The organism is Methylophilus flavus, assembly GCF_042678905.1.
In the GTDB taxonomy this organism is placed as follows: domain Bacteria; phylum Pseudomonadota; class Gammaproteobacteria; order Burkholderiales; family Methylophilaceae; genus Methylophilus; species Methylophilus flavus.
In genome coordinates this window covers 1,600,959-1,658,629 of the sequence record NZ_JBHTLN010000001.1, presented here as the reverse complement: position 1 = coordinate 1,658,629, position 57,671 = coordinate 1,600,959, and the positions used below count along the sequence as shown (strand labels likewise).

The 57,671-nt window shown below is 47.0% G+C and carries 56 protein-coding genes (2 of these 56 cut by a window edge); 31 read left to right on the top strand and 25 right to left on the bottom strand.

Features of this window, described 5'->3' with window-relative positions:
- Together ovoA and ACFQ2T_RS08195 are read right to left on the bottom strand one after the other, a co-directional pair.
- Positions 1-1,010, bottom strand: partial view of a 5-histidylcysteine sulfoxide synthase gene (gene ovoA / locus ACFQ2T_RS08200; protein ID WP_379032931.1) — the beginning only. 1,093 nt of this gene lie to the left of the window's left edge; the window shows 1,010 of its 2,103 coding nt (coding positions 1-1,010); the start codon lies at positions 1,008-1,010; the stop codon falls past the left edge of the window.
- A gap of 272 nt (positions 1,011-1,282) precedes the next feature.
- Positions 1,283-1,519, bottom strand: coding sequence for a DUF2789 domain-containing protein (locus ACFQ2T_RS08195; RefSeq protein ID WP_379032928.1), 237 nt, complete (start codon positions 1,517-1,519; stop codon positions 1,283-1,285).
- A gap of 170 nt (positions 1,520-1,689) precedes the next feature.
- Between ACFQ2T_RS08195 and ACFQ2T_RS08190 the strand changes: the two genes are divergently transcribed.
- The 6 genes from ACFQ2T_RS08190 to ACFQ2T_RS08165 all read left to right on the top strand — a co-directional run bounded on the left by ACFQ2T_RS08190 (position 1,690) and on the right by ACFQ2T_RS08165 (position 4,250).
- Positions 1,690-2,157: a PA2169 family four-helix-bundle protein gene (locus tag ACFQ2T_RS08190; RefSeq protein WP_379032925.1), complete on the top strand. Its 468-nt coding sequence runs from the start codon at positions 1,690-1,692 to the stop codon at positions 2,155-2,157.
- Positions 2,158-2,190: 33 nt separating this feature from the next.
- Positions 2,191-2,424 carry a DUF2171 domain-containing protein gene (locus tag ACFQ2T_RS08185; RefSeq protein ID WP_379032922.1) on the top strand — a complete coding sequence of 78 codons (234 nt, stop codon included), beginning with the start codon at positions 2,191-2,193 and terminating at the stop codon, positions 2,422-2,424.
- A gap of 247 nt (positions 2,425-2,671) precedes the next feature.
- Positions 2,672-2,809 (top strand): hypothetical protein, encoded by a 138-nt coding sequence (locus ACFQ2T_RS08180; RefSeq protein ID WP_379032919.1) that lies wholly within the window; start codon positions 2,672-2,674, stop codon positions 2,807-2,809.
- A 263-nt stretch (positions 2,810-3,072) separates the two neighbouring features.
- On the top strand, positions 3,073-3,537 hold the full coding sequence (locus ACFQ2T_RS08175) for a PA2169 family four-helix-bundle protein (RefSeq protein WP_379032917.1): 465 nt from the start codon (positions 3,073-3,075) through the stop codon (positions 3,535-3,537).
- Positions 3,538-3,578: 41 nt separating this feature from the next.
- Positions 3,579-4,019 (top strand): OB-fold protein, encoded by a 441-nt coding sequence (locus ACFQ2T_RS08170; protein ID WP_379032914.1) that lies wholly within the window; start codon positions 3,579-3,581, stop codon positions 4,017-4,019.
- A gap of 48 nt (positions 4,020-4,067) precedes the next feature.
- Positions 4,068-4,250 carry a hypothetical protein gene (locus ACFQ2T_RS08165; RefSeq protein ID WP_379032912.1) on the top strand — a complete coding sequence of 61 codons (183 nt, stop codon included), beginning with the start codon at positions 4,068-4,070 and terminating at the stop codon, positions 4,248-4,250.
- 67 nt (positions 4,251-4,317) lie between these two features.
- Here the strand turns inward: ACFQ2T_RS08165 and ACFQ2T_RS08160 are convergent, their stop codons facing one another.
- Positions 4,318-5,607 carry a cation:proton antiporter gene (locus ACFQ2T_RS08160; protein ID WP_379032909.1) on the bottom strand — a complete coding sequence of 430 codons (1,290 nt, stop codon included), beginning with the start codon at positions 5,605-5,607 and terminating at the stop codon, positions 4,318-4,320.
- Between the two features lie 424 nt (positions 5,608-6,031).
- On the opposite strand from ACFQ2T_RS08160, the gene ACFQ2T_RS08155 reads away from it, so the two are divergent.
- Positions 6,032-6,202: a hypothetical protein gene (locus ACFQ2T_RS08155; RefSeq protein WP_379032906.1), complete on the top strand. Its 171-nt coding sequence runs from the start codon at positions 6,032-6,034 to the stop codon at positions 6,200-6,202.
- Positions 6,203-6,236: 34 nt separating this feature from the next.
- Here the strand turns inward: ACFQ2T_RS08155 and ACFQ2T_RS08150 are convergent, their stop codons facing one another.
- A complete protein-coding gene (locus ACFQ2T_RS08150; protein ID WP_379032903.1) occupies positions 6,237-7,100 on the bottom strand; it encodes a bestrophin family protein in 864 nt (287 codons plus the stop codon).
- 78 nt (positions 7,101-7,178) lie between these two features.
- On the opposite strand from ACFQ2T_RS08150, the gene ACFQ2T_RS08145 reads away from it, so the two are divergent.
- Positions 7,179-7,313: a hypothetical protein gene (locus ACFQ2T_RS08145; protein ID WP_379032900.1), complete on the top strand. Its 135-nt coding sequence runs from the start codon at positions 7,179-7,181 to the stop codon at positions 7,311-7,313.
- Here the strand turns inward: ACFQ2T_RS08145 and katE are convergent.
- Entirely contained in the window at positions 7,310-9,502 is a 2,193-nt protein-coding gene (gene katE, locus ACFQ2T_RS08140; RefSeq protein WP_379032897.1) for a catalase HPII, read from the bottom strand. The two genes, ACFQ2T_RS08145 and katE, sit on opposite strands and share 4 nt — an antisense overlap.
- A gap of 105 nt (positions 9,503-9,607) precedes the next feature.
- Here katE and ACFQ2T_RS08135 point away from each other — a divergent pair, with 105 nt between their 5' ends.
- On the top strand, positions 9,608-10,573 hold the full coding sequence (locus ACFQ2T_RS08135; RefSeq protein WP_379032894.1) for a DUF72 domain-containing protein: 966 nt from the start codon (positions 9,608-9,610) through the stop codon (positions 10,571-10,573).
- A 6-nt stretch (positions 10,574-10,579) separates the two neighbouring features.
- Here the strand turns inward: ACFQ2T_RS08135 and ACFQ2T_RS08130 are convergent, their stop codons facing one another.
- Entirely contained in the window at positions 10,580-10,759 is a 180-nt protein-coding gene (locus ACFQ2T_RS08130; protein WP_379032891.1) for a hypothetical protein, read from the bottom strand.
- Between the two features lie 169 nt (positions 10,760-10,928).
- Here ACFQ2T_RS08130 and ACFQ2T_RS08125 point away from each other — a divergent pair, with 169 nt between their 5' ends.
- Positions 10,929-11,387, top strand: coding sequence for a DUF2846 domain-containing protein (locus tag ACFQ2T_RS08125; protein ID WP_379032888.1), 459 nt, complete (start codon positions 10,929-10,931; stop codon positions 11,385-11,387).
- 80 nt (positions 11,388-11,467) lie between these two features.
- Here the strand turns inward: ACFQ2T_RS08125 and ACFQ2T_RS08120 are convergent, their stop codons facing one another.
- Positions 11,468-13,276, bottom strand: coding sequence for an alpha-amylase family glycosyl hydrolase (locus tag ACFQ2T_RS08120; RefSeq protein WP_379032886.1), 1,809 nt, complete (start codon positions 13,274-13,276; stop codon positions 11,468-11,470).
- A gap of 250 nt (positions 13,277-13,526) precedes the next feature.
- Here ACFQ2T_RS08120 and ACFQ2T_RS08115 point away from each other — a divergent pair, with 250 nt between their 5' ends.
- The 10 genes from ACFQ2T_RS08115 to ACFQ2T_RS08070 all read left to right on the top strand — a co-directional run bounded on the left by ACFQ2T_RS08115 (position 13,527) and on the right by ACFQ2T_RS08070 (position 24,589).
- On the top strand, positions 13,527-13,901 hold the full coding sequence (locus tag ACFQ2T_RS08115) for a hypothetical protein (RefSeq protein ID WP_379032883.1): 375 nt from the start codon (positions 13,527-13,529) through the stop codon (positions 13,899-13,901).
- Positions 13,902-14,396: 495 nt separating this feature from the next.
- Positions 14,397-16,343, top strand: coding sequence for a putative bifunctional diguanylate cyclase/phosphodiesterase (locus ACFQ2T_RS08110; RefSeq protein ID WP_379032881.1), 1,947 nt, complete (start codon positions 14,397-14,399; stop codon positions 16,341-16,343).
- Positions 16,344-16,572: 229 nt separating this feature from the next.
- Positions 16,573-16,731 carry a hypothetical protein gene (locus ACFQ2T_RS08105; protein ID WP_379032878.1) on the top strand — a complete coding sequence of 53 codons (159 nt, stop codon included), beginning with the start codon at positions 16,573-16,575 and terminating at the stop codon, positions 16,729-16,731.
- 56 nt (positions 16,732-16,787) lie between these two features.
- The gene (locus tag ACFQ2T_RS08100) at positions 16,788-17,228 is read left to right on the top strand and encodes a metal-dependent hydrolase (RefSeq protein ID WP_379032875.1); all 441 of its coding nucleotides are present in this window, start codon (positions 16,788-16,790) and stop codon (positions 17,226-17,228) included.
- A gap of 27 nt (positions 17,229-17,255) precedes the next feature.
- The gene (locus ACFQ2T_RS08095) at positions 17,256-17,762 is read left to right on the top strand and encodes a M48 metallopeptidase family protein (protein ID WP_379032872.1); all 507 of its coding nucleotides are present in this window, start codon (positions 17,256-17,258) and stop codon (positions 17,760-17,762) included.
- A gap of 376 nt (positions 17,763-18,138) precedes the next feature.
- A complete protein-coding gene (locus tag ACFQ2T_RS08090) occupies positions 18,139-18,489 on the top strand; it encodes a helix-turn-helix domain-containing protein (protein ID WP_379032869.1) in 351 nt (116 codons plus the stop codon).
- A 296-nt stretch (positions 18,490-18,785) separates the two neighbouring features.
- A complete protein-coding gene (locus ACFQ2T_RS08085; RefSeq protein WP_379032866.1) occupies positions 18,786-20,258 on the top strand; it encodes a tyrosine-type recombinase/integrase in 1,473 nt (490 codons plus the stop codon).
- Positions 20,255-22,165, top strand: coding sequence for a hypothetical protein (locus ACFQ2T_RS08080; protein WP_379032863.1), 1,911 nt, complete (start codon positions 20,255-20,257; stop codon positions 22,163-22,165). The genes ACFQ2T_RS08085 and ACFQ2T_RS08080 overlap by 4 nt, the downstream gene beginning before the upstream one ends.
- Complete coding sequence (locus ACFQ2T_RS08075; RefSeq protein WP_379032860.1) at positions 22,162-24,168, top strand: hypothetical protein; 2,007 nt, start codon at positions 22,162-22,164, stop codon at positions 24,166-24,168. Before ACFQ2T_RS08080 ends, ACFQ2T_RS08075 begins: the two co-directional genes overlap by 4 nt.
- A 10-nt stretch (positions 24,169-24,178) precedes the next feature.
- The gene (locus tag ACFQ2T_RS08070) at positions 24,179-24,589 is read left to right on the top strand and encodes a hypothetical protein (RefSeq protein ID WP_379032857.1); all 411 of its coding nucleotides are present in this window, start codon (positions 24,179-24,181) and stop codon (positions 24,587-24,589) included.
- A 117-nt stretch (positions 24,590-24,706) separates the two neighbouring features.
- Here ACFQ2T_RS08070 and ACFQ2T_RS08065 read toward each other — a convergent pair whose 3' ends face one another.
- The 7 genes from ACFQ2T_RS08065 to ACFQ2T_RS08035 all read right to left on the bottom strand — a co-directional run bounded on the left by ACFQ2T_RS08065 (position 24,707) and on the right by ACFQ2T_RS08035 (position 32,224).
- Complete coding sequence (locus tag ACFQ2T_RS08065) at positions 24,707-25,765, bottom strand: AbiJ-NTD4 domain-containing protein (RefSeq protein WP_379032854.1); 1,059 nt, start codon at positions 25,763-25,765, stop codon at positions 24,707-24,709.
- Between the two features lie 348 nt (positions 25,766-26,113).
- Positions 26,114-27,127 (bottom strand): hypothetical protein, encoded by a 1,014-nt coding sequence (locus tag ACFQ2T_RS08060; RefSeq protein WP_379032851.1) that lies wholly within the window; start codon positions 27,125-27,127, stop codon positions 26,114-26,116.
- Between the two features lie 93 nt (positions 27,128-27,220).
- Entirely contained in the window at positions 27,221-27,853 is a 633-nt protein-coding gene (locus ACFQ2T_RS08055) for a DUF4145 domain-containing protein (RefSeq protein ID WP_379032849.1), read from the bottom strand.
- A gap of 369 nt (positions 27,854-28,222) precedes the next feature.
- Positions 28,223-29,698 (bottom strand): hypothetical protein, encoded by a 1,476-nt coding sequence (locus tag ACFQ2T_RS08050; protein ID WP_379032848.1) that lies wholly within the window; start codon positions 29,696-29,698, stop codon positions 28,223-28,225.
- A gap of 11 nt (positions 29,699-29,709) precedes the next feature.
- Positions 29,710-31,218: a trypsin-like serine peptidase gene (locus ACFQ2T_RS08045; protein ID WP_379032846.1), complete on the bottom strand. Its 1,509-nt coding sequence runs from the start codon at positions 31,216-31,218 to the stop codon at positions 29,710-29,712.
- 321 nt (positions 31,219-31,539) lie between these two features.
- The gene (locus ACFQ2T_RS08040; RefSeq protein ID WP_379032844.1) at positions 31,540-31,728 is read right to left on the bottom strand and encodes a hypothetical protein; all 189 of its coding nucleotides are present in this window, start codon (positions 31,726-31,728) and stop codon (positions 31,540-31,542) included.
- 58 nt (positions 31,729-31,786) lie between these two features.
- Entirely contained in the window at positions 31,787-32,224 is a 438-nt protein-coding gene (locus tag ACFQ2T_RS08035) for a hypothetical protein (RefSeq protein ID WP_379032842.1), read from the bottom strand.
- An 87-nt stretch (positions 32,225-32,311) separates the two neighbouring features.
- Here ACFQ2T_RS08035 and ACFQ2T_RS08030 point away from each other — a divergent pair, with 87 nt between their 5' ends.
- Entirely contained in the window at positions 32,312-32,608 is a 297-nt protein-coding gene (locus tag ACFQ2T_RS08030; protein ID WP_379032841.1) for a helix-turn-helix domain-containing protein, read from the top strand.
- Between the two features lie 46 nt (positions 32,609-32,654).
- Here the strand turns inward: ACFQ2T_RS08030 and ACFQ2T_RS08025 are convergent, their stop codons facing one another.
- The 4 genes from ACFQ2T_RS08025 to ACFQ2T_RS08010 are packed head-to-tail and all read right to left on the bottom strand — an operon-like array spanning position 32,655 to position 34,887.
- Positions 32,655-33,584: an ImmA/IrrE family metallo-endopeptidase gene (locus ACFQ2T_RS08025; protein WP_379032839.1), complete on the bottom strand. Its 930-nt coding sequence runs from the start codon at positions 33,582-33,584 to the stop codon at positions 32,655-32,657.
- Between the two features lie 5 nt (positions 33,585-33,589).
- Positions 33,590-34,066 (bottom strand): helix-turn-helix domain-containing protein, encoded by a 477-nt coding sequence (locus tag ACFQ2T_RS08020; protein ID WP_379032837.1) that lies wholly within the window; start codon positions 34,064-34,066, stop codon positions 33,590-33,592.
- 9 nt (positions 34,067-34,075) lie between these two features.
- Positions 34,076-34,681: a GNAT family N-acetyltransferase gene (locus ACFQ2T_RS08015; protein ID WP_379032835.1), complete on the bottom strand. Its 606-nt coding sequence runs from the start codon at positions 34,679-34,681 to the stop codon at positions 34,076-34,078.
- On the bottom strand, positions 34,678-34,887 hold the full coding sequence (locus ACFQ2T_RS08010; protein ID WP_379032833.1) for a transcriptional regulator: 210 nt from the start codon (positions 34,885-34,887) through the stop codon (positions 34,678-34,680). The genes ACFQ2T_RS08015 and ACFQ2T_RS08010 overlap by 4 nt, the downstream gene beginning before the upstream one ends.
- Positions 34,888-35,008: 121 nt before the next feature.
- On the opposite strand from ACFQ2T_RS08010, the gene ACFQ2T_RS08005 reads away from it, so the two are divergent.
- From ACFQ2T_RS08005 to ACFQ2T_RS07995, 3 genes are read left to right on the top strand one after another with little or no spacing between them, the layout of a single operon-like run.
- Complete coding sequence (locus ACFQ2T_RS08005) at positions 35,009-35,272, top strand: multiubiquitin domain-containing protein (RefSeq protein ID WP_379032831.1); 264 nt, start codon at positions 35,009-35,011, stop codon at positions 35,270-35,272.
- Positions 35,272-35,661, top strand: coding sequence for an E2/UBC family protein (locus ACFQ2T_RS08000; RefSeq protein ID WP_379032829.1), 390 nt, complete (start codon positions 35,272-35,274; stop codon positions 35,659-35,661). The genes ACFQ2T_RS08005 and ACFQ2T_RS08000 overlap by 1 nt, the downstream gene beginning before the upstream one ends.
- The gene (locus ACFQ2T_RS07995) at positions 35,658-37,022 is read left to right on the top strand and encodes a ThiF family adenylyltransferase (protein WP_379032827.1); all 1,365 of its coding nucleotides are present in this window, start codon (positions 35,658-35,660) and stop codon (positions 37,020-37,022) included. Before ACFQ2T_RS08000 ends, ACFQ2T_RS07995 begins: the two co-directional genes overlap by 4 nt.
- On the opposite strand, the gene ACFQ2T_RS07990 is transcribed toward ACFQ2T_RS07995, so the two are convergent.
- The 3 genes from ACFQ2T_RS07990 to ACFQ2T_RS07980 all read right to left on the bottom strand — a co-directional run bounded on the left by ACFQ2T_RS07990 (position 37,006) and on the right by ACFQ2T_RS07980 (position 39,799).
- Positions 37,006-37,140 (bottom strand): DUF6527 family protein, encoded by a 135-nt coding sequence (locus tag ACFQ2T_RS07990; RefSeq protein WP_379033936.1) that lies wholly within the window; start codon positions 37,138-37,140, stop codon positions 37,006-37,008. The two genes, ACFQ2T_RS07995 and ACFQ2T_RS07990, sit on opposite strands and share 17 nt — an antisense overlap.
- Positions 37,141-37,701: 561 nt before the next feature.
- On the bottom strand, positions 37,702-38,406 hold the full coding sequence (locus ACFQ2T_RS07985; protein WP_379032825.1) for a hypothetical protein: 705 nt from the start codon (positions 38,404-38,406) through the stop codon (positions 37,702-37,704).
- 394 nt (positions 38,407-38,800) lie between these two features.
- Positions 38,801-39,799 carry a methyltransferase gene (locus ACFQ2T_RS07980; protein ID WP_379032822.1) on the bottom strand — a complete coding sequence of 333 codons (999 nt, stop codon included), beginning with the start codon at positions 39,797-39,799 and terminating at the stop codon, positions 38,801-38,803.
- A 153-nt stretch (positions 39,800-39,952) separates the two neighbouring features.
- Here ACFQ2T_RS07980 and ACFQ2T_RS07975 point away from each other — a divergent pair, with 153 nt between their 5' ends.
- The gene (locus ACFQ2T_RS07975; RefSeq protein WP_379032819.1) at positions 39,953-41,422 is read left to right on the top strand and encodes an iron-containing redox enzyme family protein; all 1,470 of its coding nucleotides are present in this window, start codon (positions 39,953-39,955) and stop codon (positions 41,420-41,422) included.
- Positions 41,423-41,519: 97 nt separating this feature from the next.
- Here ACFQ2T_RS07975 and ACFQ2T_RS07970 read toward each other — a convergent pair whose 3' ends face one another.
- The 3 genes from ACFQ2T_RS07970 to ACFQ2T_RS07960 form a co-directional block, all read right to left on the bottom strand.
- Entirely contained in the window at positions 41,520-41,744 is a 225-nt protein-coding gene (locus ACFQ2T_RS07970; RefSeq protein WP_379032816.1) for a hypothetical protein, read from the bottom strand.
- Between the two features lie 921 nt (positions 41,745-42,665).
- Complete coding sequence (pbpC, locus tag ACFQ2T_RS07965) at positions 42,666-44,867, bottom strand: penicillin-binding protein 1C (RefSeq protein WP_379032813.1); 2,202 nt, start codon at positions 44,865-44,867, stop codon at positions 42,666-42,668.
- On the bottom strand, positions 44,864-50,812 hold the full coding sequence (locus tag ACFQ2T_RS07960) for an alpha-2-macroglobulin family protein (protein WP_379032810.1): 5,949 nt from the start codon (positions 50,810-50,812) through the stop codon (positions 44,864-44,866). Before ACFQ2T_RS07960 ends, pbpC begins: the two co-directional genes overlap by 4 nt.
- A 1,215-nt stretch (positions 50,813-52,027) precedes the next feature.
- Here ACFQ2T_RS07960 and ACFQ2T_RS07955 point away from each other — a divergent pair.
- From ACFQ2T_RS07955 to ACFQ2T_RS07940, 4 genes are all read left to right on the top strand, one after another.
- Entirely contained in the window at positions 52,028-53,611 is a 1,584-nt protein-coding gene (locus ACFQ2T_RS07955; RefSeq protein WP_379032807.1) for a Na+/H+ antiporter, read from the top strand.
- Positions 53,612-53,831: 220 nt separating this feature from the next.
- Positions 53,832-54,053: a hypothetical protein gene (locus ACFQ2T_RS07950; protein ID WP_379032804.1), complete on the top strand. Its 222-nt coding sequence runs from the start codon at positions 53,832-53,834 to the stop codon at positions 54,051-54,053.
- Between the two features lie 47 nt (positions 54,054-54,100).
- Positions 54,101-54,523 (top strand): YeeE/YedE family protein, encoded by a 423-nt coding sequence (locus tag ACFQ2T_RS07945; protein ID WP_379032801.1) that lies wholly within the window; start codon positions 54,101-54,103, stop codon positions 54,521-54,523.
- 24 nt (positions 54,524-54,547) lie between these two features.
- Positions 54,548-54,967: a DUF6691 family protein gene (locus ACFQ2T_RS07940; protein WP_379032798.1), complete on the top strand. Its 420-nt coding sequence runs from the start codon at positions 54,548-54,550 to the stop codon at positions 54,965-54,967.
- A 40-nt stretch (positions 54,968-55,007) separates the two neighbouring features.
- Here the strand turns inward: ACFQ2T_RS07940 and chrA are convergent, their stop codons facing one another.
- The gene (gene chrA / locus ACFQ2T_RS07935; protein WP_379032796.1) at positions 55,008-56,360 is read right to left on the bottom strand and encodes a chromate efflux transporter; all 1,353 of its coding nucleotides are present in this window, start codon (positions 56,358-56,360) and stop codon (positions 55,008-55,010) included.
- Positions 56,361-56,782: 422 nt separating this feature from the next.
- Here chrA and ACFQ2T_RS07930 point away from each other — a divergent pair, with 422 nt between their 5' ends.
- Positions 56,783-57,238 carry a (2Fe-2S)-binding protein gene (locus tag ACFQ2T_RS07930; protein WP_379032793.1) on the top strand — a complete coding sequence of 152 codons (456 nt, stop codon included), beginning with the start codon at positions 56,783-56,785 and terminating at the stop codon, positions 57,236-57,238.
- Positions 57,239-57,249: 11 nt separating this feature from the next.
- Positions 57,250-57,671 carry the start of a xanthine dehydrogenase family protein molybdopterin-binding subunit gene (locus tag ACFQ2T_RS07925; protein ID WP_379033934.1) on the top strand. Its footprint extends 1,741 nt past the window's final position, so the window shows 422 of its 2,163 coding nt (coding positions 1-422); its start codon is at positions 57,250-57,252; its stop codon lies off the right edge, out of view.

Here is a 57,671-nt window from a genome sequence, read left to right as displayed (position 1 = left end):
AAACCCGCGTGTTCATAGAGACTATACCATTCATGCTCGGTAGGCATGCGTACCGGTTTGCCCAGTTGCGCCGATAGCCAGGTACAGTAGGCTTTTGCCTCGTGGTAATTGACCTCCACCGGCCAGCTCCACGGCATATCGACCTCTTCGGTCATTAACCGCAGTTTCCAGCCATCGCCCTGTTTTACCCAGAATGCCGGATGTTCAGCCTGCGCAAACCGCCGCCAGGCCAGGCCTTCTTCCAGCCAGTATTCATCCTTGTGGTAACCACCCGCTTCTACAAAACTTAAGAATTCTGCATTCGACGTCAGGTATTTCGCGGCCTGAAAGGCCGGGCTATGCGCGGTGAACTGGCCGTATTCGTTGTCCCAGCCGTAATGATCGGTGGATTTAGCGAGTTGTATATCCCTGGCCGGAATCTCTACCAGGCTATTTTGTGGTGCGGGCACATCCAGCGTACAGGGCGCCCAGTCAGGGTTTGTTTGCACATACTGCAATGCGTGTTGCCGGATCAATACCGAGCTGGTCTCCAGATGGATACGCTCATGTTCTATGCCCATCAGGATGGGCCACCACGGACTCTCCCATGTTATCGGCAGCTCAAACGGCAGTGTACTGATCAGCGCATCCACCACCTGGCGCACGCTGGCCCTATAGGCTTTGACCTCGGCGGGCGTCGGCCAGGTGTAGTTCATCTCGTTCACATCATCCCACCCCATTTCATCGACGCCTACTGCAAACATGGACTCGAATTGCGGATTCACACGTTGAGTGATCAACCCGGCCAGGATGAGTTTATTGACGAGAAAAGTATTGGTATGGCCGTAGTAAAAAATGAGCGGATGTCTTAAAGGATTGGGCTTGACGTAATATGCCTCGTCACTGGTTAACACCTCAAACAAGGCTTCATAGATATCTGCAGTTTCATGAAAATAGCTGCGTATATCCTCACGGGTGACGAATGTATGATTGTTGTGGATCGGAATGCTACGATTGGGTTGCTTGTTCATGTTTTTGTAATGATCAGGTTATTTGTAGCGCCAATAAATGTGTTTTTAGAAGATGCTTAAGCATGCGTTTTCAATATAAAGCGCCCAATAGCGGGCGCCAGGGTAGCCCAGGCGAGCAGGCATGACGGCTTCCCCTGGCTGAAGACTCTTCTTTGTTCGGTGTTACACCGGATTAGTTCATTCAGTGCCGCTGCAATAATGATTATCGAGCATTATGCCTTTAATACTCAGCTCAATTTCTTGAGCTGGTGGTCACTTGCAGGCATGGTTTTTTATTTCTTGTGCAACCTGGCATTTAACTGGTCTATCACTTCTGCCCAGTCAGCATCCTTCAAAATCTCTTCGCGTAAAAATGCGGCTTGTGCTGGTGTCCAGTAAGGCGCTTCAGCCAGTGTCAGATATCCGGCTAAGTGACTGTGCGTCTCAATGAACGTCTCAATCTCTTCATCACTGTTCGGCAAGCCGAGTTGGGCGAACAGATTGTTGAGTGTATGTAGCGAAGCTTCCATGATGTTTCCTGTCGTTGTTATTGATAAGTCATTCAATGCCGGAACAATTCTGACATCTTAACCGCAAAGAGAATTCCTACAGCCTTTTAAGCATACGCTGATGGAGGCTCCCTATGGCAGCGCCCATACTTTAATCTCATATTGTTTAAATCTGATTCAGGAGATTACACATGGTTGATAACAATGATGTCATTGCCATCTTGAATGAATTAATTGAAACATCCAAAGATGGTGAAGAAGGTTTTCGCAGTTCTGCCGGGCATGTAGATGATGCACGCTTGCGAGATTTTTTCCTGCGTCGTTCAAAAGAAGTGGGTGAGAGTGTACGTGAGTTGCAGGCATTAGTGACCTCGCTAGGCGGCGTATCGGTAAATGCCACTTCCATTGGCGGCACTTTGCACAGACGCTGGATTGATCTTAAAACCGCGTTGACTGCTAATGATAATTTAGCTGTTCTGAATGAGACAGAGCGGGGCGAAGATGTGGCTTTAGCCGCTTACCGCGAAGCGCTCGAAATCGATTTGCCGCAAGATATCCGCACCATAGTCATCCGCCAGCTAGAAGGCGTGAAACGCAACCATGATCTGGTGAAACAGTTGCGCGATGTATTTGATGCGGAAGCGGCAGTTCACTCGTAAGATCTGTAGTCCCATTTATTAAAGGAGAATGCTATGAATACCAGTCAAATTGTTCCAGAGATGCCAGTCGTCTGTTCGCAGGGTGGCCAGTTTGCCACTGTCGACCATATGGAAGGCAGCGATTCCATCAAGCTCAAAAAAGACGAGCAAGGTCAGCACCACTACATTCCAACCAGCTGGGTGACCGGTATCGAGGATGGCAAAGTGGTGGTTGATCGTCCGGGTGATGAAGCCATGGAAGATTGGACAGAGTCGCCAACGCATTAAACCATTGGTGACTAACATGACTCACCGTTGACAAAAAAGGACTCAAGGTACTGCCTTGAGTCCTTTTGCTGCTGTGGGACATCGTCACCGCCAGATATCTTTCATACAGATACCCCTGATCAGGATGATTCTTACACGTTTATCAGCCATTGCCTGATAACGGGGTATCAGGGATTTTCCTAATCTGGAGTTTGATAAAAACGGTATGTATATTTATTTTTAACATCCAGAGATAGAGGAGTTGGTCATGTCACAAAATACTATTTTGAATCCGGAAATTATTAACAATCCAGATGACTCGATTTCGACAATCACTCAGCCGGAAGTGATCAATAATCCTGATCTGCTTGAACCTGATGCTCAGGACATCGAAGATGCAAACTAAGCCTGAGATCAGTAATTATCAGTAATTTCTGTGCTGGTATCTAGCTGCAAATCAAATTCAATATATTAGCCCGGCATGGTCATCAATCGGGCTAACTTCAGGATGTGTTTACACATCCTTTTTTTGAAATTCACGCAATCAAATATCAAGTTTTTGCGCAGGCGAAATCTTACAGCCTTTTAAGAATCCCCCCGATGCAAGCCATGCTGTGCACTTGGCATACTGAGTGAACTAATGATTCCATATTAAATCCGGAGATTGAAATGATAGCTCGCGATGATGTCATTGCCATTTTGAATGACCTGATTGAAACATCGAAAGATGGCGAAGAAGGTTTTCGCAGCTCTGCAAAAAATGCAGATGATGCCCGTTTAAAGGACTTCTTCCTGCGTCGTTCAAAAGAGGTGAGCACCAGTGTGCGGGAGTTACAGGATCAGGTACGCGCCTTAGGTGGTGAGCCGGTCGACTCCACTTCAATTGGCGGCATCCTGCACAGACGCTGGATCGATATTAAAACAGCGCTGACCAGCAACGATAATCTGGCAGTATTGACCGAAACTGAGCGTGGCGAGGATGCTGCACTGGCGGCGTACCGTAAAGCGTTAGAACAGGAGTTGCCTGCCGATGTGAGGGCTGTGATTTTGCGTCAGGTGGAAGCTGTTAAACGTAACCACAATCTGGTGAAACATATGCGCAATATTTATGAGGCTGAAGCAGCCGTGCATTAATCAGTGGTGTTCCCCAAGCGATAAATAAAACGGAGAGAATGATGAAAAAATCACAAAAATGGGTTTACGGCATGTCGGTGGGTCTGATGACGCTGGGTTTAATGGGCTGCGATCGGCCGCCGGAACAGGAAAGAACCTCGGATAACAAAGTCGTAGAAGAGAAGGCACCACTGGAAACGACTGCCAGCGAAATCGCTAAAGAATATGCTGATAACTCGGTAGCCGCAGATAACAAATTCAAGGACACGACTTTCAATGTCAGTGGCACGATTGTCGATGTGAACAAGAATTCGATCAATGAGCCTTATGTCAGCCTGAAGGGCGGCGTGGATTCTACTAAGGAACCGCAGTTTGCCTTTATTGTGGCTGACAGGGAAAAGGCCTTTGAGCTAAAACCAGGCCAAAACGTCAAGCTTCAATGTAAAGGCTTGGGTGATATGGCTGATGCACCTATGGCTGGCGAATGCAAGATTCTGGACTAATGACCGGCCGGACATCGCTCAAAAATATATTTAGACAAGGAAATAACAATGGCAACAGATTCAAAAAACCTGGTTGAAGAAATTATTGATAACGCGATTGATCCCTCTACGCATCTTAGAGAGGATGATACTGACCCTGCTGTTCGGGATTCAAATGATCCGGATGGCATCAAGCGTAATGACAGTGACCCGCTCAATGAGAACCTGGTGCCTGACACTGACAAGCGGTAGTTCTCTTTCCAGCAGTCTCTCAGACTGAAACCAATTAGCTCCATTGCAAAAGTAAGCCTGGCCAGGCTTACTTTTTTTCCATTTCGTTCATCATGGGTTTAACGCTGATGCCATGCACCAGGATTGAAAGCGCGACGACGATGAGTGTGAGTTGCGTCAGGTCTCTGGCGATGGCATGCGGAACACCATGCTGGATGGCGTACATCAGGTAATAAATAGAGCCTATGCCGCGCACGCCAAACCAGCCGACCGTCCCCTGAATACGCCACGGGGTATTGGTGCGCAGCGCTCCGATAAAAACACTGACAGGGCGGGCGATGGCGAAAATAAAGATCGCCAGGCTGATGGTGCGCCAATTCCAGAAGTCAAACATCAGCATGCCACCAACCAGCAGCACCAGCATGAGTTCGGACAGCCGCTCCAGATGTTCTTTGAACACCAGGGCTTCTGCACTGACGATGGTGGGAAGCGTTTCGGTATCTGCTGCGATCTGCGGCTGTTCGACCCCGGCACCCAGCTGTTCCGGCTTCACACCAATGGCTTGTGCAAGCTTGAGTTCTGTATGCCGGAGTGCCACTGCTGCGGAAAACACTGCCAAAAACCCCCAGGCACTGACTAGCAAACTCAAGCCATAGACAATGGCGATCAAACCGAGGCCAACCAGATCATCAAGCACATCATGCTTGTATTGCTGGCCCCTTAGTTTCCAGACTGTCCGGCCAACAATGACTCCGCTGGTGATGCCTACCACGATGGCGGCAGTGGTTGCCCAAAGGACGTCTTTCAATAGCCATTGCCAACCCCATGCTCCCAGGTCATGCAGCCCGAGCAGGCCTAACCCGAGCATGACAAACGGAAAGGCAGAGCCATCGTTGATGCCTGCTTCACAGGTCAGGGTGAAGCGGAGCTGGTCTCTATCACCGGGATAGCGTGATTGTGCATCGGTAGCCAGTACGGGGTCGGTGGATGCCAGCATGGCACCCAGTAACACACCTGCGCCGATAGGCAAGTGAAGTACAACATAGGAAAAGGCTGCGATCAACGCTATCGTGATCATCATGGAAAGGGATGCCAGCCTTAATGGCAGTTGCCACTTTTTCAACCGAAAGGGAACTGGCATTTTCACGCCTGCTGAAAACAGCGAGATCAGCACTGCGATTTCAGCAAGGGATTCCAGCAATGCCGATTGCTTGATAGGGTCAAAATAGAACAGATGTAATACAGAGGGTCCAAGCAGGAAGCCAATCGCGAGATAGATGATGGCGGGGGTGAACGGCAGCTTTTGCAGGAAAGTCTTGCTGAGCCCCCTGGAGAGCATTAATAAGCCGATGAGCAAGTACCACCAGGCATTCGTCATATTGGCCCTGAGTTCTTTTTGTTTAATTGAGCATGCGTGTAAACGGTGTCTGGGAGGATAGAAAGTAATGTGGCAAGCGAAGGGCGGAGGCTAAATAAACCCTCACAGAGGTTGGTCTGACCGGGATGCTTAATGAACATGGCTAAATACGCTCATCACAATGAGTGTGTTATTCTGATTTTTATTCATCACGCTCTCCTTGACCAGGCCGGTGTTGTGCAACACCCTATTTTGTGGCGTTATTTTAAAGTGATGCGAATGTCATTTTAATCCGGTGATTGCTGAAAGTGTTGTCAGAATGCAATTTGCTTGCCTCGCAATTGACAGTTTCAGCCAACTCTTACAAATCAATCAGCCATTTTCTGATAATGCTGTGTTTTCCCAACATTTAAGATTAAGCCATATAGTCTTTCAGGAGATGGTCATGGCAAACCTAAACCGCATTGATGAAGCATCTGGTTATTTAAATGTTGAGCATACGACAGGCGACTCAAGCGCTGTCAGTGCCGTTTATTCAGAGGCAACCACGACGGAAATCGAGTCTATCCAGTTATCAGCTTATGAGCAGCAAGGTCGCCCCAATCTGGAGTTGTAACAAGTGGCATGCTTACTGGATGCAAGCATGGTGGTTAGAGTAATTCTTCCACATGCTTTTTAATATTAGAAGCGATTTTTGGTGTAGGTAAGTCATTCGCATCGCTGCCAAACGGGTCTTCAATTTCTTCCGCAATCAGTTCCAGGCTCGCCAGTACGTAGAAGATAAAAACCACCACCGGTACCACGTAATAACCCAGGTTAAACACAAAACCAAACGGTAACGTCATCACATAAAAGAAAATGAATTTTTTAATAAATGCGCTATACGAGTAGGGGATAGGCGTGTTTTTAATACGTTCGCATGCGCCACAGATATCGGTGAATGATTGCAACTCCGCATTGATGATATAGAACTGATGGCCACTGATTTTTCCGGTGGTATAGAGTTCGTTGGCTTTCTGGAATATATGTTGCGCAATCTGGTTCGGGTGATGTTCATGGTGGTCGATTTCCAGATCCAGCCCTTCAAACAGCATTTTGCTGACGTCTTCATTCATCAGATGCTGCGATAGCACCGATGCATAGGTCGGAATGATTTTTCGGAAAAAATCCTTGTCGTTTTCATCAGATAAATAAGCCGAAAGCTTGATCGCCAGGTTGCGGCTGTTATTCACCAGCGCCCCCCATAACTTCCTGCCTTCCCACCAGCGGTCATATGCAGTATTGGTTCTGTAAGCCAATAATAATGACAATACGAAACCCACGGTCGTATGAATTAACGACAGATTTTTAACATGGCTGCTGTCAGATAACTTCAGGTATTGCAGTTCAAGGTAGGCAATGCCCGCTGCATAAATACCAATAAACACCATCATCGGAAAAAGGCGCCGGAAAGTATCAGACTCGTGAAAGCGGAAGATGAAGATAATCCAGTCTTTTGGGTTGTATTGAATCATTGTTCTTTATTTGTTGAGAAGATGCGGCGAGTTTAGCATGCGCGGCTGTAAGCCCGGGTCGCAAGCCGTCATTCCAACATGCAAAAAATCGCATGGCGGGGACTTTATATGTGTGAAGTTCAAGTTTTTTTAACGTATCAGACAATGGCAAATGAAAACCCGCCAATGGATGCTGGCGGGTTATTTAAAGCAACAAACGGAATCAATAATTAAGCTGGAATACTCTCGGCCAATGCCTCTCTATCCCACGTGCGATGCGCTTTTAATGCGCTGAGTAGTTTACTTTCCAATCCAGCGAGTGAATCGCCGCTCACCAGGCCAGCATCTTCTTTCAGCGGCAGGTTGTTCAGCAGTATTGCGGCATCGCCAGTCAGTGCAATCGCTTTCAGGTGTTTGTAGGATTCATACAGGAAATGAATCGCCGCACCGTTTTTTAAAACTTTCTGGCTGATGTCATCCCCATCCGGCACGATCACCGCATCGAATGCTACGGACGGTTCTCCTTTGATTGAGCCATCCACCTCAATCGATTTATTGTTGCGTGATTTTACCGGGGCTGAATTTTCACCTAACAACATGATGGTAATCTCATGTTTTTCGGCAAAGGATTTAGTCGCCTGCAACTGTTCATCGGAGATCCCTGCAAAAGTAAGGACTGCGATTTTCTTACCCTTCACGTTGTCCGGCAACAGACTTTGCTGACTGAGGGCAGGCGAGGCTTTAAGTTTGATGTCAGGCACCGCCACCGTTTGTTTTGTCGGCGGCGTGATGCCCAGATTGTTCGCCACTTTCCCGGCGAGGTCTAGATCAATGTTGGACAGAATCTCGTTCACCACCCGCTCGCGGATAAATTTGCGCTGCACTTTGCCTAGCTCAAAACTATAGGCATTCACCACATGGGTTTTTTCATGCTCACTCAAGCTGTTGTAGAACAGGCGCGGTTGCGAAAAATGATCGCTGAATGACTCTGACCGCTCGCGGATCTTATGCGCATCTATGCGTTCGTAATAGCTTTCAAAACCACCATCTTTGGCTGCCGGTGGCGTTTCTTTAGGCCAGCCGCCATCGATGGAATTAGGCTCGTAAGAAGCCTGACCTTTATTGATGGTGGTGCGATGGATGCCATCGCGCTGATTATTGTGGAAAGGGCACACCGGTTTATTGATCGGGATCTCGTGGAAATTAGGCCCGCCCAACCGGCTGAGTTGCGTATCGGTATACGAAAATAATCTGCCTTGCAGCAAGGGGTCATTGCTGAAATCAATACCTGGCACGATATGGCCGGGGCAGAACGCCACCTGTTCGGTTTCAGCGAAGAAATTATCCGGATTGCGGTTGAGCACCAGCTTGCCTAATGGCGTGATGGGCACCAGTTCTTCCGGGATGATTTTGGTCGGGTCCAGAATATCGAAGTCAAAATTGTGTTCGTCTTTTTCATCCACGATCTGCACCCCGAATTCCCATTCGGGATAGTTGCCCTGCTCAATGGCATTGCCTAAATCACGCCTGTGAAAATCCGGGTCTTTACCAGCCAGTTTTTGCGCTTCATCCCAAACCAGTGAGAGCACGCCTTGTTTAGGTGTCCAGATGAATTTGACAAATTTGGAGACACCTTCATCATTGATCAGCCTGAAGGTATGTACGCCAAAACCCTGAACAGTGCGCAGGCTTTTGGGGATGGCGCGATCTGACATGGCCCAGATCACGGCATGCGAAGCTTCGGATTGCAATGAGACAAAGTCCCAGAACGTATCATGGGCAGAGCCGCCTGTGGGCACTTCATTATGTGGCTCAGGCTTTACCGAGTGCACAAAGTCCGGGAATTTAATCGCATCCTGGATAAAAAATACCGGAATGTTGTTGCCGACCAGGTCAAAGTTGCCTTCATCGGTATAAAACTTGATGGCGAAACCGCGTACATCACGCACAGTATCCGCAGAGCCTCTTGGTCCCTGCACAGTTGAGAACCTGACAAATACCGGTGTCTGCTTGCCTTTTTCACTCAAAAAGCCCGCCTTGGAGAGTTTGGCGTGATTGGCATATGATTCAAAATAGCCATGCGCGGCCACGCCTCTGGCATGCACGATGCGCTCCGGAATGCGCTCATGGTCAAAATGGGTAATTTTTTCGCGAAGTAAAAAATCTTCCAGCAAGCTAGGGCCACGCGCACCTGCACGTAGCGAATTCTTGTCATCGGAAATTTTAACGCCCTGGTTAGAGCGCAGCGCCTGACCGGTCGCATCGGATTTATATTGTTCTAAATCCTCAATTTTTGCCGAGGAATTTTGTTTATCTAACGCATCCACACCCGCCATCGTGCTTTTCTTTTTGTCTTCTGTAGCCGCCATCATGTATCTCCTAACCATTGTTTTTAGGCTATTGATATTAGGGGGATTGTGCACAAACAATTATAGGGAGCTCGCCCATATGTCTGTAGGATTAACTATATGGCTTGCAACACTTGCGAGTGCGCCTGAACTTCTTGGTGACATGCCAGCCAAACTGGTATGAAAGCGCATATCTATATAGGCATTTCGGGCTGGCGCTATGCACCCTGGCGCAAGGTCTTTTATCCCGAAGACCTGACTCAGAAGCGCGAGCTGGAATTTGCCTCGCGAGCACTGCCAACCATCGAACTCAATGGCTCTTTTTATGCCTTGCAACGACCCGGCAGTTACCTGAGCTGGTATGAGCAAACCCCGCCCGATTTTGTATTCAGTATCAAGGCCACGCGCTATATCACCCATATTCTCCGCCTGGAAAATATTGAAGCAGCCATGGCGAATTTCTTTGCTTCCGGCTTACTGGCATTAAAGGAAAAACTGGGACCTATTCTCTGGCAGTTTCCGCCCAGTTTCAGGTTTGATGCCGAGTTGTTTGAACGTTTTCTTAAACAGTTGCCCCATGACACAGAAGCTGCCGTCAGGCTGGCTGAGAAACGTGATGCCACTATGCATAGTCGTGAATATATCAAAGCCGACCAACAGCGTTCGTTGCGACATGCGGTAGAAATCCGCCACAGGAGTTTTGAGGCGCCTGAATTTATTGCATTGCTGCGGAAATATAAAGTGGCGCTGGTGATCGCAGACACAGCAGGCAAGTGGCCGGATAACGAAGATATCACCGCCGATTTCACTTACTTAAGGCTGCATGGCGCAGAAAAACTGTATGCCAGTGGTTACACCGATAAAGCACTCGATCACTGGGCTGCGCGCATTGATGCCTGGAGTAAAGGCAGCCAGCCGGAAGATGCGAAACTGGTGTCTGAACAGCCACCGGCACAACGCAAATCGCGCGATGTGTATTGCTATTTTGATAACGATATCAAAGTGAAAGCGCCATTTGATGCGCGCAAGTTGTTAAGGCGGCTGGGCCTGGAATCTGGTTTGAGCGAACTGGATTGGTCACATGCGGATGAACCCGGGGAATTAAACCCGACCAAGGCGCGGGGTAAAGCAAAATCTGCCAAGTAAGCGGTTTCAAGGAATACCGATAATCTTCAAATATTCTTCCAGTGTCAGCGTCAGTTCTTGCAACGAGCTATTCACCTCATCCAGATGCTGGTTGCCATTCAAATGTAATTTTTCAAGTAACGCTTTGTGTTTTTCCACCGCGTCCAGATGTGCTTCCAGTTTGGCTTCTTTTATTTCTTTCGTCATGATGCGACCCTTCATGCAATTAACTTAATGGTTGGAGCAGTTTATCGCTGACAAAGTTTGAGTCGCTAACAATTCAATTTGAAAAGTCATGTATATTGAGCATCGTTTGGCAGCTCCCTGTTAAACGTCTCTGGGTTATTAATCATCTAAAAAATAAGAAAGAATAATAATGAATAACAAAACGTTATTAGTTGCTTTAAGTGCTTTTCTGATCGTTGGTTGTGCTTCAGTGCCGATGGAATCTTCACAAAAAACAAGTGATGCCAAAAAATTCCAGCCGCCTGCAGATGGCAAGTCCGGTCTGTACGTATATCGCTATGGTTCGTTTGGCGGCGCATTAAAGAAGGATGTCTGGGTAGATGGAAAATGTTTGGGCGAAACAGCGCCGAACGTATTTTTCTTCCAGGAAGTCAGCGCTAACCAGGAACACAAGATTTCAACAGAATCCGAATTTTCCCCTAACGATTTATTACTGAAAACCGAAAGTGGGAAAAATTACTTCATCCAGCAATATATCAAGTTTGGCGTTGCTGTTGGTGGGGCAGGTTTGAAACTGGTAGATGAAGTTGAAGGACAGAAGCAAATATCTGGTTTGGGTTTGGCAAGCCAAGGACATTGCAGTCAGTAATCGCATTAAACTTAACAAAAAAGCCGCGAATTGCGGCTTTTTTGTTAACAAACATTCAGTTTTTTTGAAGATATATGCGTTTATTTATCCTGCGAATAAATCAAACATGCATATGCACCAATGGTGATTGGTGCTGAGTAGCCTAAACCGTCTTTGCCTTCTTCGCTGGCAGTGATATCGCCGGAAGGCGTTTCATCCATTTCTTCGTTATACAGGGTAGCATCGCTGTTGAAACGCAATTTCCACTCACCACCTTGCGGCAAACCGATCACGTAATTCTCTTTGCGACCTTCGGTGAAGTTGAATACGACTATGACATCATCACCGGCGCCGCCTTCTTTTGAACGATGCATGGCGATCAGTTTGTCGTTGTCATTCACATGGTATACCGACGTATGTTGCCCGCTCAAACCAGCCGAGTTCCCGGCACGGTTCAGGCGCAGGTTGATCAGGTCGCGATACATGGTAGTGATATCTGCATATTCTTCTGCACGTTGCCAGTCGATAGGGCGGTCATCACGGAACCACTGGTCACGCAGGAATTCCTGACCCTGAAGCAGCATGGGGATGCCTGGTGCCGTCAGCACTAGTGCGGCGCCCAGGGTTGAGCGTTTGATCGCGTAACGATTCGGCTTCTCGCTAGGGTCTATCTCGGATACCAGGCGTTGTTTGCCGTTGGCGACTTCATCGTGGGATTCGGTGTAGACCACACGCTGAAATGCATCATTGTTGTATTGATTGAGCAGGGCGTCACGCACGGCATGCATGGAGCGATTGGCATCATCGCCTTCTATCAGTACTTCGCGGATAGGGTGCACAAATCCGGCGTCCCACTGGCTGCTGAAGTTGGCGCCGCCATGTTCTTTAGCCAGGGTGAGCTCGGCGCTATTTTGCAGGTCTTCGGCAATAGTGATCTTGCCCGGGTGGCGGATTTGCACTTCACTGTTGATCCATTGCAACAGGCTGAAGCCTTCGGCAATCAGGTCCTGCGCATCGGCTTCTACACTGCGGATATACAGCGTCATGTCATAACGCAGGCCGTCGGCGTGGTAGTCGCCCAGCCACATCATGGCGTTATCAAAAATATACTGGCGTACTTCGCCGCGGCCATAATCCGGGCGCGTGTCGCCCCAGGGCGTGGTGGAGCGCCAATCGTTGTAGAAATAGATGCCGCCTTTGTCATTTTCGCTCCAGCCGTCAAATTGCCACAGGCTGATATCAGATGGGCCAAAGTGGTTGTACACCACATCCACAATCACGGCGATACCGGCTTCATGCGCGGCGGTTAAAAAGCGTTTAAAGCCGTCCGCACCACCATATGCGCTTTCAATGGCATACGGGTGCGCCGGGTTATAACCCCAGGAATAATCGCCGGCAAACTCGGCAATCGGCATCAGTTCGACCGCATTGATACCCAGTGCTTTCAGGTGCGGCAGGCGTTCAATTGCACTGTCAAAGGTACCTACCTTGCCTTCTTCAGTGTTAAACGTACCGATATGCAGCTCATAAATCACCAGGTCGTTCCATGCCGGCATTTGAAACTGGTTTTCTGGCGGTTCAAACAAATCCAGTGCGGGGATCACGCCGCTGCCAACCGAGTTGGTGACGATCTTGGCATAAGGGTCTATGCGTTGCAGTTGCTGTTCGCCATTGATGATATGAAACTTGTATTCATCACCTGGCTTGGCATGTGAGAGGTCGGCATACCAGTAGCCATTTTCTTCATGCACACAGGCATCCGACTCTGCCTGCCAATCGTTAAACGAACCTATGACTGATACCTGATCAGCATGTGGCGCCCACACGCGAAATGCTACGCCGTGCGCATGCGGGATGGCGCCCATTCCGGGTAGCGGGTCGAAGGAGGTTTGTGGATTGGCAGCTGACATGATGAATGACTCCGGCAAGTTAGTGATATGAGCGCTCAAGCCTGTTATTCAGGCTGCGCAATGTAGGAGAATTTATCTAATCAATCGAGGCTGAAAAAGACGCTGTATTCTGATAGTTGTGTCAGCGCTTTCTGTCAGATAAGTCTTACTTGAGAATCAGCCATTGGCCTGCAATCGAAAAGCGCCTGTGCAACTAAAATAGCTAAAATTTTGAATAACTAACGAATGCTATTGGACAGGTTGAATACACATGCTGACATCGATTGAATTTGCGAATGAGATTTTTGAAGAGTTAAGTCTTTCGATAGATCAGGCGTGTAAAGAACGTTACTGGTTTACTGCCTGCCGCAATGCGCGCGTGCTTGGGTTCAAGCAATCTGATGTCAGTTGTGGATCTGCTTACGGGCAATGTTTCGAGTTGCAGATTGAGCCGGATATTTACCTCAGCCTTACTTACAAATCGATTGAGTCTTGTGACACGCTGACGCCATCCGATGTGGCTAAGTTTGAGCTGAAGCTTAAACATGGCGATGTTCTGATCAAGTCATACCAGAATGAGTTTGAAGAAACACCAATTTCATTAGTGAGAGCGGTGCGCCACAGGGGTTACTCTGCCAGCCTGTAAGTTCAGTATGTAATGCATGACATGCATATGCAATAAAGCCGGGATTTCCCGGCTTTTTCTATTTAAAGTCTTAAGTACTGATGCAGATTGAAAGCGCTGATACAGATCGACTCTCGTGCATGAGGCAACCATTGAATTCCACCCCGCTTAAAGTGCAGGAATATTGGTGCTCAAATAGAGCCAAGTGAGCTTGCTGAAGCACATCCCCGGTCAAACTTTATTTATCGATCCAATACAACCTGCATGCATTTGCCTTATCGATTGCGATGTCTTTCAATTTTCCATCAAAACCCTGCACATTATCTTGTAGGATAATCTTACCGCAAGCATGTGTTTGTTTCCCGCTTTGGGGGATAATCTGTTTGCGAGCGTTTTGCAAGTTAGGCCCTGACCAAGCAAGCTAAATGAGAATAGAGTGGAAAATCTGCCTATTTCCGATAGATGAAACTAAATTGACGCTCATTAGTATTGGGCAACCAGAAATGAATTTGAAACATGCCTTTTTCTAAAACAACAAGTCCAGAACTTCTGCTAGCCAGGTATCGTAGCCTGATGGCAGATGTGCCTGTGGTGATCTTTGCCGGGCTGAGCGCAACGGCTATCCAGGTGATTGCCTTGCGGGATGGCATCGATTGGCGTGTGTCAGTGGCAATGCCGCTGGTGAGAATGACGTTGGCCGCCATGCTGTTTCTTTACTGGTTCTGGCACCGGGAAGATAATCCGGGCATAGAGAAAGTGCGCTGGCGATTGCGTGCAGCCTCCATCGTGCTGGTGATCTCCGGCGTAGTGACTTTTTTCCGCAGTTTGTATCTGTTTCAACACACCGATAACTTCGGTCATTATTTCCTCGTCATCTACATCACTTTATTTGCGCTCTGTTTTGCGTTCATCTTAAGCAAAATCGGCATTGCCGCCTTTATCTATAATTTCCTGCTGATTTCCGCTGCCCTGGTATGCATTTTTATGGGCAATTTTGAGCAGCCCTATGTGCTGGCGGGCCTGGTGCTGGTATTTGAAATCGGCATGCTGTTTGCAATGCGGGCAAGTGCCAATATGTTTGACCGGCTGGTCAATGCCACCTACGAAACACATAGTCTGATGGAAGAGAATCAGCGCCTGGCTAACCTGGATGCATTAACGCACCTGCCCAACCGGCGCCAGTTTTTCATGCATGTGGAGCAGCAACTTGCACGCGCCAAAAGGACCGCAGACCGCTTTGCGGTAGGCATTGTAGATCTTGATAACTTCAAGCCGGTGAATGATGTCTATGGCCACCATATTGGCGACCTGGTGCTGACGGAAATGGGTGCACGCCTGGCGCGAATTAAAATCGCTGGTGTACAGTTTTATCGACTGGGTGGCGATGAGTTTGCTTTCGAGGTGGTGACTGACCCACAACATACCATCCTCAGGCAGATCGGCAAGGAAGTGAATCGTGTGATTGCGCAGCCTATCATCGCTGATGGCATCGTTATCAGCATTAAAGCTTCGATCGGGGCCTGCGTGTTCTCCAATACCAAAGATACGGCGCAGGAATTATATGAGCATGCGGATTTTGCGCTTTATCACGTCAAGCGCACCGGACGCGGCAGTATGGAGATTTATTCGCAGACGCTGGAAGAAGAGCGCCAGCATTTGAATAAAGTGGATCAGGCCTTGCGCGCTGCGGATCTGGAAGCAGAACTGTTTCCGGTATTTCAGCCTATCGTCAATGTTGATAGCGGCGCGATCAGCTCGTTTGAGAGCCTTGCCCGCTGGAACAGCCCTTCCATAGGCATTGTGCCGCCTGGCGTATTTATCGGCGTGGCCGAGAGCCTGGGGATTATTTCTGACCTGACGCGGCTGATGTTCCAGAAATCCATTATCGCCATGGGCACATGGCCTGCGCATATCCGCTTGTCTTTCAACCTGTCAGCCTACGATGTGACCAATAAAGCGGTGATTGAAGAGTTGATCTACATGGTGGCTCAAAGCCGTATCCATCCTTCAAGGTTTGTGTTTGAAGTGACCGAAACGGCCTTGCTGCAAGACTTTACGACTGCCAAAGACAATATCGAACTCTTACGTCAATCGGGCGCAAGAATCGCACTGGACGATTTTGGCACCGGTTATTCCAGTTTGAGCCACGTGCAGAATTTGCCGCTGGATAAACTCAAGATTGACCGTAGTTTTATCAAGGACATTGAAACCAACTCCACCAGCCAAACCATTGTGCGTTCCATTCTGGCTTTATGCCAGGGCATGCAGGTGGAATGCGTGGCCGAAGGTGCCGAAACCGAGAGCCAGGTGCAGTTTTTGCAGCAGATGGGCTGCCAGCTGATTCAGGGCTATTTCTATTCCAAACCGATGGCGGAAGAGCATATACAGAATTACCTTGCTGAGCGCAGCCTGACGGCGGATCTGGTAGTCCCAGAGATATTAAAGCCAGGTAAGGTCGCATAATTGGGCTGTTTTGCTGTCGTCTCTAAAAATCGTGATCAATGAATTTTTCCTATTGTTGATAGCCTCTCTCCGGATTAACCTGATGATTGGTCTAAAGGCAGAGAATCACTATCGTGGTAAAAGCACTAATCATTTTATTCATGGGGCTGTCTACGCTGCATGTTTATGCCGCTGACCCATTCTCGATACTGCGACTATTGAGGGCCGCCTCTTTGAGACCCTGACGGCTGTGGATGTTGAAACACTGGGTGCGACAGATAAAGCGGCATACCAGTTATGGCAGGCCAGGCGCGATACTGGGACTTCAACCTACCAGCATTCTGAAGGAACCTATCAGCAATCTGAAGGCCCTGGCACCATGGATATTTCATCCGAATTTTCGATGTGATCAGCTTTTTCTGAGATTTAGTTGGTCAGCCTTGCCTGCTAGCCTAAAATAGCGGCATGCCTCTGCAGTTGATCCGCCAATACTTCCCCAGCTATCCCGCACATATGCATGCGCAGATTTTGCAATTGCATACGGAGAACAGGTTGGGTCACTACATCAGTCAGCGCTACCCACAGTCACATATCATTCAAAGTGATAAAGCCCTGTATGACTTTTGCAGCGATCTCAAGCAACGCTACCTGAAAAATGCACCGCTACTGGATAAAGTCTATTTTGATAACCGCCTGACGGTAGAGAAGCAGACACTGGGTTTGAATACCGCCATTTCGCGTGTGCAAGGCGGCAAGCTGAAAGCCAAAAAAGAAATCCGTATTTCAGCTTTTTTCAAAGCGACGCCGTCAGAGTTCCTCACCATGATCGTTGTTCATGAGCTCGTACTCACAAGTAATTACTCTAGGACCAGTATGTTCAAGTTAAAGAAAAATGGACATCACTAGGCGATAAAATTGTCTCCATAGCCTGCCATGATGAAGCTTAACTACCTCAGCGGATATCCATCTGCACTTATCGAACGCATCCAAGCTTTGCTGGACCAAGATCAACTTGGCATTTGGCTGAAGCAAAAATACCCATCTCGCCACGATATTCAAACCGACAAGGCGCTATATCAGTACGTATCAGATATCAAACAGCAGTATTTGAAAAACTCGTCAGCTTTGTCTAAAGTCGCGTATGACAACCAACAGCATCCTATGAAAGGCACGCTTGGTACCAACACCTTCGTGGCGCGAGTGCAGGGCGGTAAGCTCAAAAGTAAAAATGAAATTCATATCGCATCGCTTTTTCGCGAGGCACCCGAGGCATTTCTTAGGATGATCGTCATACACGAGCTTTCACATTTAAAGGAAAAGGACCATAACAAAGCTTTTTATAAACTGTGCTGTCATATGGAGCCGGACTATCATCAGTTGGAGTTTGATTTGAGAGTGTGGCTAACATGGCGAGATTTTTCAGAAAGAGAAAGAAGTTAAATGTTTTATGTAGTGAAAAACTACAATTCTGTGCAAATTAAATTGCAGCTTGTTAAAAATTAACCAAATAAGATAAATTTTTTATAAAGCTCTAATGCCCGCAAATGAGACTTTTTGTCGGCGGTTTCGCAGTTAAGAGATGGGATATTTTTAATATTTTGGAATTTTATGAAGACCTGAAAGTTAATCCAGCATTCAAAAATGGCATTTTTTACAGTGCACCATATTCTTTAAAATCTAAGAAGATAGGTAACCAAAGACAAGTGCAAAAAATTACCTATCCTCTTTTTAAAACAATATCTTAGGTAGAAAATTAACGCTAGAAATTTAACTTCTTATCAGTTACCATTTTTTAATGAATACAGAGTTCTCAGTAATGCTGAAATCTATACGGACTTCGCAGGGATATAAGCAATTCGAATACGCGAAAATTTTAGGTTGTGAGCCCAGTTATTTGAGCGCACTCGAACGTGGTAAGAAAGATCCCCCTAAACCCGAAAAACTGGAAAAGCTGATTCAGCGAATGAATCTTTCAGAAAATCAGGCGCAAAAACTTCGAAATGCGGCTGAATACAGAATCAATAATATTAAGATTCCAAGAGAGTCCAATGAAATAGTTCGTGAGATGTTTGTGCTATTGAATAAAAAATCATCCAGCATCACGAATTATCAAGCTAAATTGATCCGCCAGGTGTTAAGTGGCGAGCAGGAGGTATCTGGAATGTAAAAAGGCGAACCTTTTGAGGGGCCCGCCTTTAGATGAGCCTAAGCTGCATCCGGAAAATACAGTATCAAGCCAATCTAGCCAGTCGTCAAGCCCCTATCTCCCAAAGCTATCAAAAAACAGTTGTTTATTAAACAACTGATGGATAACTTTTTCCCAAAAAATACATTTCATCTTTGTATTAATTCTTTAGCCTTCCCTTGGAAGCCGCTTGGATATCAGAAAGTTATTCATGAAGTTGTATTCTGGTATGTCGCGAAACGTACAAACCAGAAAAATTCTTAACAAAGGAAAGTTTCGTGGAAATAGCAAAACGCGCTAGAAAAATCGTACTCCCATGCATGTCGATTACTGAAACTGTAGAGGCAACTGCTGATGGGGCTATTCGGATCAGTCTGCCTAAAAGTTTTCCGGAAGAGGCTTACTTTGTCCGCCTCAAGCAAGAGGAAACATACATTCCCCGACGACTGAGCAAATTTTCAATACCATCTAATGTTCAGTACAACCTGTTTCCCATTGTCTTGGGCGAGGATGGAGCGCCTTGGGCTGAGGCGAATGTCTATTTAATGTCTAGGATTATGGAGAGCTACCTTCCTTCCATGGCAACTTACTCTGGCATAGCAAATGACTTGGCCGCCTACCGGCGGTATCTGGATGAAAGCGGCATTGATTGGTTAAATTTCCCTGCCAACAAACTCAGCCGTCCGACTTATCGCTACAGCGGGCATCTAAAACTTGCTATAGCCGCAGGAGAAGTAAAAGGTACCACAGCCAAGCGGAGAATGAGTGCCATCATAGCGTTTTACAGGTGGTTAAAAAGCGAAGGTGCTCTTGTTACTGCGCATTCCACTTGGAATGAATCCGATATCTATATTCAACAGAAGGGTAGTTACGGGAATAAGTTTTCAAAAAAGGTCACAACAACAGATGTATCTATACGCGTCTCAAAGCAAAATGACCCTTATACAGAGACTATTGAAGATGGGGGGAAACTCCGCCCTCTGCCATATGAAGAGCAGAGTTGGCTGATAGAAGCACTTATATCACTAGGTAATACCGAGATGACCCTGATTCATCTATTTGCATTACTCACTGGTGCACGAATCCAAACCATACTCACATTCCAAGTAAACCACGTGCTTGAAGATCTGGAAGAACAAAGTGAACATAACTACGAACTTCGTATACCTGTCGGTCCCGGGACAAACATCGACACAAAAAACGACAAGCAGTTAGTCTTACATATTCCTATTTGGTTTTATCAAATATTACGAACTTATGCTCTGAGCGAGCGGGCTAGGAAGCGTAGGCAGCTTGAGAGAGGTGGGGATGCAGAGGACCAGTATTTGTTCCTTAGTATAAGGGGTACCCCGTTATACCAGTCAAAGGCAGAGTTACAAGACTTCGATGAGTCAGTAAACATCCGGCACGCTAAAACGGGACAGGGCGTTAGGCAATTCATTACAGAGCAAGTTATCCCGTTTATTCGTCAGAAGCACAGCACTCCACATTTCAGCTATCAATTCCACGATCTTAGAGCTACGTTTGGAATGAATCTTACAGATGCCCAGTTAGAGCTGGTTTCAAAAGGAGAGGTGACATTGCATGAGGCACGAGAGTTTGTGAAAAACCGTATGGGCCATGAGTCTCCAACAACAACGGATCGTTATTTGCAATTACGCAAGAATCTCAAGTTTGTCCGAGCTACCAATGCAGCTTACGACGATCACCTTCGCCAATTAATTGAACAAGCCTTCAGGGGCATCCAGTGACATTATCTACGCGAAAAACGGTGATTTATGACCTTCCTTTTCCCCAGAATGCAGCCATCCTCAAGCCCGAGGCGGTCAAACTGCGCTTTCCGAATAGGCGAACAACTGATATTGGTGCTATCTGTTATCTGAAACGCGAATCTGGATTAGATGGTTTTCAAAGCGATCGAGGGAGGTTTGATGGCCAGAGAGTAGATATGGACACATTCTCACCAGATCGTGCAAAGCTCGTTATTGATTTAATGGACCATATTTCGGATGAGCTAAAGCTCAGTGGGAAACGACCTGAAACAATTCGTGACAGTGTGGCACGCTTTCTTGCCTTCATGTTTTGGGCAGACACAAATGATTTTCAAAATGTCCTGAGTAGTGCAGAAACTGCCAAATTTGCAGTGAGAGCTTACATAAGACATCTCCGCGAGCGTGTGATGACTAATTCCATTTCAATAAATGGCGCAGCTAGACAACAAAGTACAGTTGCTGATTTTATTGGGCGATTTCTGGGGGTAGATGATCTGACAAGAGGTTTCAGTCTACTTCGGGTTAACCCAGCTACAAAAGAGATAACAAATCCTCCAAGTGAAAATGCTCAAGCGAGGGTTTTGAGGTTATGTGAGGCATTGTTTGATGGATTGGGAACCTTTGTTTTGGAAAATAAACCCTATCCGCTCGCGTTGATTGTGCCTACTTATTTGAGTTACCCAGAGGGTATCTTATGGATATTCCCTAGTACAACGTGGAGCATATCCCAAGACGTGTTAGCGAACGGCAGTCTTAAAAGATCTCTTGGTTACAATTTCAAAGAAGGGCGCCTGTCAACACTGGAAGAATTACTGTGTACAAAACGGTTCTCAGATAATCGGCAAGCTGCTCATAACGCCATTAATTCTGCAAAACGACAACTGCATAAGGCCAATGCTGACAAAAGTCACACTCAACGGAAACGTTTAGGGATGAATGCACTGCATTCCTTTATCTTATTATTCCTAGCACAGACAGGAATGAATTGGGCACAGGTAATTACCCTACAATGGACTGACGATTATGATGTCGGTGCGACTCATCAGGGTTTCCGAACAATTAAATGGCGCGCGGATAACAAGTCCATTTCCTTTGAGCTCCCTGTGTCATTTATGCCGAGATTCAGGGAGTATCTTCAACTTCGTAAATTCCTTTTGGGTGATCAAACTTCTAGTTTCTTATTTTTCACGTTGGGATTAAATGTAAATTCTCCCCCAACTCAATATCAACATTCAAGCACGGGGCATATTTACAATATGCTTCGACGTATAGACCCAGAAATAACGCCAGTAACATCTCGGGAGTGGCGAGCAGCTAAAAGCGACTGGTTAATAAGAAACACGGATATCTCGACTGCTGCGCTGGTTCTGCAAAATACCGAGAAAACTGTGCTTGCACATTATGCTGCCGGTTCTGAAGCTGCCCAAATTGAGGAAATAGGCGGCTTTTTTAACAAGATTTCTGAGATGGTAATCGACAAAGTCCAGATTGCTGAGGGGGGAGTTGACCGTGCTGTTGGCTATTGTTCTTCTTATGGAGCTCCAAATATAGTTAATGCCGCAGCTCCTATACAACCTGACTGCAAAGCACTAGAGGGGTGTTTTTTTTGCGAAAAATATAGGGTACATGCAGATGAAACAGACACCAGAAAGTTGATAAGTTGCCGATACTGCTTGCAACAAACTATCCAATTTTCTGGAAGTGACGAGACCCAATTTAAGTTAATTCCTATTTTCGAAAAAATTGAAGAAGCTCTTTCCGAAATATCACTTAGAGATAAAGATTTAGTAATTCGGATAACCAAAGAAGTGCAAGACGATGGGAAGTTAGATCCATACTGGGCTCGCAAACTTGAAATGCTCATGGAGATTGGATTGGCCGGATGAGTGTAGTGTTTGAACCACAACTTGATTATCCTGTTGGTGCCATTTGTCCAGACATATATGAGAGTTCACCAGGAACACCTCCACCTGATGATTTTGTAGTCAGTAGAAGCAGGGATGGATCTGTTGTTTCCACCTATGGCCAAATGGCCTGGGATCTATCGATCTATCACCCCGAAGGTAAGTCCAATATTTTAAACTTTTGCTATTGGGATTCGGGAGAGGAAAACCCTACTCGCAAACAGCTAACTTATGAGATACGGTTTCTAATATTTTTATTGATTTGGGCACGTGATGGAGCCCCTCTGAGTCTCGGAACACTACAGAACTATTTATCGATATTGAGAGCATTAGCCAAGTTTGCTGAGGATATGTCTCGCCAAATTCGGGAAATTTTAATAGATGATAAACATCTTTGGTTGTTTATAGAGACTCGGTGTTCTGGTTGGGCAATCGAAACCTTTGGTTCTCTTTTGCCGTTGTTGGTTAGGCTTGGCAATGAGCGGCTTGGCTTTGATATCGTAGGGGATAAACAACTCAAAGCTATACGCTCACTTGGCCAACAATACCGCACTACACTTAAACAGCATGCCCCAATTCCAACACGAATTTATTCACAAATAATTGCGCAACTACTTAAGGAGTTAGCAGAATGGGAGGAGGTTTCTGATGATGTCCTGTCTGTACTTCAAGCATGTGGTACAGACCCTCGCATGGGTAGAAGTGTTGAAGTACAGGCTGCGATTTCTAAGAGAAAAGGTTTAGGAAAAAACCTCCTTCCTACTTTTTCGCAATTGGCCTCTACAAAATGTCTCAATTATTTTGACATCAAGTCTCGCGAGCCAGCGGTGAAAGACTTATCCGCACTGATTTCTGAGATACAGACAGCGATCAAACTGACTATCCAAACATTTACAGGCATGCGTGATGATGAGGCGCTTTCATTGCCTTATCACTGTCTAGAAGAGACTGTGGTAAACGGTAAATCACACTATATTGTTTTAGGTCGAACCACAAAACTTAATAATGGCAAGGCCAAACGTACGCGTTGGGTTACTAATCAGGATAGTTATCGGGCTATCAAACTTGCCCAACAGATTGCAGATACAATTTTTGGAGTGTTCGGAGTTACAGCAAAGAAAACGGCAGCACGGATAGCTGACCACCCTTTATTTGTTTCAGTCTCTTACCTTGGTCTCGCAGGAGGAAAGCCAAAATTAAAAGGCGATCAGTTTAGTATTGGATTTATATACTTGGAGCGTATGAGTTCGCTACGCAAACGACTTGAACCTATTATTGAAGATGCTGATATCCGCGAGTTAGAGCACATAGATCCTCACCGTGCCTGGAGATCTGAAGATCGATTTCAAATCGGTAAACCGTGGTTGTTTACCTCACATCAACTCCGCCGCTCCCTAGCTTTATATGCTCAGAGGTCTGGTTATGTTTCACTACCATCTCTCCGCAGGCAGTTGCAGCATCTAACCATTGAAATGTCACGATATTATGCAAAAGGGTCGGCCTCTGCCAAAAATTTTATCGGTGAAGACAAAGATCACTTTGGCTTGGAATGGCAGAGGGCGCAACCTGAATCAGCAGCGTTAAGCTATGTGTTGAATGTACTTTTATCAAACGACATTTTATTTGGTGGGCATGCTAACTGGGTTGAACACATACTCAAAGACTCTAAAGGTGTAATTTTGGTTGATCGAGAGACTACTCTACGGCGATTTAAAAAGGGAGAGATCAGCTATAAGGAAACACCCTTTGGCGGTTGCACAAAGGTTGGTGAGTGTGAGCAACCAGCCCTCAATTGGTTACATGTCGATTGTTTGAAGAGTAATTGCCGAAATCTGGTTGGTAATCTTACCAAGCTGGAGAGGGTGATTGCTGCCCAAGACAAAATGGTGAAGGCACTGGACCAAGGCACAATCGAATACCGTATTGAGAAAGCTGACTTAGAAGTGCTTGTGGCTACCCGAGAAGCAGTGCTTAAGACTCAATGAGGAATTTCGCGTGACTCAATCATTAGCTGATTACTTTGAGGCATTAGATCGCCTTGTGCGAGGCTGTCCCATCAATGTCCCCAAAGGTACTAAGATTACAAATGATGCTGTTTCTTTAGAGGCAGGACGTGGAAAAGGGAGCATAAAGAAATCTCGTACGATTTATGTGGACTTGATCCAGGCAATTGATACTGCAGCGGCCGAGCAATCCAAAGCATATAACCAGCAAAAGCAAAAGTTGGATAAAGCTAAACTTTCTGCCCAGCAATATCGGCTTGAGCTGGAGGCTGCACTGGCTCGGGAAGTCTCGCTGCTGTACGAGTTATATGAAGTAAAGAAACAGTTAGCAAAGTTTACAGGGGCCAACATCCTTCCTCTACGTCCAGAAAACATTCACCAAGAAGCTTTAGATCGAAAGTGAGAAGTTAATCATCACCTATAAAATGTGACAATCATCGCCATTGAACTCAAACCTTATTGCCATCTCTTCGAGTAGTTATAACCTTTCTTATCTCTCCACGAAAAGTACTCAAGATAGCTACAGTCGCTTGATCAAGCTTTTGACCCACGACATGCAGAATTCGATGGTTTGGTCAATTTGTTGTGGGGTCAAATTTGGCATGTCTTTGGAGCCAGGGCCGTGCCCCAAGTCGTTCCGTACGTCACTGTAGAAGCGCTGTATCGACTGGCGCTCCCAACTCTCGATGAATGAGCCGTTCAACTTGTTCTCAAGGTGATTGAGGAAGTCAGATACCCCTTTCTCATTGCCTTTTGTCCAATTCTTAATGTCACAAATAATCTTAATCGTACTTTCTAGCGCTTTGGCTGCGTAGAACGACGGATCACGGCCAGCTGTGTCCCTGCGATCAATTGCTTCGGCCATGTCAATGCTGACATTCCTCCACTTAGCATCCTTCACCAGCAGCCAGAATGGCTGCTCGACTTGCTCTTGAAGCTGTTCGTCCAGCGTGATCTGTATAAAGCAGTTGTGATAGTTCAGCGGCATACCAGCCTGCTTAAAGCGGTCGTTCAACTCAGCTACATTTGCTGCAAATGTGTTATTTAAAACCTCATTGATTGCTCGCACGCTATCGGACCGTTTGCCAGGAATCATTATTGGCTTGCGCGGCATCCTGTCCTGTATCTCAGCCTCGGCCAGCCGTTTAGGAAACTCGGCATTCGCTTGAGCGACTTGTTCCTCTCGTGTGCGGAACGCCAATTCTATGAAGCTAAGGCGACGCTTGACGAACATGTCAGCGTCTAAGCTGTCATTAAATTTTACATTCAGCCACTGCTCGACAACTGAATTCATGTTGTTCCATCCTGAGTTCGTGTGAGGCTTACCCATCCACTCAGTTTGGTAGGAGTAGTACTTCGGTGAGAGCTCCTTGACCCCAATCTCCATTGATAAGCGATCGTGTATTCCAGTCCAGATCGCCTTCACACTCTCATCGACCTTTTTGTCGTACCCGTAGTACTTCCAAATTTGCTCGTCGACAATCCTGTACGCCTGAACAAAAAGCGCGGTTTCCTTCTGCCCGACACTCGTGAATATCACACGATTCTCGTACCTGCGAAAGAAGACATCGGTAAGCATTTTCAGGCCCTCTCATGTTGCTGTTAGAATCCGACTGGTGTTATCGCTGTACGACTGCTTATGGCTGAATGTGTACATGCAAGGGCGGCCAACGTTTGAGATAAGAGCCACGCTTTAGCGTGTCTCGCTTGAGCGATGGGTTAGATTGCATGTGTTTGTAGCCCTATTAAAAAGGAAAGCGAAACATACTAGCCCCCCCCTAAAACTGAAACAAATACGAGTGTATAAGTGCGCGAGCATATGCCCAAAAAAACTTTGTTTGTGTTTTTAGAATAGACCCGTTTACAGAGAATCTCTGATCTGTGATGAAAACTGCTCGCATATAGTAAGGGGAAATTCAACTGCCAACTATATTCGTTTTTTGGCAGTCTTTAAACGCTTGGCAAGAGATTTGATTCCTGTGGTTGTTATCCGCGGTTCGTAATTTCCCCAGCTACTTTGCCCCATGCCGGAAACAAAACATTTTGCGTCGGCAAGCACATGATGATGTTTGAGTGCGAAAGTGGAAAACTCTCTGGCAAAAGGAAGTGCATGCTGATGAATATAAGTATCTAAATAGTCTTTGTGAACAATGTCGATTCCAAGGACTGTTCCACCATAAATTCCGCGTTCCCCATCCAATGGGTTGTGCCGAGCCACTCGTACCCAAGGGAGTAATTGGTTCTTAACCCCATCCTTTTCTAAACGCACTCCAACCATCGGGGCGTCTACAACAGCAAGTGGAATGATTAAGTTGCAATCGAAATAATGTGCAGTTTTCGACGGAGCCTGGCGGGCTCGAAACTGCAATGCAGCCTTGGTCAAAGGCAAAATAAGGCTTTGATAGGCTTCGCTCCCAGACAAGGACATGGCTTTACCACTATTACTCACGCACTTACTAAGCGTCATACAGTATGGAACTTCGTTGGTAAGGAAGGAATGCCGAGCCAAACCAAAGAGATTTATCGGATCCAAACTCCAAGTTGAAGGATCATCGTCAGTTGTAACACTCACGTAATTGGACTTTAACCCGCCGATTAAAGGGAAGTCACGAAGCAAGTGCTTATCACCTGACAAAAAGAAAACATATGGCAGCTTTGATTGCTTGCATTCAATTAAGAAACTTAATGATGGCCTTATTCTAGGCTGAGGTTCTATGAATTGATATAAATTTGTTGTAGCCAGAATGTCGATGGTTCGTAGACTTTGATTCTCTGTATCGGTGAACGCCCATTCCTCTTGAAGGTGGAAATATTGAGAAAGTTGACTTGCTACTACTAATTGAAGGGGATACCCAGATCCTTCAATAGCAGAGGTTAACATTTCATCTGAAAGACCTTTTCCAAGAACATTCTGTGATGGATTGTTGGCTGCCGAATCCATAAAAAACCCCTAAATGAGTAGTGATACAATCGTGAATTAAGACCAACTCTAATATCCCAATAGGGGAATATACAGGCTGCAGAGAATAAAATTTTATTTAAGCTGCGGTTTGCTTGCAGAAGATAACTTCGCGTTTAGAGCTTCCCTTTTTTCTCTTAGTCTTTCTGGTTGGACAAAATAAAAATCGAATAATCCATCCAGAACATCCAATGTCCATTCCGCCTCTCCTGGCTCGACTGGCAAAATCTCACCCGTTGCCGTCGCTTTTATTGGATGTGCGGCAAAATTTCCAATAATCCTAACAGCATCAACTGCATCTGATAAGTACGTGGGTAAAAAATTAGAACCAATCAAATCATCAATTTCCTGCGCCAAGTCTCTTTTCTTGATACCTGCCACATCTCGAATAAGATGCTGTAAGCATCTACGGCTAAGCGCCGCGCTGGCCATTGGGCTTTCAGCGATTACTGCAGCAGCTTGGTTATATGTGAAAGCAAAGTCTGGTGGCACCTCTTTTGGTAAAGAGGGTCTTAAAAATGCCTTTGGTCGCACAAGGGCCCGTGAAATTTCGACTCCTTTAGCAAAGGTAGAAATTAATATCATGACAAATCGGTTACAGGCAGGACAAAGCGATTTCTCTATGTGCCAAAAACCGTCTCCATCTTTGCCCAAGTCAGTTTCAATTGGTTGGTTATGAAAATCGATCAGGCAATGTGGGCATTTCATGATTTTTTATTCTGCTAAATTTAATGTTTATTCTAATCTAACTATTGCTTGTGATTGATGAGATTACTACAGGTTAGGGATGAATTAACCACAGTTTTTTTGTATTCAGAAAATATTCTGCAGACTTGAGAAATTTCCCGCTTACTTTGTCTTAATAAAACAATTTCTTCGGCAGAAAGCATACCCATTCCCAACCCGAGAGCCTCTCGTAGCCACAGTTTCAAAAATCTGGTGTACATGAAGACACAACTTCTGAGAAAGAATGACTCAAATCATTCCAAAAATGTTTGGAAATAGATTATTCGGGAAAATTGTGTGGGGAATACTGTCCCCACTCACAGTTAGATTAAAAAGCTGGTCAAATTGTAATTATGGAATTGCAGGGATTGAATACTCAATTGTAGGCAAGCCAGCAGCCCTATAAGCAATATTTGCATTAATTTTTGCCATCAATAAATCTTTCTTAAACTTTTCTATTGCCAACTCAGATAGCTCTGAATTCACAGCATTGTCCAATGCTATTTGAGCATCCAATACATTTTTGTTTGCGGCAAGGGCAGCTACGGCAGCAGCATCCTGGTCAGAGGCTTTTTTGTTTTTTTCGGCAACCTGCGCCTCTTTTACTGTTTTCCGTTGAGATGGTATTAACGTTTTTACTAACTCGTCGCTAACCTCTTTCTTATTTTTATCTAGAGCAACTGCCAGATGTTTAAAAAAAGCCGAAGCATCACGTGTTTCCGTAATGATAAGTGACATGTTAAAGGGTGAGGCAGGAGCGTTTAGATCCTTCGGGGGCGCAGGGTATTTATTTTCATCTGGGATAGCCATGGTTTCTAAATTGGACGACGCCTCCAACTTGTTGAGCAATTGAAAAGCATGTTTCTTGGCCAGATATTTCTCAGGGGGGCAGTATTGACTTTGTTCCTTGATGGATTTAAGTGACTTGCAAAATTCTTTCAATTCGGGGGATACTTTTTGATTCGCAATTATTTTGGTGGAGCTGGCAATCTCCGTTAGCTGTTTATACTGCTTTTCGTAATTTAAGAATTCAGTTCGTGAACTCATGAATTCTTGATATTTTGCTTTGTAGTTATTTATTACCTTTTGATCTGCTTCGTCTAATCCACTTAAAGGTAGCCATTCAGAGCCATTCATGCCTAAGGTAGGAGTAGTTTTATAATTTCTATACTCTCCTTGTTCTAGGTCTTCAAAAGAAATTACAGTAGAGGCAAAGGGTGTACTTTCACCAGGTTGATTAAAATTAAACGTAAAAGATAAGTCTCTCGGTTTTTTAGTCCAACTTGTCGTTGTTGGACGTTTGTAATATAGCAGTTCGGGCACAAGCTTAAAGTTTCTATTATCCTTTGTACTTATAATTCCAAACTCAATGTAAATCAATGGATCTGCAGGTAATCTAAACGATGAGATCTTACTTTCTAGGACCATTTCTTTGTATATAGACTGAAATTCGGAAGGTTTTGCGCTCGTTTTCGATGAGTTGTCTGGAATGGCAATTGTCAAACAGCCAAAACTTGGTGATCGAGTGGTATATTCAACCCCATTTTTTGATGAAAGTTTGTAAAGGTTAGATGATCCCTTAACAGTCCATGTCTTGGATTCTTCTCTTCCTTGTGCTGCTAAAGCTTCGGCCGCCCAATCCACTGCAACAGGGATGACGGCTTGAGCTAATAAGCCAAGAACCAAACCTGCCGCTTCTGATTGGCCCTCTACTTTGCCGGTGATCGGACATTCCGCAGAAAAATATGCCTCATGAGCAAATAAGTTCTCATTAAATCCAATAATTATCAAAAATGCAGTGAACGCTTTAAGACCTGCTTTGTTCATCGTTGCCTCCTTTAATTTGTAGAGTTCGCAAGCGTTACTACTGACTCGGGTAAAGGTATGCCGATATTACCAACATGATTGCCAGAACTTGTTTGAGTATTGAACGCGTTGCATTCTGATAGATGAGCATCATTAGATGCTTCTGCTAAATGAATTCCTATTATTTTGATTTCTGAGGACTCTCCTTCCCATCCAATTATTGGAGCTCCACTACTTCCAGGAGTTGATTGACACCCATGCAAAATACATTTCGAATTCACTCTAGCTACTTGGCAATATCCTTTTCTAGAGACAAATATATCGTTAAGATTAGAAGTGTTTGTTGGCTCTCCTAAGGCTTCTGCACTTTTTTTAGATAATGCAGGATATGCATTCCAGGAGGCTAATACAATTTTCCGGCCCTCATTCGAATTTAATTGAGCCCATTTCAATTTAGGCATTTTGGTTTTCAAAGGCTCAATTTCTAAAATTACATAGTCTGAACTTGCAGACTCGGTTTCCTTATCTTTATTATACGAATCGCATCCAACAGAGTTCTCAAGTCTGTTTGTACTGCACGCTTCTCTTAGTACTTTGACTTTATCCTCGGGATTGCTGTTGGGTAAATGAAATTTCATTCTGGACCCTTCCAGAGCTGTTGAAAGATCGTCCACACAATGTCGCGCTGTAACTATCTTATTGGAAGTAATTCTAAACGCGGTGCAATGGGCCAACGACACAAGACCGTTTGGAAGGGTCAAAATACCTACAATTGCATTTACATTTCCTGAATCATTAATAATGTTAGTTGAATCAAAACAATTCGAATTGTAAGTGTCAATTAGGGATTTATATTGTTTTAACTCGCTCTTCAAAAGTACGTCATCGTTGTACCAAACTTGATTAAATCGATCAATGCTGGTTAACTCTATGCGGCTTACCTGAGGATTCCTAAAATTATTCGCGATGAGATTCGCTTCAAAATTATTAAGGTTGGTTTGCGCTGCTGAGCACTCAATTATTGCTACCGATGGGATCGTTTTAGGTTTGACTTGAGTTTCATTAGGACGCTCAGTTTTAGAATCATTATAAGTGGCTTCATGAACAGTTTGCTTGTACCAATCCTGAGATTTCAGAATTTTAGAATTTATTCCTAAATTGAAGTCTTTATATTTGGCTTCATATGCAGTTTGCTTAAACCGATGCTGAAGTGTTAAATCCTTAGTATTCTTTCTAAAATAAGCATTTGTGGTTGCAGATGGGTCAGCGTGGAGATTGAGATTAATTTGTGGATCACCATAGCTGCCATCAAATATATTTTTCCATCTATTTAGCTTGGAGACCTTACGCTCTTCTTTTTGGTATTTATCTACAGGAGAGTTTAGATGTGAGTTGTATTCAACACTGATTATTGAATTTTTCTTTGTAATACTATCAAATTCATTTATTTTTGAGTCGCCATAGCTTAACCCAGAATGAACTGCAATTAGAATCAAACCTGATTTGCAAATCAATCTGAACAACATCTGATGCTGTTTCATTTCAGTTAGCCTTCAAAGTCTGACAACTTCAATTGGAGATATTGCGTCTTACTCTAAGTTATTAACTTCTCCTTTCACTTTAACAAATCTATAGGGAATGTAAATTTAAATAGGTTAATTAAGCATATTAATAATCATGATTCATCTGCTTAACAACATTTGAATTTTCAGAAATGTAGTGTGTGGTGTTGGGTACGGGATAAAGCCCTATTGCTATAACCGATCGTTCTGAAGCATAGTCTTAGTTAATAAAGGAAAGTTGCTAGCTCAACATTGGCAATACCTCAAATTAGGCGTATTGCTTAACTTACGCAGAATAAATCAACGACAATTTTTTTTGTATTCAGAAAATCTTCTGCAGACTTCAGAAATTTCCCGCTTACTTTGTCTTAATAAATCAATTTCTTCGGCTGAAAGCATGCCTACTCCCTTGCCTTCACGCATCTCATTCAATTTGCGCGATGCAGGAGTCAGGTTGATTTCTCTAGCCTTTAAGTTCGTTTTTTGCACGACCATTTGAGATTTGGGATCAGTTAAGTATCAAGACTAAGCAAATATATTATCTAGGTCATTTTTTAATTTGGTCGAAGTCAATCAACAAATCGAAGGGTGCTTTATCGCACCCGATCAAATCCTGATTGTGACCATAAACCAAACCTTGACCATTTTTCAATACAAATTTCATCAGAGTAGATTCAATCTCATTTTCTGCAATATCGCATGTATGGATTGCTCGAAGCAAATCAATTCTCCAGCCATCGCTTTTGTTTAGATAAGCGGGGCTCACGAGATAAATATGTTCGACTTCATAATACTGACAAATGGAAATGAGGGAGTCAATGCTACTTACAAGTTGCATTGTCGATACGTAACACTGGTTGATTTCATCATATTCAGCCACTTGGCATAAATACCAAGGAATAAAGGATTCCAGCTCAACAGAGTCATGCAACTCTACATCGTCAAAAAATACTTTGGTAGATGTACGTCTTAAAACTGAGAACATTAAATAAACCCAAAATGAACACTATAGATTGTAGTCCTATAGTGTTCATTTTAACAATATGCATGTACCAATTATTCGGTACACACCATGGATATAAATAAAGCCTTCGGAAATGCGTTAAAAAAAAGCAGGAAAGAAAAAAAGAAAACTCAAGAAGATTTTGGCATTGTTTCCAGCAGAACCTATATCAGCTCTTTAGAACGTGGATTGCAATCTGTAACCATCGAGAAATTAGAAGAAATTGCTGCAGTAATTGGGGTACATCCAATGATACTGCTCTATCGATCCTACTGCATTAAGGATGGGTTCAAAAGTGGAGAGAAAATAATTGAAATATTGAAAAATGAATTGTTATTAGAAAAGGCTACCGCATTAAAAGAATAACGAACTTATGAAATTTTCTTTATTAGGAGCTGATTCAACTGCTCTTTTACTGTAGTACGCTAGATGATCCCATTGAAACTATGATTGGTTTCGGGCGCAGCCATCGACCTAGTGTAAGGACTCCATGACCATTAGAAAAGCTTTCGATGTAAAAAACATGCGGCTCTCCATTACTATCATGAATCTCAATCTCTGCAGCCCCCAAAGGCCCTGTCTTAGTTTTCCGGCAGTAACGGTTTTTCCAAGTCCAGACATCTAATGCTGAAATATGAGGAAATTGCCTCTCGAATGACTCAGAAGTTACAAAATAATCGATATATGCTTTATCCGTTTCAATACCGTGAGGATGCTGACCTATGGTGCTAAAGCAAGCCTCCTCATTATTTTCTACACTGCGCCAAAGGGTACTTGTAATGGTGTTTCCGAACTGCTTGGCGAGTCCGCGAATTTGACCAAGGTTTAATTCACTCGATAACCTGGCTTCTGTAAATACAGTGCTCGGAAATAAAAGTAATCCTGATCCAAAGTTTGCTTCTGCCTCTATAGTTTCATGGCAGTCAGGAGAGAGTGTTGATCGGTTATCACCTAACATGTAATTCGCATGCCATGGAATGACACTATGCGCGATTTCATGAGATTCATACCAACGTTTCTTCAAATCAGGTACTGAACCATCTATATATATTCGCTTTTGATCAGGAAGAAACAGTGCACTTAGATCAAATTTGCGTATAACATCCAATAATAGTTTCGGTCTTTTAATTACTTGCTTTGCGCCAACTTTTAGCTTGTGAATTATTTCTTCTTGAAAGCCGGGATCTTCAAGCTGATAATATCTTAGATCCAACTTCAATAATTCTCTCACTTCGGTTAATTGAACCTTGCCGTCAACATAGCCTAAATCTCGGTGAACCCGCTCTATCATTGAAGTGATATCTCTAGCAGAGCGTGGCTCGATTCTAATGTTTTTCACCATTGACCCTATTTTTGATCAGACAATGTTTCTACGAGTGCTCGGACAACTTCATATTCTTCATCTGAGATAGTGCTCGTTCCTTTTGAGCGCGCCGCATATCTTAATTGATCATCGTTGGCAGGTATTCGATGCCCTGCAAATTCAATGAATTTATCTTTGGAGAACTGGCAAACACTGGCCAACCGGATTACAGTGCGAGGGTGTAGTTTATATTCAGGCAAGGTTTCAACTGCTTGTATATCTGATACATCAACGTCAGCTAATTCCGCCATTTCCGCTACAGTCCAACTTCGTTTTTCTCTCACAAAACGTACTACTTTACCCAGTTGGGTAGGAACTTTATCTAGGGCTTGAGGTGTTACCGTCCGTTGTTCAACGATCTTATTAAACTCTTCAAGAGTAGGACCTGAAACTGCGACATTGATGTCATCGCATTGTTTAAGTTTTCTATCAAGCCATTCATCCGAAAATATAAATTTCATAGTGGGCTCCTAACTCAAAAACTCAGCAGCAGATTCTGCGCTAAGCTCATAATACTTCAAAGAACTTCGAGTATCTATCCCCAAACTCTCGAATTTGTAGCACTCATAAAAAGATTCTGCACCAGGCAAAGAATACAAGCCAAGCCTTCCTTTGAAGCCAAGTTCCATACTAGTTTGAATAGCTGCACTCAGCAATATCGTTCCTACTCCTCTATATTTTGGCTCAGAAGTGAAGCCAGGCAAATTCCATGGTGCTGTAGATATGTAAGGTAGGTAAACCAGCGGTTGATGCAATGTAGCTTTACTTTTACTTAAATAACCATCCGTAAATAAAAGCATAATACCTTGAGGTTGATCATCACATTCCACGCCAAAGCTAGGCATGGATAATAGGTTAGCACTCAATCCAATCTTATGCTCCCACCTCCAATGGTCATGTTCAAGCATTGGTTCTGGCATGCCTTTTAAAGCAGCAGCTTCTTTCTCTTTTGAAAGAAAGGTTTCCCATGTGTCATCAGCTAACTTAGCAAAAGTCGTGTCAATATTCTCATGCAAAAGTGCATCCACCTTAGCACCCGAACGTGCGTGCCTTAAGCTTATGTTTTGCGAAGTCACAGGACAACCACCTCTTTCTTTTCCTTGAGTTTATCGTCTTCAAAGAAAAGTTTATCTCCATCTTTGAGCCGGACATTGACTAACTGGTACAAACGTATAGCTTGGCGAATAACTGCAGTTTTACTCAAATCTTTCTCAACACATAATTCCTCTAAAACATTCATTTCAACCTCTGTGAGGTTGAGTGTCATAGTTTTTTTTGACATACCTAAATCTCCTTATTAACAATAATTATAGAATATATAGCTAAAAAAAACAAATAAAACACTTGTTTTATGGCTAACAAGTAGCTATTATTTAGCTACGTTCAATCTTTGGAGTATTAAAATGAGTAATTTAAATGATCCTAATGTTCCTAAACCTAAAGGCCATCCTATCTTCATTGACGGTACAAAATATACCGTTGAGGCCGACCAACTTACAGGAGCTCAATTACGTGCATTAGTTCCTGTACCGGACAATCGAGACTTGTGGCTAGAAGTACACGGACCTAAGGATGACATTCTTATTCGACCTGAAAAAGAATATGAAATCAAACCTGGCTCTCAGTTTTACACAGCGCCTAGCACTATCAATCCAGGAGGTATTTAATGGACTTGCCGACTCGAGATTTAAAATTTTTGAACGAACGTGGGTATGACTGGCAATTTTCGCCAGATCCTCAAGGTGCGGGGTGCTTACTTATAAAAAGTTATGATGTCTCGGCCGGCGGATTTACGCCCACGGCAACAGATTTGATGATTAGAATTCCACCTCAATATCCAATTGCACCTTTAGATATGTGGTACTGCGATCCACCAATTCGTATTGCTCAGACGGGTCAGTTTGCGATTGCTTCGGAAGTGATGGAACCTCATTTGGGTCGTCAATGGCAACGCTTCTCTCGGCATCTTAATGGTGGCTGGCAATCTGGAATTGACGGCCTTAGGTCCTTCTTTGCATTAATTCAACGTGAGTTACAAGGAGTCGGAAATCAATGATTTCAAATAAGGTAGTCTTACTTGAAGAGCATTTAACAGCGCTCAATGAATTGCTTTTCGACATCCCGGGGATAGAAGGGGCAGCATTTATTCTATGCGGGCAATCGGTTTCGGAAAGTGTTACGAAGTTAATCTCCCATGCTGTGATACCAATCAAAAAGGAAGAATATCTTCGAAGAGAACCTTATTGTTTAAGCATTTCATCGGCTGCCCTCTCACGCGTGACAAAATTGGCTCGATATGAAAATTTGAGCATTATTTTTGCGCACTCACACCCTCAAGGTATATCTGAGTTTTCAGAACAGGATGATGGCGAAGAGGAGAAGTTAATGCCTTTCCTACAATCGCGCGTCCCTGATCGTATTCATGGCACTTTAGTGTTAACTGAAAGCCACATACGTGGACGCCTATATATTCCACATCGCATAGCAACCGATGCAGTGTTAACTGTTGGGAATAGGTTTAATGGGTATTTTACCGGCACCACAGAAATTGCTCCTATCTATGATCGGCAAGTTAGAGCATTCGGAAAAGATGTTCAGCATATCCTAAGCAAACTGCATATTGGAGTAGTTGGTCTTGGTGGCACAGGATCTCCCTTGGCAGAACAATTATGTCGCTTGGGCGTTGGAACATTGTCATTGTTCGATGGGGATATATTTGAGGATACGAATGTTAACCGAGTTTTTGGCTCCAGGTTGGAAGATGCTGGATTGTTAAAAGTAGATATTGCAAAAAGAAGCCTTGATGCTATCGGACTGGGGACGGATATTAAATTGCATCCAAAGCATATTACTGATGAAAAAACTGCATTAGCTCTTCGTGACTGCGATGTTATTTTCGGATGTACGGACAAGGAATTACCGCGTGCTATTCTTCAAAAAGTAGCCTTACATTACAGCATACCGGTTCTAGATCTGGGAGTATTGATAGACTCTCATGCCGGAAAAATAATAGGAGTTCATGGCAGAGTAACCACTTGTATGGCTGGAGAGGCGTGCTTATTTTGTCGCGGCCGTATCACTTCCGAAAACATTCGAATAGAAACCTTACCCGAGGTAGAAAGAAAGCAACAGATTAAAGAGGGCTATGCACCAGAACTAGGAGACCCAGCGCCTGCGGTTATTGCATTTACGGCAGCAACTTCAAGTATTGGAGTTGCTGAGTTATTACATCGTCTCACTGGCTTTATGGGGTCTGAGCGTTACTCATCAGAAGTATTAATTGCATTTGATTTGTCACGTATTCGAACAAATAGAATCGAAGCGCGGGAAGGTTGCACCTGCAGTGACAAAGCCGAGTGGGGATGTGGAGACAAAGTGCCGTTTCTAGAATTGATGTGGCCTAATCACACCAAATGACTTCACTATTCTTTATCCAGAAATGAGCCCCGCATGTGGTTGAGTCCACTGAAGGATGAACAGAAAACTCATTCGCCCCCTCAACTTTTACACTCCAAAAAGGGGTTTGGCTGCGCATCAGGTTTAACGCAAGTTCTTGTTTACAACCACAAGGACATTGCATTATGAGCCATTTATATCCTTTTCCGCCTCCCACTAATGCAGCAAGATGAGGTCTAGTGGCTGCAACAGTTGCATTTGATCTAGATTCGAAGCTCTTCAATTGATAAATATACCGTTTCGGCTTTTCATCAAAATTAAGGAAAGTTGCGATTAATTTGAATAGTTTCTTAAACAAAGTGGCAGGCCCATAACGTTTTACCGTAGTCTAAAATGAATGTAGATTAATGAGTAATTTTTTTTATTGCTTTAATGTCTAGCTTAATTCGAAATCTGCTTGGAAAATTCCTCAGAGGCTAGCCCATATATTGGAAAGGCCGAAGATATGAATCGGACTTGAACTAATAAATAGGGTTTGCGTTGTAATCGAAGTTTATTTCTCAGTGACCCCACTGCAAGCCCGTTGAACTTGTGAATCAAGAGTCCTTTTTTGCGAAGTCATAATGGCGACTAAGATATAGATACTCGAAAATAGTACAAGACGTTTGCTTGCAGAGGATTTTTCACAAAGGTGTGTTAGTCATTTCTTTTGTTTCTTAATGCGCTCGAGCTGTGATTTAAATCCTATTAAATCTTTGCTAGGGATATCAAGCACAAATGATATCTTGTTCCCATATCCTCCGAAAGAAGTGCCCAGCATTGTGCCAGTGTCGTTGTCACGAATAATAGTGCGGTCGTGAATCTCATTGGTCTCCCAATATGAAATCGAAGTGCCTCGAGAACGAATTTGGGCATTAAATTTCTTATAAATTCTCTTATTTGGACCGGGAAGAATAAAAAGCTCGAGCTTTTTCAGTTCTCTGGGAATAAAGTCAACTATAAATTGAGTATAGGCCTTTTCCGAGGGAAAAGCTTTGTTGGGCCCGTCCCATTGGAGAAAGTATGGGTCTGTTATTATCATCCAATTGTTCGAGTGAGCTTTCTTTTTTATATATTTGTGATCCTCTCCAACCCTCCCGGGTATCCCAGTTAGCATTTGCAAATGGTTGCCACGATCCGCAGAATATGCGCAATGCATATGCTCGACTTGCCGCTCGAGTAGAGTGTCGCGTAGCTGAGAAATCTGCAATTCCACCGCGCTTAAATGATCATGAAGATCAAAAGTTAGATATCGCCTTGAGGACCAGATTTGCCTTTCTAATGAGGGGAGAGGGATATCTTCATTCTGTAAACTCTCAAGTAACATTCTTGTTTGCTCAATGAGGTAGGCGCGTTTATTGTTCAAATGTACTCCCTAAGTATTTATAAATTTTGCAAGAAATTATAAATATAGATCGTGAGCGTTTTAAGTATGAAAGTACAGAATTTGAATTGCAGACATTAATTAATGGACTAAAACATTAGAAAATGTCCATTAGAAAGTAAAATTAATAGACACCTATAAAAATCGTTAGTTATTGATTCAATTTAGTATTTCGTAGTCCATTCCATAATTACTTGTAGGTAAACAATCGCACCTTAAAGAGCGTGATCATGACAAAGCGTTTTACCAGTTGTGCCAGCATATGGAGCCCAATTATATGCAATACGAGTTTGATTGCCGCCTGCACCTGTTATGGCTGGCATTAAACAAAACTATTGATGTAGCTCCATAGATTAATACCGAAGTGAGCCTGTACTTACGGCTCAGCCACTGTACTGATCAGCTGCAATAAAGTATCCGCTTCAACGGTAGGGCGACTTACCATTAACCAGACCGCTGCAATCCTGTCTGCACGCGCATATGCTTCGGTGGCGAGTTCTTCACTGAAAATATCCGGATCAATCTCGGTGTACTGGTAGGTGCAGCCCGCCGTTTTGGTCATCTCCTTCACCGCTTCCAGAAACGGGTCATGACCCTCAACAATGGCAACACCGGTATACAACATCAAACTGCCTCCCGGTGCCAGACGCATCAAAGCTGCCTCCACAATATCCAGCGATAGTTGCGCACCCAACGGGCCGCTACCATGGCGGTAAGCCCGAGCAGAAGGGTCAACCAGGTAGGGCGGATTGGCGATAATCAGATCAAACTCCCCTTGCAGGTCATGCAGCAGGTTGCTGTACTGGAAATGGACATTGGCAATGCTGCTGGCCTTGGCATTGGTGTTGGAAAAAGCCAATGCCTTGTCATTGATATCGACGCCCCAGATTTCGGCATAAGGCAGTGCTTCAGCGAGCAGGATAGCGCCCACGCCTGAACCGGTGCCTATATCTATACAACGCTGTACTTTACCTGGCAGTGTTGCCAGCGCGCTGTACATGGCATTGATAAACCGATAAGTATCCGGCCCGAAAAATACTGCGTCTTGCGCATCGGTGGGAAAGCCGGAATGCACAAACAGTTTGTCTTTGACACTTGAAACACGTACCAGCGACTGCCAGCCATCGTCTACCGGACGTAATACGTCAGCGGCCTGCATCAGTTCCAGAATTTCACCGCCAACGATTTCTTTAGTGAATGCACGGTTCCAGCCAAACACATCATGCAGGTTGTTGGCCCATGCATTCTCTGGCCGTTGATTGACCAGCTTATGCGTGGTCGGCGTGACCGTGACAAACTGGTAGCCGCGCGCATAAAGAATGCTTAACAGTGTTTCCAATGGATGTGGGGTTGAATGTTCGACTGGGGCAATCACGGTGACATCCTTTGCTGTAATGACATACCAGCTTAACAGAACTCCGCCATAGTTTTAATAAGCGCATTCCTACATGTTTCTCCTTGATCGTCTGATAGGGAATTCGACGCTAACTGCGTAACTTACTGACTTGATCAATCAAAGGCGTTCACTATGTCTGGTGTGCATATAGAAATCGGAAGACCGCAGGAAGCTGTGAAGCAGTGGTCTTCAAAATCGATTTACTTTTCATTGTTAGAGTCGAATCACTCAGCCACGACCCAGGCAGAGAGTGCCGGTTTTTTGGCGAAGCAACTGAATGAAACGCACAGCCATACTGCGGATATGCCCGCGAATATTGAGCAGCTCGATGCCTGGTTGAGTGACCACAATGAAGTCGTTGGCCGCCAGTATCATGAATATCTGGCCGCCCGGAAAGCAGGCCAGCCGAGATGGTATTTCGGTACAAAATCGCATGCGCTATTCTTTTTGCGTGCGGTGGCACCGACCAAACTGGTAGATGGTTCTTGGCTATATGGCCTGATGAAGCACTGGCAAGATCCTAGACTGGCTTCCCTCATTAAAATCTATCTCGAAGAATTGGGCGATGGCGTAGAAGCCATGAATCACGTCGTGCTTTACCGCAAACTGCTCAAGCTTAATGCGTGTGAAGACTGGAAAAACCTGGATGAAAAATTCTTCACCCAGGGTGCGATTCAATTGGCTTTAGCTGCGCATACCGATAGTCATTTGCCGGAAGTCATAGGCTTTAATCTGGGCTACGAACAATTGCCGCTGCACCTGCTGATCACTGCTTATGAACTGAAAGAACTTAATATAGACCCTTATTATTTCACCTTGCACACCACCATTGATAACGCCCAGTCAGGCCATGCGCGCGGAGCGATTGATGCCGTGCGCGAAGCCATGCCGCTGTTCGGTGAGTCACGTGACTATATGCAACGTGTGATTGCGGGCGTGAAGCTGAATGATGTCGGCTTAAGTACGCTTGATGTCATTAAGCATTTTGATTTGCAAGGCGAGGTTGTACGCATACTGCAAAGCAAAGCCAATATAGGTCAATTCATGCACTCGGATCGTTGCGTCATTGGTGGCAAAACCATCAACGAATGGCTGAGAGACCAGGATCAGGTTGCTGTATTTTTATATGAAATGGAAAAAATAGGCTGGGTGAAGCGTCACCAGAATCCGGAAGACAGTCCGTTCTGGAAAGTAATCGCCGGCGACAAAGCGCCTATGTTCGGTGTCTTTACCGGTTATGAACAGCAAGTGATTTATGACTGGATTGCCGGTGAAAAGATTGAAAGTATGCCTATGCTGGCTCGCTTGGGTAGACCATGGCGTATGGTAGAAAAGCAATCTGTCGCCCAGGAGGAAGCGCGACATAAACGATATGGCAATGTTTACGACTTCCAGTCAGGCAATAAAATCACGCACCAGTTGCGGCAGGAAAATGACTTCACTCAGGACCAGTTATCTTTCGAACGTCACGTGCACGGCATTGATGATGAAGAGAAACTCATGCACTTTCTAGTGGACTGGATGTCACCGGCCAAGCACTATACCTCGATAGGCTTATGTGCGACACGTTATTTCAAATCGCACATGGATTCATTGTTTTAAGTAGCCAGAAGCAGTCAGTCAAAATTCAAAAGCCGCATTTAAATGCGGCTTTTGGCTATGGGCGAACATATAGAGATACTTTCAAGCGACAGCTGCCCTAGTTGCATCCACAAGACTTACCTGAAGGCCTCAACGTTTTCTTCTGCCAGGCCAACTCAAATGCTTCCCTGCTCATAGGCTTGAGATTCAATGACTGTTGTAATTCGTCATCCACCGCCTGCGTCTGGTAGCGGTTGAAATGCGCCAGGTATTTTGCATAGGCGCGGTCAGTGCCTAAAAGCTTTTGCCAGTGTGTCCATAACCATTTTTTCAGTTTAAACATGTATGCTCCTTGCTGACAACTTGTTTGATGGCGCATTGTACAGAATGGTTCTTGTCGCGGTTCATATAAAAGATTCTATCTGTTTATGAAAACGGTGTGGGTGGGGAATCGTATAGGGTGCTGAAAAAGGCCGTCATTCTGGCGGCGGCCAGAATCCAGGCAAGGTTAATGCTAAGCTTGGCTGCAATATATAAAGCTAGTATCGCGCTTACTGGTATTTTTAATAGGTATTTCTCTGAATATTTACCATTCCTTTTCGCCTTCTCAGCGAGTTACTTTTCTTTGCTTGCCCAAAGAATAAGTAACCAAAAGAAAAGGCACCCTAGCTTCCGCTTGTTCCCTGCGTTGCTCATCAAAATAAGCGGTCACGAAACTCATCCTAGCGGCCTGCACACTACGCAGGCCACCGCGGGATTCAGACAGTCGCTCCCTTATTTCTTATTTTGCCTGCGCTACTCGGCGCGGCAGATAGGGGCCCGTTGAAAACCAACACGTTTTAACAGTAGTGGAATGTAATGGGCAGATGGCGCTAAGTGACCTTTTTTAATTCACAAGACGAAACTCCACGAATCACTTCCGTTTTTTTGCCATTTGGCTTTGCTTTATGCAAGGGTTGAGCGGGACGCAATGCGAAAAGCTTCACTTCAGTAAACGCGTGTGATTTTAACGGGCCCCTATCTGACGCGCCGAGTAGCGCAGTTAGCGTGGGAGTCTTCGGCCAGCGTCTGTTCGAGTTCCGCAACAAGCCACGAAGTGTGTGGCTTGTCAGGGCGAGTTTCGTTGGACGCCCACGTTGACGAGCAACGCAGGGAACAAGCGGAAGCTAGGGTGTCCTGTTCTTTGCCTTCTTTCTTATGGACAAGCATAAGAAAGAGGGTCGCCTAGGGGCGAAAAAAAATGCTTGGACTGCCAAAGACATATCTAATTAGCCTTACCATTAGCCTGGATTGGCAAATTCAGCGCCCTTACTTCAAAATTATGGGTATCCAGCAACTTGCTGCTAGTATCGGTCAAGGTTAGCTTGTGCTTGCCCGGTAATGGCATTTTCACCAGCGCTTTAGTTATTCCGCATGCAGCCACTGGGCGATTATCCAGGAACAGGCAGGATTTGCCGCTGCCTCCTGATTGTATCAATAGTGCCTGCCGTTGCTGCGGGATATCAGGATCCGGCGCAATAATGGCAGAGTCCGGCGGCGCAATCAGCAGGGCTGATGCCGGGGTGACATTGATCACGATGGTTTGATTGGTAAGTGCCTGCGTTGCCTGGTTATGTTGCATGACCCAGTCTGTTCTCGGCGATTCTATGGCCGGTTCATAGCGCACTTGCTGATGCAGCAGGCCCTCAGGCGCGGCGGGTTGCTGGCTGTGCCGGGATTGATGCAAATATTCAATGATGTCGCGCCAGACCGGCGCGGCGCCGGTGATGCCTGACACATCCCACATCGGTGCCCCGGAAAAATTTCCTACCCATACACCTACTGTGTTGCGGTCTGTATAACCAATCGCCCAGTTATCACGCATGGCCTTGCTGGTGCCGGTTTTCACTGCCGCCCAGGTGCGGGTGGAGAGCGGGCTGGAAAGGCCAAATGTGATGGTGCGTGCGCCGGAGTCGGAGAGGATATCGCCAATAATAAAGCTGGCTTGCGGGCTGAAAACCTGTTTTTTATCTGTTGTAGCCGTTTTGGGTTTTGCAGCAATAGCAAAGGTAACGGCCTGCCATTGGCCGCCATTAGCCAATGCGCGATAGGCATTGGTCAGTTGCAGCAGGGTGGTTTCTGCGCCACCCAGTGCCAGGCCAAAGCCATAATGGTCTGCATCGCGCGTCAGGCTGTTTAAGCCTAGGCCTCTCAAGGTTTCAAGAAACGGGTCTACACCTACCAGCGTGAGCGTACGGATGGCAGGCACATTGAGTGACGCACCCAATGCGGTGCGCACACTGACGGCGCCCTGAAAGTGCCTGTCGTAGTCCTGCGGGATATACAGGCCGGAAGGTGTGGTCAGTGCCAGCGGTGAGTCATCCAGAACAGAGCTGGCATTGAGCCAGCCTTGATCAATGGCCAGCGCATATAAAAATGGTTTCAGGGTAGAGCCGGGCTGGCGCAAGGCAGCTACGCCATCGACCTCTGCTGCGCCGGACAAGTCGCCGCTGGAGCCGACATAAGCCAGTACTTCGCCACTTTGGTTATCAAGCACGACTACGGCGCCGTCTTCCACATTCTGGTCTGTCAGTTGCGCCAGATGCGTGCGCAAGGTATTACGCGCAAAGCGCTGCAAGCTGGCATCGACGCTGCTGTGTATGCGTTCGCCGTTTTTATTCAGTAAGTGTCGCGCAAGATGCGGCGCGTCGTCGATGCCCGGGATGGGGAATGGGCGGGAGGGCAACAGCGCGGTGCGCAAAGTGACCTCCATGCAAGTTTGTTTTTTTGCGGAAATACTCACACTGGCTGGCATAGCCTGCAATGTCGCGCACGCACGTTTTGCCAAGCGGCTACGGGCAGCGCCGGGTGATTTGATCAGCGATGCCAGAATGGCGGCATCAATGCTATCCAACCCGTTCGGGCCTTTTGCCAGCAAGCCTCTGGCGGCAGCATCAATGCCGACCAGCTCGCCGCGGAAGGTGACGCGGTTAAGGTAGGCTTCAAGTATTTGCGGTTTGCTCCAGTGCAGTTCAAGCGCCAACGCCATGCGTATCTGCCTGAATTTTGCAGACCAGTCATTTTGTCCGGTGCTATCGGCGGGCTCTGTGAGCAATTTAGCCAGTTGCATGGTGATGGTACTGGCGCCCCTGGCGCGCGAGCGGTGCAGGTTATCTATCAATGCAGAACCTGCCGCCAGTAAGTCCACGCCTGAGTGGCTGTAAAACCGTTTATCTTCCGCCACCAGCACTGCTTGCTGCAAGGTGGGTGAAATGTCTTTTAACGGTATCCATTCCAGCATTCGGCGCTGTTTATCCAGACGCAGGCGTTGCAGCACCTGGCCGTTGCGGTCCAGCAGGATGGCTTCTGAACTGCGGGTGGCGGCTTTGGCTTGCTCAAACGTAGGCGCAGGTGTGAAGTATACCCAGCCACTGGCAGCGATGACTAACAGGGTCATCGCTGCCAGCACGGTTTGCTTGCGCGTCACCTGGCGTGGGTCTCCGTTTTAACTTCTATCGCCGCGACAGGGATTTCAGCAAATATTTCCGGTGCATACATCGCTTCCACGCGACTGCCTGGCATGGCGAAGCGGCCGGCATTGTTCAGGCGCACGGTATATTCAATACTGAATTTTCCTTTGGGCACATAGGCGTAATAGGCACGGAAACCGTCAAACGCACGTTCTTCAAATGCAGGACGTTGCCAGCCTGCTTTCTTCTCACCCGCTGATAACTGGCTGGAATCGCCACCCAGGCCGCTGCCTAAAATCGTCGCGCCTGCGGGCACCGGGTCATTCACCACTACCCAGGTCATATCACTTTGCGCATCGATCTCCAGTTGCACACGGTAAGTATCACCGCGCTGCCATTGACCGCTGGTTTTCTGCTCTATGGCCGTCACAGTGCGCTTGAGTTTGTAGCCGGCGAACAGCGGCTTATCCAGCGGCAAAGCGGCTTTGGAGGTGACGAATGCCCAGGGTTTGCCAGCGCCCAAATGCTGGATAGACAACGGTGTAGCGGTCTTAGGCCATGCAAAGTGCGTCGCTAAACCAGCGCCCATGGGCGTGCCTTTGGACGGGTCAATATGGCGTGGATCCTGTTGCGCAGCTGTTTTGGCATCGGCCCAGTTGAGGGGTTGCGACTGCTCGCCCAACTTGACCTGGGTGGTGCCTGCCACCGGTGTTTTCTCAAAATGGGTCTGGAAATAACGCAGTGCAGTCGCGCCCCAGGCATTGGCGACGGTAGTGCTCCAGTGTCCATTCACCTGGCGCGCAAGCGCGCCGCGGGCGAGACGGCCTATGTCCGCTGCTTCCATATCCGGGTCTTCCGCCAGCAGGCGCAATGCCCGCACTGCATTCAGGTCAGGCGACACCATCAGCCACCACAGGTAGTCCTGTTTCTCGGTAGAGAAATTCATGGTGGTGCCGGAGAACATCAATCGTGATTGCAGGATCTGGCGGGCCTGTTTCAGCTTGTCATCATGCCCGGCAATCTCCGGCAAGTGTTGTAACACCGATACCCAATCTAATACCCCTGAACTGGGCCACAGATTAGGGCTGATTTCCAGCGAATCCAGCATGGCCGGGCGCGCCCGTTCATACCTTGCCAGGGCATCAATCGCTGCCAGTTTGCGCAATGTCAGGTCAGCTGATTGCAGGCTGCCATAGCGGTGTATGCGCCCGGCAACAAAGTCTTCCAGGCCTTTCAGCATGCGCTCGCGCGGCCCTTCAGGAATCGTGTACTGCGCTTCATCGGCGATACGCAGCAGGTAACTGGTCAGCGTGTCATCGCCCTGCAACCAGTCGATGGCGAAGTACCTGGCCAGGCCGTCCTGATCCAGGTGCGCTGGCAGGCTGTTCATCACCCTGTTCCAGCCATCTTCATTTTCCAGCGTGACAGCCACCGATGCGCGCTGTTCCAGGCACACATAAGGGTAGCTGCGCATCCATTCGCGTAGCGCATCCTGGTTACCTGCCAGTGAGCGCGTCAGCTGGATATCCACACCGCCACGCCCGGCAATCGCTCCGGCCGGTTGCTGTACTGAGAATGTCCACGGTGCATCGGGTTGCGTTTCTGCATTCTGCTGGCCTGGATTTAATTGCTGCAAGGTCTGCTGGTAAACCCTTACCGGATAAGCGGCACCCACCTGCTGTGCAATTTTCAAGTTGTCCTGCGCAGGTTTTTGCTGGCTGCCAGAAACGACTTCTTTGGCGCTGATAGCCCAGTTAAGTTTGTCTACATTCAAGGGCGCGGTTGCCGGGAAAGACAAGGTGACTCCCAGCCCCGGTTTCAAGGTGATGCGCTGTATTTTAGGTGTTTTGCTGACGTCATCCGCCAAAGAAACATCTAGCGTCAAGGGTCGTTCAGCGCCATTACGCACCGTGACCATGGCATTGAAATGGTCACCCTCACGTACAAATGGCGGCAAGCCGGAGAACAGCATCACTTCCTGCCCGCTACGGATCAGCGTCGATGTCGTACCGAAACGCATGGCGCCGGCATGGGCAATGGCCGCAATGCGGAAGGAAGTCAGCGAATCATTCAATGGCACATCTACCATGGCCTGACCACGGGCATCCAGTTTCAGGCTGGGTTTCCACAACAGCAGGGTATCAAACAGCTCGCGAGCATTGGCGCCCTGGCCACCGCCACCACCAGGCGCGACGGCTTTTTTGCCAAAGTGGCGTTTGCCTATCACCTGCGATTGCGCGGTGGAAGTGCGCACTTCGATCGGCCGCCGCTCCATCATCGCTTCCAGCAGATTCCAGGATTGCGGTTTCGCCAGTTGCAGCAGGCCTTCATCCACCGCTGCCAGTGCCACTTCAGCATTAGCGGCAGGTTTGCCGGCCGGGTCGGTCACCGTCAGTTTGACGCGTGCTTTATCGCGCACATGGTAAGCCTGGCGGTCAGGTTCTACGTTGACTTTGAGGCTGTATGCCTGCCAGCCGACGCGAATTTGCGTCATGCCGAGCTTGAAGGCCGGCTTGGTTAAATCGACCAATGCCGTTGGCCGCGTATCTATTTCTACCGGCATTTTCTTGACCAGGCCGAAGAAGATACCGACGCGATACACCATGCGTTTCAGCCATGAAAACTGGCCTGAGACTTCAGGGTCTATACGGCCACGCACTACCATGACCGAAACGTAAGCGTTCGGTCCATAGTTGCTGGCAATCGGCACCTTGATAAAAGGCGAGCTGGCGCTGACTGGTACCACGAAAGAGTCCAGTATGCCTTCACGTTCGACTGTCACCAGGGCGGTGGCTTTGCGGAAGGGCATACGCACTTCAAAGCGTGCAGTCTCTCCTGGTTCATAGGCACGTTTATCTGCCAGCAAATCGATGCGGTCGCTTTGTGAGGCATCAAACCAGGCGTTATCGTCAGCGACATACACTTCATTGCTGGCGATGGCAATATTGCCCTGCTTATCCTGCGCCGTGGCTACCAGTATGATTTCCCCGGATTCAGGTGCCGCGCCATCGCAGATCAGCATGCCGCGCTTATCGGTAGTGCCGCTGCAAACATTGCCTGCTTTTTTCACTTCTGCGGTTTGCTCATAGGCATAAAACCCGCCCAGCATACGTTTGCGATAGGCGTAGGTTTTCCGCGTATAGGCTTCAATATTTACTTTACGGTCTGCCCACGGTTTACCCGCCGCATCCACTGCCAATACCTTGAATGCCAGACGTTCTTTGGTGGCAAAAAATCCTTCTATTTTCATGCCCAGTGACAACGCTGAAGGCAGGATCATCGCCTGTGTGGCGGCATTCAAAATCTGCCCGTTCGGGTCGGTGTATTCCATTTCGACTTCAAGCGCATGCGATTCCTGCACCTTGGGTAGCTTGTCAAACTTCACTCTGGCACCGCCATTGCCATCCAGCGACATATTCACTGTTTTGGCCGGATAGTTTTTGGCGCTGGCGGAAGTATCACTGGCTTCATTTTCAGCGCCTTCTTCCATTTCCGGATCGTAAGAATAAGGTTGTACCGCCTCAATGCCTTCTTTGGGAATGCGGCCGCCAAAACTGAAATCTTCAAACTGGCTGTATTGCAGCGGGTAGCGCACCAGACGGCTGCGGAATTTCACCGGTGCGCCAGCGGCTGCGCCGCCAGCCAGGTAATTGAGTTGTGCATCAATAGCTAACTGGTTGCCATTCACCAATGGCTGCACCGGAGCTTTCAATACTGCTTTCATCAGCGGCACCCGGTATTGCTCCACACGGAAAGACCCCGAAGAGAGCATATGCTGGCCGGCCATCATAGACACCGAATAAGTACCGAGTTTGGCTTCTTTCGGAATCTCCCAGCTAGACACACCAGCCGCGTTGGACCATGCCACATCGACATCGTATTTCTCGCCACTGCCTTCATGCACTATGCTGATTGAATCCGGCTGCTGTTCCGACAGGTTAAAACCCTTGCCGGTACGCACGCGGATAAAATGCTTCATAGAGACTTTTTCGCCTGCACGGAAAAGCGGACGGTCAAAGACCGTATGTGCGATCAGCGGTGTGCCGGTTGAGCCGCCACCCAGATTGAATTGCCAGGGGCTGATGCCATCATCCCAGGACGAAAACACAAACGACATGTCGTCATCCTTGCGTGCTGTCGCCAGTAATCCGTAACAATGGTTGTAATAACCGTCAGAGAGCTCTTCTTCAATATGCGCCATGCCTTTGCTATCGGTTTTGCCTTCCCATAGCGTGCGGCCTTCGCAAGTGGAGACCCGCACGGCCGCATTGCTGACCGGTTGCGCGTTATCCAGCCGCGTCACCCATACCAGGGAAGATTCACGGCCCTGTTTCAGGTGTACCGCCATATTGGTGACCAGCGCGCTGGAGGAGACATAATAGGGTTTATGCTCGCCATGCAAGGTGGCACCGAGACGGTCGCTGGCGAATTCCACCACGTAAAAGCCGGGTTTTTTCAGCGGTACGCCTATCAGCTCAAACGTCTTGTCGCCATGGGCACGCGGCAGTTGTAAGGGACTGGTTTTAAACCCACTATTCTCCGACTTATCCATCAGCAACGGGATTTCACCTTCGCGGGGATAACGATCATGCTGTTTCTCGAACTGTCTGTCCAGCTTGTTATCATTTGGATGCCGTGTCACCCGGAAAAACCATTCCGCCAGCGCAGCATCATCGTCCAGTGCCAGCCTGCCAACCACACCGTTACTGGTCGTTGAGGTGCCTGACTGCAGTTGTACACCAGTCAGCGTCGCCTCTACATTGCGCACACTGACGGGCAGTGCAGGCTGGGCATGTTGTTCGAGAATCCCAAAACGGGAAGGGAACTTGATCAGCGGCGGGTCTTCATCGATATTCAGTTTCAGCGGGAAGGACGCCAGGTTGACTGGTGAACGATCCGCGTCATCCTCAAAGCCGGAGGGTAATGACAGGCTGACCACGCTTTTTTCTGTGAATGGCCCACGGAAAGACACCGACTCTACCGTGTTGCCGGTATCACTTTTGGCGATCACCGGCGCTATCTGCTTGCCATCGGCAGTTTTCAGCAATAACTTGCTGGCCAGGTCACGCGCGACTGGTGCGGTAAACTGTACCGTGATCGGCAGCACCGGTACACAGCCCGCTTTCGGGTTGGTGCGTGTGCAACTCACACTCACCTTGAATGCCTCCCGCACGCCGAATTGCAAAGACTGGTTTTGCGAAGTGGCGATGCCTGAAGTGGAGGCAATGCCTTTTTCCCACCACAAAGTAACCTGGCTACCTGCCGGTAATTTACGGTCACATTTCGCAACGACAACATTGGTGTTTTTAAGGCGGTTATCTTTGACTTCAAGGATGCCTTGTCTTGCTTTTTTGGTCAGCACCAGGAAGAAATTGCTGGCCCGGCCAGCTTGCTCGGCCAGGATCTTTTCGCGCTGACTACCTTCGATAATTTTCAAAGGAATACGGTCACCCACGCCCTTGATACTGCAAGCAGCGTATTTTTTCACTGAATCGATATTGGCCGGCGCATCCAGCCCCAGCAGGAACACCTGCTCCTCATCGATAGCCTCATTGCCCTCATAAGGGTGGGAAACCTGTATGGCCGGACCTCCAGTGGTAAAGCTGAATGCGCGTCGCTCAATCGCCACGCCATTCAGGCTTTTGAGGGTAGGTTTAGGCGTGAAGGTACATTTGAGTCCGGCGGGCAGGTCACTGTCAAAATCATAAAGCCAGTTACGGCCATCCGCCCAATGCCCGTTACCAGCAGCGGGACAGCTGATATCAAAAGGAGATTCCAGCCTGGGGTCGCCAAACGCCACCATGGCTTCAGAAAAACGGGCGCTTACCTGGCGGACTGCCTTGACTTCGCCTTGCGGCGAGAAAAATTGTACAGTGACGGCTCCAGTTGGAGAGGCAGGTTCAGCACCAGCAATATTCGACAGCAACAGTATGCCTAACAATACAATCTTTAATGCGCTCATGAATATCCTCTTACTTTTTTGCAGGCTGGCGGATGTTTTTATTAGCTGCCTGTTTGGTTTTTGCGAGATGGGACGAACGGCAGTTGTCACCATGTGCAGGATTGGTTTAAGTGTAACCAGCTTTGGTGACTCTTGCCATACCGGATGGTTGTTCTTGGTAATTCGTCATTCTGGCAAAGGCCAGAATCCAGGCAGGGTTAAAGTTTAGCTTGGTCACTCCAAGTGGGCAGGCATTAAACTTCCTGTAGGTTTTAATCGGTATTTATTTGAATGATTCAGCATTTGATTTCGCCTCTAGGCGAGTGTCTTTCCTTTGCTTGCCCAAAGCAAAGTCACCAAAGTAAAGGGCACCCTAGCTTCCGCTTGTTCCCTGCGTTGCTCATCAAAACAAGCGGTTGCGAAACTCGACCTGGCAGCTCACACACATCGTGAGCTGCTGCGGGACTCAAACAAACGCTCCCTTCACCTTGTTTTGACTGCGCTACTCGGCGCGTCAGATAGGGGCCCGTGAAAAGCACACGCTTTTGGTTGCGTGAGACTGGCCAGAATTATTCCCGCTCTATGATTGAAATAAAACAAAGCCAAAAGCAAAAGACAAAACTTTATTAGTGGTTGGGTTTAGTCTTAGAAACTAAAAAGGTTACTTAGCGCGGTCTGTCCATTGCGTCCCACCAACGCTACATCGTGATGGTTTGCAACGGGCCCCTATCTGACGCGCCGAGTAGCGCAGTCAGCGTGGGAGGGGTCGGCCAGCGTCTGTTCGAGTTCCGCGGTGGCTTGCGCTCTTTGCAAGCCGCTAGGGCGAGTTTCGTTGGACGCCCACGTTGACGAGCAACGCAGGATAAAAGCGGAAGCTAGGGTGCCCTTTCTTTTGGTTACTTATTCTTTGGGCAAGCAAAGAAAAGTCACTCGCCGAGGGGCGAAAAGGAATGGTTAATTAATCCAAAGAAATACCGATTAAAACCTCCAGGAAGTGCAGCTTTTTTTTTGCTAAGCTAAATATGCACTGTGCCTGGATTCCGGCCTAGGCCGGAATGACGATCGGTAAAAAAGTATCTGTTTCTCACATAAGCCAGCCATATTTCAAGCACACGAAACCGCTGTTACATCCTTCACTAATACGAACGATTAAGCAGCAACGTAAAATCCCAGGATTAAAGGTAATATCTATACTTTGCCGTTGTAGCGACAGCTGTTCAATATTGAAAAATCCTTATGACCAACGAATTCTATTTCAACCTGATTCTCCTGTTTCTAGTCGCCATTATCGGCCTCGAACTAGTCGCCAAAAAACTCCGCTTGCCTCCCGCGGTAGCGCAACTGGTCGGTGGGGCGATGATCGCTTTTTTACCCGGCTTACCTTCATTCGAAATCGACCCTGCATTGGTGCTTGTCGTATTTTTACCGCCCTTGCTCATGGATGGCGCCTATTTCACAGTCTGGCATGAGTTCCGCCGCCACCTGACTGGCATCCTGTTACTTGCCATAGGCGCAGTGCTGTTTACGACGCTGGTGGTGGGTCTTTCCCTGCATGCCCTGAATCCCGGCTTGCCATGGGCGGTATGTTTCGCACTGGGGGCGATTGTGTCACCCCCGGATGCCATTGCTGCCAAGGCCGTATTGCAGAGGGTGGCGTTGCCGCGCAAATTGATGGTATTGCTGGAAGGCGAGAGCCTGCTCAATGATGCCACCGGCCTGGTGCTGTACAAGTTTTCGATTGCAGTGGCGCTGACCGGGGTGTTTTCCATGCAATCGGCCCTGGGCGATTTCGTACTCTTGAGTGTAGGAGGCGTATTGCTGGGCGCGGCTTTTGGTTACCTGGTGTACAAAGTACTGGGCTATTTGCAGGATACCGCACTGGTGATCCTGGCCTCCGCATTGCCGGGCTGGATCTGTTATGTGGTCGGCGAACACCTGGGTGTGTCCGGTGTGATTGCCACTGTGACTTACGGCATGATACTGGGCTGGTTCCAGCATGAGATCATGACCGCCACTGCCCGCAGGCGCGGCAGTGCATTCTGGGAAATCATGATATTCATACTGGAATCGCTGGTGTTTATCCTGATCGGGTTGTCACTGCGTGGCGTATGGGAACGTATCGAACATGCTGAAAAGTCATGGGGCGCTTACAGTATCGAGGTGCTACTGGTGCTGGTCGCGGTGATTGTTTCGCGGTTTATCTGGATATTCGCGGTAGATGCCATTGCCAAGCTGTTTAAACATCATCCGCAAAAGACACATTTGCAGACCAACTGGCGCGAATCTTTTGTGAAAAGCTGGGCCGGCATGCGCGGTGTGGTGACGCTGGCGGCGGCACTAGCGGTGCCAGCGCAGGTGCCGGGGCGCGACCTGATGCTGCTCAGCGCGTTTGCCGTGATTCTAGTGACCGTTCTGGTGCAGGGCACAACAATAGGCTGGCTGATTCGCGTGCTTAAGATCAAGCATGTCGCGCATGAGCAAGTCTATCTCAACGAGCCGCAAACCTGGGCCAAACTGGAAGCCGTGCAGTTCGAGGTCGTCAAACAGCTGGCGCATGATGAAGCGGGAGAGGTGATCCACCCACGCTTGCTGGAGCAATATGGCTACCGTGCCAATTTGTCGCATACCCTGAAAGATGCCCATGCATTGCCTGACGATATCCGCAAAGCGCATTTTGATGTGGTACTGGCGGCCGTGGCGGCCGGGCGCGAAGAACTGCTCAGGCTGCACCGCTCCGGCCAGATTCATGACGAGCTGCTCCATATGATGGAGCGCGACCTGGATATCCAGGAGATCGCTGCTTTGCACACCCGCGGTTGATGCATGGCGTGAATCCACATTTTTTGTGGATAACATTTGGGATGGCCTGTGGGTGGATGCTGTAAGGTATTGATTGCATAAGGTAATTCAGGAGTGATTAAAATAAGGGCGCTAGCTGGAATGCATGAATACGCGTGACAAAAACAATTTTTTGTGTGTTGTCTGTAACTAAAACCCGGCGTAGGATAGAGTGACCATTAAGTAAGGTTAGGGGACAGTGATGAAAAAGCTTTTTTATATCGACTATCCGCAAGAGCATTTCGAGGGCCAGGCGCATCGTTACCGTTGTGCGTTTTGCAAACAGGAGACCACCAAAATCAATGGTCACCTGGAGGGCCATTTGGTCAGTTGCGAATTCCGCATTGCCATGGAAAAAGTGGGCTTTGAATGCAATCAGAATGTGCCGCGCCCCAATCTGGATACCACAGACGAAGAAGATTGATTTCCGGTAGCACTGGCATATCAAAATATTAACCAAGGGCAGTCGCTATGACCAACTTTACACCCTGGCAATCCCTGATTGGTGGCTTGCTGATCGGTTTTTCTACTCTGTTGTTAATCCGCTGGCTCGGTAAGATAGCAGGCATCAGTAGCATTGTCGGACAGCTATGGTCGGGCAATGCCAGTGATAAAGCATGGCGGCTGGCTTTTGTCATCGGCTTGCTGGTTTCACCCTTGCTTTACCAGTTATTCACGCCGCTGCCGGTGATGCGGATTGAAGCCGGTTTGCCAGTGCTGATTGTCGCAGGTCTGCTGGTCGGGTTTGGCACCCGCCTTGGCTCCGGTTGTACTAGTGGACACGGCGTTTGCGGCTTATCGCGGTTGTCGCTGCGCTCACTGGTGGCTACGCTCACGTTTATGCTGGTGGCAGTGATCGTGGTCTGGGTCACGCGCCACTTACTGAATGCCTAAAAAGTCTAATTGAGGAAGCACAACATGGTGAACTTGATTGCATTGCTGGCGGGGCTGATTTTTGGCCTGGGCCTGATCATAGGCGGCATGACGAATCCGGCCAAAGTACTGGCGTTTCTGGATATCACTGGCGACTGGGATCCTTCACTGGCCTTTGTCATGGTAGGTGCGATCGCCATTGGCTTTTTTGCCTTTCGCGAGGCCAAACATCGCAGCTGGAGCGTGCTGGGCTTGTCTATTGATTTGCCGGAAAATACGCGTATAGATCGACCGCTTGTCATCGGTGCGGTGCTGTTTGGCATCGGCTGGGGCTTGGCCGGTTTTTGTCCCGGTCCGGCGGTGGCTTCAGTTCTCATAGGCGGCAGTGCAGTGTGGATATTTGTCGCCAGCATGCTGGCCGGAATGGGGCTTTACACACTGGCGGTAAAAGCAGGCTGGCTCTAGGCAAGATAACCAGCCCTGAAAAGCGCCATCTCTTGATGCCTTAACCCGTTGTTACGATTAACTTGAACAGCATCCCCAGGCCGCCACTGGCCAGAATCACGGTAATCACATTGAGCCTGAAGCGGAACAATGCCAGTGCCGCTAGCGCTGCCAGGCCTGCGGCAAACCAGTCTATTTCTCCCGACGTTTGCTGCCAGAATACATGGTAGGCAAAAAATAACGCCAGGTTAACAATCACGCCCACAATGGCGGCAGTGATCGCACTCAAAGGTGCAGTAAACTTCACATTGCCGTGCGTTGTTTCAATAAATGGGGCACCCATAAAAATAAAGACAAAGCTGGGCAAGAAGGTAAAAAACGTCACGATAGATGCCGCTACAAATGCAGAAGCAAGCACGGCATCGACACCCAGGCTGTGTGTGATCCAGCCACCGACAAACCCGACAAAAGTGACCACCATGATCAAAGGGCCTGGCGTGGTTTCACCCAATGCCAGGCCGTCTATCATTTGCGTCGCGCTTAGCCATTGGTAATGCTCTACAGCCGCCTGGAAGACATAGGGCAATACCGCGTAAGCGCCGCCAAATGTCATCAGCGCCGCCTTGGTAAAGAACCAGCCCATTTGGCTGTAGGTTGCGCTCCATCCATATGTACCAATTAAAACCAGCATCGCTGCAAGCCATATGCCCAGGCCGGTCAAAGCAATCCGCCAGAGCTTTTTCCAGCTGAATAGTGCGTGTTCTGGTGGCGGGGTGTCGTCGTCTATTAATGCCTTGCCATAGTATTGATCAGCCGCAGCATGTGTACCTGTCACGAACACTTGCGGAGCCAGCCGTCCACCAATATGCCCGATCACACCGGCAACCAGCACAATGAGGGGGAAAGGCAGCTTGAGCAAGAAAATGGCGATAAATGCCAATGCGGCAATCGACCAGAGCATTTTATTATTGAGCGTTCTGACACCAATGCGGTAGGCGGCGAATAATACAATCGCCACCACTGCGGGCTTGATGCCGTAAAAAACACCGGCAACCGCAGGCACTGTACCGTAAGCCATATAGACCCAGGCGAGCCCGGTCAGAATAAAAAACGCAGGTAGTACAAACAATACGCCTGCAAAGATGCCGCCCCAGGTCCTGTGCATCAGCCAGCCGATATAAGTCGCCAGTTGTTGCGCCTCAGGCCCTGGTAACAACATGCAGTAATTCAGCGCATGCAGGAATCGTTTTTCAGAGATCCAGCGCTTTTTCTCGACCAGGTCGTGATGCATGATGGCAATCTGACCGGCGGGGCCGCCAAAACTGATCAAACCCAATTTTAGCCAGTACAGCAAAGCCTGTTTGAAAAAAACCTGGGCAGGAGGGGAGAGGGTGTTGTTATTTGTCGTATCCATAAGCGCTCAATTCGTGGGGTGTCCCAAGATTCAGAGCAGTCCTTGGACGAAGTCGTCTTGATACGGGGAAACTGCGAAATCCCCAATTGGAAAAATTATACTATCGATTTGTTTGTATCAACAATCCAGCGACAGGCTATATGGCAGATGATCATCTGTCACTTAAGCGTCATCGTATTCAGCGATCAGCAGATGGAGATAGGGTAGTCCGTTTTACCAGTTCCTGTTACAGAAAGCCCAGAAACTCCCTCCACTTTGCAAGGCAATAACATGCCTTAGTAGCAATAAATTTTCTGATTTGACTGGCCAAATCTATTCATACATACAACCATGTATGTTAGGATGGTTTCATAAAGATGAGACTCCATTCGCCGGGTTTCGCACACATGACCTGAACGTCCGCCACAAAGGAACCCTTACCCATGAAACTCAATATCAATGGCAAAGAAACAGAACTGAATGTCAGTGATGACATGCCCATTTTATGGGCGATTCGTGATATCGCCGGCCTGACCGGTACCAAATTTGGCTGTGGCATGGCGATGTGTGGGGCGTGTACTGTGCACCTGGATGGGCAGGCTATCCGTTCCTGTGTGACGCCAGTGAGTGCCGCTGCCGGTAAAAAAATCACCACTATTGAAGCCATGCAGGATGACAAAGTCGGCCAGGCAGTGCAGGCCGCCTGGCAGCAGATTGATGTGGTGCAGTGCGGTTACTGCCAGTCTGGCCAGATCATGTCGGCCACTTCTTTACTCAGGCAAAACCCCAAGCCCAGTGATGCGGATATCGATGCCGCCATGAGTGGCAATATCTGCCGTTGCGGCACTTATCAGCGCATACGTGTAGCCATACACCAGGCTGCCGAAAAACTGGCTTAAGGAGAGATATGATGAATGAAGTGATGAATCTTTCCCGTCGCAGTTTTATCAAAAGTACTGCCCTAGTTGCAGGGGGCCTGGTGGTGGCATTCAGCATCCCGCAGGCCAAGCGTTTCATGGGCATTGCCAATGCCGCCGAGGCGCTGACCTTGCCAGCCCCGAATGCGTTTTTGCGTATAGGCAAGGACGACAGTATTACCGTGATGCTGGCCCATAGTGAAATGGGGCAGGGCATATGGACCACTTTGCCCATGCTGATTGCCGATGAACTCGATGCTGACTGGAGCAAGATCAAGGTTGAGCATGCACCGGCAGCGCCTTCTTATATTCATACCGCGTATGGCATCCAGATCACAGGCGGTTCTTCTACCACCTGGTCTGAATTTGAGCGTTACCGCCAGGCGGGGGCATTGACTCGTGCCTTGCTGTTACA

Coding starts and splice junctions, on each gene's coding strand:
- ACFQ2T_RS08160 (WP_379032909.1), bottom strand. CDS start 5,607: ATGACGAATGCCTGGTGGTACTTGCTCATCGGCTTATTAATGCTCTCC.
- ACFQ2T_RS08010 (WP_379032833.1), bottom strand. CDS start 34,887: ATGTCAAAAAAAACTATGACACTCAACCTCACAGAGGTTGAAATGAAT.
- ACFQ2T_RS08180 (WP_379032919.1), top strand. CDS start 2,672: ATGTCACAAAATACTATTTTGAATCCGGAAATTATTAACAATCCAGAT.
- ACFQ2T_RS08195 (WP_379032928.1), bottom strand. CDS start 1,519: ATGGAAGCTTCGCTACATACACTCAACAATCTGTTCGCCCAACTCGGC.
- ACFQ2T_RS08150 (WP_379032903.1), bottom strand. CDS start 7,100: ATGATTCAATACAACCCAAAAGACTGGATTATCTTCATCTTCCGCTTT.
- ACFQ2T_RS08145 (WP_379032900.1), top strand. CDS start 7,179: ATGCAAAAAATCGCATGGCGGGGACTTTATATGTGTGAAGTTCAAGTT.
- chrA (WP_379032796.1), bottom strand. CDS start 56,360: ATGGATACGACAAATAACAACACCCTCTCCCCTCCTGCCCAGGTTTTT.
- ACFQ2T_RS08130 (WP_379032891.1), bottom strand. CDS start 10,759: ATGACGAAAGAAATAAAAGAAGCCAAACTGGAAGCACATCTGGACGCG.
- ACFQ2T_RS08060 (WP_379032851.1), bottom strand. CDS start 27,127: ATGGATTCGGCAGCCAACAATCCATCACAGAATGTTCTTGGAAAAGGT.
- ACFQ2T_RS08135 (WP_379032894.1), top strand. CDS start 9,608: ATGAAAGCGCATATCTATATAGGCATTTCGGGCTGGCGCTATGCACCC.
- ACFQ2T_RS08000 (WP_379032829.1), top strand. CDS start 35,272: ATGGACTTGCCGACTCGAGATTTAAAATTTTTGAACGAACGTGGGTAT.
- ACFQ2T_RS08165 (WP_379032912.1), top strand. CDS start 4,068: ATGGCAACAGATTCAAAAAACCTGGTTGAAGAAATTATTGATAACGCG.
- ACFQ2T_RS07960 (WP_379032810.1), bottom strand. CDS start 50,812: ATGAGCGCATTAAAGATTGTATTGTTAGGCATACTGTTGCTGTCGAAT.
- ACFQ2T_RS08035 (WP_379032842.1), bottom strand. CDS start 32,224: ATGTTCTCAGTTTTAAGACGTACATCTACCAAAGTATTTTTTGACGAT.
- ACFQ2T_RS08055 (WP_379032849.1), bottom strand. CDS start 27,853: ATGAAATGCCCACATTGCCTGATCGATTTTCATAACCAACCAATTGAA.
- ACFQ2T_RS08050 (WP_379032848.1), bottom strand. CDS start 29,698: ATGAACAAAGCAGGTCTTAAAGCGTTCACTGCATTTTTGATAATTATT.
- ACFQ2T_RS07975 (WP_379032819.1), top strand. CDS start 39,953: ATGTCTGGTGTGCATATAGAAATCGGAAGACCGCAGGAAGCTGTGAAG.
- ACFQ2T_RS08170 (WP_379032914.1), top strand. CDS start 3,579: ATGAAAAAATCACAAAAATGGGTTTACGGCATGTCGGTGGGTCTGATG.
- ACFQ2T_RS07930 (WP_379032793.1), top strand. CDS start 56,783: ATGAAACTCAATATCAATGGCAAAGAAACAGAACTGAATGTCAGTGAT.
- ACFQ2T_RS07945 (WP_379032801.1), top strand. CDS start 54,101: ATGACCAACTTTACACCCTGGCAATCCCTGATTGGTGGCTTGCTGATC.
- ACFQ2T_RS08045 (WP_379032846.1), bottom strand. CDS start 31,218: ATGAAACAGCATCAGATGTTGTTCAGATTGATTTGCAAATCAGGTTTG.
- ACFQ2T_RS08095 (WP_379032872.1), top strand. CDS start 17,256: ATGATGAAGCTTAACTACCTCAGCGGATATCCATCTGCACTTATCGAA.
- ACFQ2T_RS08090 (WP_379032869.1), top strand. CDS start 18,139: ATGCTGAAATCTATACGGACTTCGCAGGGATATAAGCAATTCGAATAC.
- ACFQ2T_RS08185 (WP_379032922.1), top strand. CDS start 2,191: ATGAATACCAGTCAAATTGTTCCAGAGATGCCAGTCGTCTGTTCGCAG.
- ACFQ2T_RS08030 (WP_379032841.1), top strand. CDS start 32,312: ATGGATATAAATAAAGCCTTCGGAAATGCGTTAAAAAAAAGCAGGAAA.
- ACFQ2T_RS08075 (WP_379032860.1), top strand. CDS start 22,162: ATGAGTGTAGTGTTTGAACCACAACTTGATTATCCTGTTGGTGCCATT.
- ACFQ2T_RS07970 (WP_379032816.1), bottom strand. CDS start 41,744: ATGTTTAAACTGAAAAAATGGTTATGGACACACTGGCAAAAGCTTTTA.
- ACFQ2T_RS07995 (WP_379032827.1), top strand. CDS start 35,658: ATGATTTCAAATAAGGTAGTCTTACTTGAAGAGCATTTAACAGCGCTC.
- ACFQ2T_RS08020 (WP_379032837.1), bottom strand. CDS start 34,066: ATGAAATTTATATTTTCGGATGAATGGCTTGATAGAAAACTTAAACAA.
- ACFQ2T_RS08065 (WP_379032854.1), bottom strand. CDS start 25,765: ATGCTTACCGATGTCTTCTTTCGCAGGTACGAGAATCGTGTGATATTC.
- ACFQ2T_RS08025 (WP_379032839.1), bottom strand. CDS start 33,584: ATGGTGAAAAACATTAGAATCGAGCCACGCTCTGCTAGAGATATCACT.
- ACFQ2T_RS08125 (WP_379032888.1), top strand. CDS start 10,929: ATGAATAACAAAACGTTATTAGTTGCTTTAAGTGCTTTTCTGATCGTT.
- ACFQ2T_RS08120 (WP_379032886.1), bottom strand. CDS start 13,276: ATGTCAGCTGCCAATCCACAAACCTCCTTCGACCCGCTACCCGGAATG.
- ACFQ2T_RS08100 (WP_379032875.1), top strand. CDS start 16,788: ATGCCTCTGCAGTTGATCCGCCAATACTTCCCCAGCTATCCCGCACAT.
- ACFQ2T_RS08190 (WP_379032925.1), top strand. CDS start 1,690: ATGGTTGATAACAATGATGTCATTGCCATCTTGAATGAATTAATTGAA.
- ACFQ2T_RS08115 (WP_379032883.1), top strand. CDS start 13,527: ATGCTGACATCGATTGAATTTGCGAATGAGATTTTTGAAGAGTTAAGT.
- ACFQ2T_RS07990 (WP_379033936.1), bottom strand. CDS start 37,140: ATGCGCAGCCAAACCCCTTTTTGGAGTGTAAAAGTTGAGGGGGCGAAT.
- ACFQ2T_RS08155 (WP_379032906.1), top strand. CDS start 6,032: ATGGCAAACCTAAACCGCATTGATGAAGCATCTGGTTATTTAAATGTT.
- ACFQ2T_RS08110 (WP_379032881.1), top strand. CDS start 14,397: ATGCCTTTTTCTAAAACAACAAGTCCAGAACTTCTGCTAGCCAGGTAT.
- ACFQ2T_RS07955 (WP_379032807.1), top strand. CDS start 52,028: ATGACCAACGAATTCTATTTCAACCTGATTCTCCTGTTTCTAGTCGCC.
- ACFQ2T_RS08175 (WP_379032917.1), top strand. CDS start 3,073: ATGATAGCTCGCGATGATGTCATTGCCATTTTGAATGACCTGATTGAA.
- ACFQ2T_RS07940 (WP_379032798.1), top strand. CDS start 54,548: ATGGTGAACTTGATTGCATTGCTGGCGGGGCTGATTTTTGGCCTGGGC.
- ACFQ2T_RS07950 (WP_379032804.1), top strand. CDS start 53,832: ATGAAAAAGCTTTTTTATATCGACTATCCGCAAGAGCATTTCGAGGGC.
- ACFQ2T_RS08005 (WP_379032831.1), top strand. CDS start 35,009: ATGAGTAATTTAAATGATCCTAATGTTCCTAAACCTAAAGGCCATCCT.